The 54,994-nt window shown below is 64.6% G+C and carries 53 protein-coding genes and 4 pseudogenes (2 of these 57 running past the window's edge); 38 read left to right on the forward strand and 19 right to left on the reverse strand.

The window, feature by feature from the left end; translation table 11 throughout:
• The 20 genes from OKW52_RS11805 to OKW52_RS11900 all read left to right on the forward strand — a co-directional run.
• Nucleotides 1-494 carry the end of an NADH-quinone oxidoreductase subunit D gene (locus tag OKW52_RS11805; RefSeq protein WP_264507699.1) on the forward strand. 727 nt of this gene lie to the left of the window's left edge, so the window shows 494 of its 1,221 coding nt (coding positions 728-1,221); its start codon lies off the left edge, out of view; it ends in the stop codon at nucleotides 492-494.
• A complete protein-coding gene (locus OKW52_RS11810) occupies nucleotides 491-1,147 on the forward strand; it encodes a hypothetical protein (protein ID WP_264505878.1) in 657 nt (218 codons plus the stop codon). The genes OKW52_RS11805 and OKW52_RS11810 overlap by 4 nt, the downstream gene beginning before the upstream one ends.
• A gap of 79 nt (nucleotides 1,148-1,226) precedes the next feature.
• Entirely contained in the window at nucleotides 1,227-2,399 is a 1,173-nt protein-coding gene (locus OKW52_RS11815; RefSeq protein ID WP_264505879.1) for an NADH-quinone oxidoreductase subunit E, read from the forward strand.
• Between the two features lie 17 nt (nucleotides 2,400-2,416).
• Nucleotides 2,417-2,650: a DUF5337 domain-containing protein gene (locus tag OKW52_RS11820; RefSeq protein ID WP_127104068.1), complete on the forward strand. Its 234-nt coding sequence runs from the start codon at nucleotides 2,417-2,419 to the stop codon at nucleotides 2,648-2,650.
• A 3-nt stretch (nucleotides 2,651-2,653) separates the two neighbouring features.
• A complete protein-coding gene (gene nuoF / locus OKW52_RS11825; protein WP_127104067.1) occupies nucleotides 2,654-3,952 on the forward strand; it encodes an NADH-quinone oxidoreductase subunit NuoF in 1,299 nt (432 codons plus the stop codon).
• 157 nt (nucleotides 3,953-4,109) lie between these two features.
• On the forward strand, nucleotides 4,110-4,541 hold the full coding sequence (locus tag OKW52_RS11830; RefSeq protein WP_264505880.1) for a DUF5333 domain-containing protein: 432 nt from the start codon (nucleotides 4,110-4,112) through the stop codon (nucleotides 4,539-4,541).
• Nucleotides 4,542-4,544: 3 nt separating this feature from the next.
• Nucleotides 4,545-6,533: an NADH-quinone oxidoreductase subunit NuoG gene (gene nuoG / locus OKW52_RS11835; RefSeq protein ID WP_264505881.1), complete on the forward strand. Its 1,989-nt coding sequence runs from the start codon at nucleotides 4,545-4,547 to the stop codon at nucleotides 6,531-6,533.
• Nucleotides 6,534-6,536: 3 nt separating this feature from the next.
• A complete protein-coding gene (locus OKW52_RS11840; RefSeq protein WP_264505882.1) occupies nucleotides 6,537-6,956 on the forward strand; it encodes a hypothetical protein in 420 nt (139 codons plus the stop codon).
• Between the two features lie 9 nt (nucleotides 6,957-6,965).
• The gene (nuoH, locus tag OKW52_RS11845) at nucleotides 6,966-8,006 is read left to right on the forward strand and encodes an NADH-quinone oxidoreductase subunit NuoH (RefSeq protein WP_264505883.1); all 1,041 of its coding nucleotides are present in this window, start codon (nucleotides 6,966-6,968) and stop codon (nucleotides 8,004-8,006) included.
• Nucleotide 8,007: 1 nt separating this feature from the next.
• On the forward strand, nucleotides 8,008-8,502 hold the full coding sequence (gene nuoI, locus OKW52_RS11850; protein WP_127104062.1) for an NADH-quinone oxidoreductase subunit NuoI: 495 nt from the start codon (nucleotides 8,008-8,010) through the stop codon (nucleotides 8,500-8,502).
• Nucleotides 8,503-8,509: 7 nt separating this feature from the next.
• Nucleotides 8,510-8,920 carry a carboxymuconolactone decarboxylase family protein gene (locus tag OKW52_RS11855; protein WP_264505884.1) on the forward strand — a complete coding sequence of 137 codons (411 nt, stop codon included), beginning with the start codon at nucleotides 8,510-8,512 and terminating at the stop codon, nucleotides 8,918-8,920.
• The gene (locus tag OKW52_RS11860; RefSeq protein WP_264505885.1) at nucleotides 8,917-9,534 is read left to right on the forward strand and encodes an NADH-quinone oxidoreductase subunit J; all 618 of its coding nucleotides are present in this window, start codon (nucleotides 8,917-8,919) and stop codon (nucleotides 9,532-9,534) included. The genes OKW52_RS11855 and OKW52_RS11860 overlap by 4 nt, the downstream gene beginning before the upstream one ends.
• Nucleotides 9,535-9,597: 63 nt before the next feature.
• The gene (gene nuoK / locus OKW52_RS11865) at nucleotides 9,598-9,903 is read left to right on the forward strand and encodes an NADH-quinone oxidoreductase subunit NuoK (RefSeq protein WP_127104058.1); all 306 of its coding nucleotides are present in this window, start codon (nucleotides 9,598-9,600) and stop codon (nucleotides 9,901-9,903) included.
• A 5-nt stretch (nucleotides 9,904-9,908) separates the two neighbouring features.
• Complete coding sequence (gene nuoL / locus OKW52_RS11870; RefSeq protein ID WP_264505886.1) at nucleotides 9,909-11,876, forward strand: NADH-quinone oxidoreductase subunit L; 1,968 nt, start codon at nucleotides 9,909-9,911, stop codon at nucleotides 11,874-11,876.
• Entirely contained in the window at nucleotides 11,876-13,465 is a 1,590-nt protein-coding gene (locus OKW52_RS11875) for an NADH-quinone oxidoreductase subunit M (protein WP_264505887.1), read from the forward strand. The genes nuoL and OKW52_RS11875 overlap by 1 nt, the downstream gene beginning before the upstream one ends.
• Nucleotides 13,466-13,478: 13 nt before the next feature.
• Nucleotides 13,479-14,918 (forward strand): NADH-quinone oxidoreductase subunit NuoN, encoded by a 1,440-nt coding sequence (gene nuoN / locus OKW52_RS11880; RefSeq protein WP_264505888.1) that lies wholly within the window; start codon nucleotides 13,479-13,481, stop codon nucleotides 14,916-14,918.
• Nucleotides 14,908-15,651, forward strand: coding sequence for a biotin--[acetyl-CoA-carboxylase] ligase (locus OKW52_RS11885; protein ID WP_264505889.1), 744 nt, complete (start codon nucleotides 14,908-14,910; stop codon nucleotides 15,649-15,651). Before nuoN ends, OKW52_RS11885 begins: the two co-directional genes overlap by 11 nt.
• 15 nt (nucleotides 15,652-15,666) lie before the next feature.
• Entirely contained in the window at nucleotides 15,667-16,446 is a 780-nt protein-coding gene (locus tag OKW52_RS11890) for a type III pantothenate kinase (protein ID WP_264505890.1), read from the forward strand.
• Nucleotides 16,443-18,116: a ribonuclease J gene (locus tag OKW52_RS11895; RefSeq protein ID WP_264505891.1), complete on the forward strand. Its 1,674-nt coding sequence runs from the start codon at nucleotides 16,443-16,445 to the stop codon at nucleotides 18,114-18,116. The genes OKW52_RS11890 and OKW52_RS11895 overlap by 4 nt, the downstream gene beginning before the upstream one ends.
• Before the next feature lie 72 nt (nucleotides 18,117-18,188).
• Nucleotides 18,189-19,247, forward strand: coding sequence for a FliM/FliN family flagellar motor C-terminal domain-containing protein (locus OKW52_RS11900; protein ID WP_264505892.1), 1,059 nt, complete (start codon nucleotides 18,189-18,191; stop codon nucleotides 19,245-19,247).
• Between the two features lie 14 nt (nucleotides 19,248-19,261).
• On the opposite strand, the gene OKW52_RS11905 is transcribed toward OKW52_RS11900, so the two are convergent.
• From OKW52_RS11905 to OKW52_RS11955, 11 genes are all read right to left on the reverse strand, one after another.
• Entirely contained in the window at nucleotides 19,262-20,002 is a 741-nt protein-coding gene (locus OKW52_RS11905; protein WP_264505893.1) for an ABC transporter ATP-binding protein, read from the reverse strand.
• A complete protein-coding gene (locus OKW52_RS11910; protein WP_264505894.1) occupies nucleotides 19,999-20,781 on the reverse strand; it encodes an MlaE family ABC transporter permease in 783 nt (260 codons plus the stop codon). Before OKW52_RS11910 ends, OKW52_RS11905 begins: the two co-directional genes overlap by 4 nt.
• Nucleotides 20,778-21,821, reverse strand: coding sequence for an alanine racemase (gene alr, locus OKW52_RS11915; protein ID WP_264505895.1), 1,044 nt, complete (start codon nucleotides 21,819-21,821; stop codon nucleotides 20,778-20,780). Before alr ends, OKW52_RS11910 begins: the two co-directional genes overlap by 4 nt.
• A 259-nt stretch (nucleotides 21,822-22,080) precedes the next feature.
• Nucleotides 22,081-22,896: a c-type cytochrome gene (locus OKW52_RS11920; RefSeq protein ID WP_319800467.1), complete on the reverse strand. Its 816-nt coding sequence runs from the start codon at nucleotides 22,894-22,896 to the stop codon at nucleotides 22,081-22,083.
• A 103-nt stretch (nucleotides 22,897-22,999) separates the two neighbouring features.
• Nucleotides 23,000-23,458, reverse strand: coding sequence for a c-type cytochrome (locus OKW52_RS11925; RefSeq protein ID WP_264505897.1), 459 nt, complete (start codon nucleotides 23,456-23,458; stop codon nucleotides 23,000-23,002).
• A 154-nt stretch (nucleotides 23,459-23,612) separates the two neighbouring features.
• Nucleotides 23,613-24,926, reverse strand: a complete 1,314-nt coding sequence (locus OKW52_RS11930; RefSeq protein ID WP_264505898.1) for a 3-deoxy-D-manno-octulosonic acid transferase — start codon at nucleotides 24,924-24,926, stop codon at nucleotides 23,613-23,615.
• A 63-nt stretch (nucleotides 24,927-24,989) separates the two neighbouring features.
• Nucleotides 24,990-25,784, reverse strand: coding sequence for a carnitinyl-CoA dehydratase (locus OKW52_RS11935; RefSeq protein WP_264505899.1), 795 nt, complete (start codon nucleotides 25,782-25,784; stop codon nucleotides 24,990-24,992).
• On the reverse strand, nucleotides 25,781-27,769 hold the full coding sequence (locus tag OKW52_RS11940; protein ID WP_264505900.1) for an acetate--CoA ligase family protein: 1,989 nt from the start codon (nucleotides 27,767-27,769) through the stop codon (nucleotides 25,781-25,783). Before OKW52_RS11940 ends, OKW52_RS11935 begins: the two co-directional genes overlap by 4 nt.
• Before the next feature lie 318 nt (nucleotides 27,770-28,087).
• Nucleotides 28,088-29,251, reverse strand: a complete 1,164-nt coding sequence (locus tag OKW52_RS11945; RefSeq protein ID WP_264505901.1) for an acyl-CoA dehydrogenase family protein — start codon at nucleotides 29,249-29,251, stop codon at nucleotides 28,088-28,090.
• Between the two features lie 67 nt (nucleotides 29,252-29,318).
• Complete coding sequence (locus OKW52_RS11950) at nucleotides 29,319-30,710, reverse strand: carnitine 3-dehydrogenase (RefSeq protein WP_264505902.1); 1,392 nt, start codon at nucleotides 30,708-30,710, stop codon at nucleotides 29,319-29,321.
• Between the two features lie 10 nt (nucleotides 30,711-30,720).
• Nucleotides 30,721-31,635 carry a BKACE family enzyme gene (locus OKW52_RS11955; protein WP_264505903.1) on the reverse strand — a complete coding sequence of 305 codons (915 nt, stop codon included), beginning with the start codon at nucleotides 31,633-31,635 and terminating at the stop codon, nucleotides 30,721-30,723.
• Between the two features lie 69 nt (nucleotides 31,636-31,704).
• Here OKW52_RS11955 and OKW52_RS11960 point away from each other — a divergent pair, with 69 nt between their 5' ends.
• Together OKW52_RS11960 and OKW52_RS11965 are read left to right on the forward strand one after the other, a co-directional pair.
• Nucleotides 31,705-32,409 carry an AraC family transcriptional regulator gene (locus OKW52_RS11960; protein WP_264505904.1) on the forward strand — a complete coding sequence of 235 codons (705 nt, stop codon included), beginning with the start codon at nucleotides 31,705-31,707 and terminating at the stop codon, nucleotides 32,407-32,409.
• Entirely contained in the window at nucleotides 32,393-32,677 is a 285-nt protein-coding gene (locus OKW52_RS11965) for a helix-turn-helix domain-containing protein (protein ID WP_264505905.1), read from the forward strand. The genes OKW52_RS11960 and OKW52_RS11965 overlap by 17 nt, the downstream gene beginning before the upstream one ends.
• A gap of 124 nt (nucleotides 32,678-32,801) precedes the next feature.
• Here OKW52_RS11965 and tyrS read toward each other — a convergent pair whose 3' ends face one another.
• Nucleotides 32,802-34,052, reverse strand: a complete 1,251-nt coding sequence (gene tyrS, locus OKW52_RS11970) for a tyrosine--tRNA ligase (RefSeq protein ID WP_264505906.1) — start codon at nucleotides 34,050-34,052, stop codon at nucleotides 32,802-32,804.
• 64 nt (nucleotides 34,053-34,116) lie between these two features.
• Between tyrS and OKW52_RS11975 the strand changes: the two genes are divergently transcribed.
• The gene (locus OKW52_RS11975; protein WP_264505907.1) at nucleotides 34,117-35,196 is read left to right on the forward strand and encodes an anhydro-N-acetylmuramic acid kinase; all 1,080 of its coding nucleotides are present in this window, start codon (nucleotides 34,117-34,119) and stop codon (nucleotides 35,194-35,196) included.
• Between the two features lie 223 nt (nucleotides 35,197-35,419).
• Here OKW52_RS11975 and OKW52_RS11980 read toward each other — a convergent pair whose 3' ends face one another.
• Nucleotides 35,420-36,028, reverse strand: a complete 609-nt coding sequence (locus tag OKW52_RS11980) for a cation transporter (RefSeq protein WP_264505908.1) — start codon at nucleotides 36,026-36,028, stop codon at nucleotides 35,420-35,422.
• A gap of 89 nt (nucleotides 36,029-36,117) precedes the next feature.
• Here OKW52_RS11980 and OKW52_RS11985 point away from each other — a divergent pair, with 89 nt between their 5' ends.
• The 6 genes and pseudogenes from OKW52_RS11985 to OKW52_RS12010 all read left to right on the forward strand — a co-directional run bounded on the left by OKW52_RS11985 (nucleotide 36,118) and on the right by OKW52_RS12010 (nucleotide 42,566).
• Nucleotides 36,118-36,579 (forward strand): MerR family transcriptional regulator, encoded by a 462-nt coding sequence (locus OKW52_RS11985; protein ID WP_264505909.1) that lies wholly within the window; start codon nucleotides 36,118-36,120, stop codon nucleotides 36,577-36,579.
• A gap of 57 nt (nucleotides 36,580-36,636) precedes the next feature.
• A complete protein-coding gene (locus OKW52_RS11990) occupies nucleotides 36,637-37,890 on the forward strand; it encodes a sarcosine oxidase subunit beta family protein (protein ID WP_264505910.1) in 1,254 nt (417 codons plus the stop codon).
• On the forward strand, nucleotides 37,853-38,794 hold the full coding sequence (locus OKW52_RS11995; protein WP_264505911.1) for a hypothetical protein: 942 nt from the start codon (nucleotides 37,853-37,855) through the stop codon (nucleotides 38,792-38,794). The genes OKW52_RS11990 and OKW52_RS11995 overlap by 38 nt, the downstream gene beginning before the upstream one ends.
• Before the next feature lie 65 nt (nucleotides 38,795-38,859).
• Nucleotides 38,860-39,120 carry a sarcosine oxidase subunit delta gene (locus OKW52_RS12000; protein WP_264505912.1) on the forward strand — a complete coding sequence of 87 codons (261 nt, stop codon included), beginning with the start codon at nucleotides 38,860-38,862 and terminating at the stop codon, nucleotides 39,118-39,120.
• Nucleotides 39,117-42,043: pseudogene (locus OKW52_RS12005) on the forward strand (sarcosine oxidase subunit alpha family protein). Before OKW52_RS12000 ends, OKW52_RS12005 begins: the two are co-directional and overlap by 4 nt.
• On the forward strand, nucleotides 42,036-42,566 hold the full coding sequence (locus tag OKW52_RS12010) for a sarcosine oxidase subunit gamma (RefSeq protein WP_264505913.1): 531 nt from the start codon (nucleotides 42,036-42,038) through the stop codon (nucleotides 42,564-42,566). Before OKW52_RS12005 ends, OKW52_RS12010 begins: the two are co-directional and overlap by 8 nt.
• Here the strand turns inward: OKW52_RS12010 and OKW52_RS12015 are convergent.
• Nucleotides 42,563-43,337, reverse strand: a pseudogene (locus OKW52_RS12015) (DeoR/GlpR family DNA-binding transcription regulator). The gene OKW52_RS12010 and the pseudogene OKW52_RS12015 overlap by 4 nt on opposite strands.
• A 156-nt stretch (nucleotides 43,338-43,493) precedes the next feature.
• Between OKW52_RS12015 and glpD the strand changes: the two are divergent.
• The 6 genes from glpD to OKW52_RS12045 all read left to right on the forward strand — a co-directional run bounded on the left by glpD (nucleotide 43,494) and on the right by OKW52_RS12045 (nucleotide 47,606).
• On the forward strand, nucleotides 43,494-45,071 hold the full coding sequence (gene glpD, locus OKW52_RS12020) for a glycerol-3-phosphate dehydrogenase (protein WP_264505914.1): 1,578 nt from the start codon (nucleotides 43,494-43,496) through the stop codon (nucleotides 45,069-45,071).
• A 78-nt stretch (nucleotides 45,072-45,149) separates the two neighbouring features.
• A complete protein-coding gene (locus tag OKW52_RS12025) occupies nucleotides 45,150-45,662 on the forward strand; it encodes a peptidylprolyl isomerase (RefSeq protein ID WP_264505915.1) in 513 nt (170 codons plus the stop codon).
• Nucleotides 45,649-46,227 carry a peptidylprolyl isomerase gene (locus OKW52_RS12030; protein ID WP_264505916.1) on the forward strand — a complete coding sequence of 193 codons (579 nt, stop codon included), beginning with the start codon at nucleotides 45,649-45,651 and terminating at the stop codon, nucleotides 46,225-46,227. Before OKW52_RS12025 ends, OKW52_RS12030 begins: the two co-directional genes overlap by 14 nt.
• Before the next feature lie 131 nt (nucleotides 46,228-46,358).
• On the forward strand, nucleotides 46,359-46,733 hold the full coding sequence (locus tag OKW52_RS12035; protein WP_264505917.1) for an NADH:ubiquinone oxidoreductase subunit NDUFA12: 375 nt from the start codon (nucleotides 46,359-46,361) through the stop codon (nucleotides 46,731-46,733).
• Nucleotides 46,734-47,039: an MlaD family protein gene (locus tag OKW52_RS12040; protein WP_319800468.1), complete on the forward strand. Its 306-nt coding sequence runs from the start codon at nucleotides 46,734-46,736 to the stop codon at nucleotides 47,037-47,039.
• Nucleotides 47,040-47,195: 156 nt separating this feature from the next.
• Nucleotides 47,196-47,606: a DUF2155 domain-containing protein gene (locus OKW52_RS12045; RefSeq protein ID WP_264505918.1), complete on the forward strand. Its 411-nt coding sequence runs from the start codon at nucleotides 47,196-47,198 to the stop codon at nucleotides 47,604-47,606.
• Here the strand turns inward: OKW52_RS12045 and OKW52_RS12050 are convergent.
• On the reverse strand, nucleotides 47,593-49,380 hold the full coding sequence (locus OKW52_RS12050; RefSeq protein ID WP_264505919.1) for an aminopeptidase P family protein: 1,788 nt from the start codon (nucleotides 49,378-49,380) through the stop codon (nucleotides 47,593-47,595). The genes OKW52_RS12045 and OKW52_RS12050 overlap by 14 nt on opposite strands.
• Nucleotides 49,381-49,523: 143 nt before the next feature.
• Between OKW52_RS12050 and arr the strand changes: the two genes are divergently transcribed.
• Nucleotides 49,524-49,937 (forward strand): NAD(+)--rifampin ADP-ribosyltransferase, encoded by a 414-nt coding sequence (gene arr / locus OKW52_RS12055; protein ID WP_264505920.1) that lies wholly within the window; start codon nucleotides 49,524-49,526, stop codon nucleotides 49,935-49,937.
• A 24-nt stretch (nucleotides 49,938-49,961) separates the two neighbouring features.
• Here arr and OKW52_RS23290 read toward each other — a convergent pair.
• From OKW52_RS23290 to OKW52_RS12065, 3 genes and pseudogenes are all read right to left on the reverse strand, one after another.
• A pseudogene (locus tag OKW52_RS23290) lies at nucleotides 49,962-51,034 on the reverse strand (cobaltochelatase CobT-related protein).
• Between the two features lie 30 nt (nucleotides 51,035-51,064).
• A pseudogene (locus OKW52_RS23295) lies at nucleotides 51,065-51,835 on the reverse strand (cobaltochelatase subunit CobT); the annotation flags it as partial.
• Nucleotides 51,836-51,968: 133 nt separating this feature from the next.
• Nucleotides 51,969-52,571 carry a hypothetical protein gene (locus OKW52_RS12065; protein ID WP_264505921.1) on the reverse strand — a complete coding sequence of 201 codons (603 nt, stop codon included), beginning with the start codon at nucleotides 52,569-52,571 and terminating at the stop codon, nucleotides 51,969-51,971.
• A gap of 155 nt (nucleotides 52,572-52,726) precedes the next feature.
• Between OKW52_RS12065 and OKW52_RS12070 the strand changes: the two genes are divergently transcribed.
• Nucleotides 52,727-53,311 (forward strand): NADPH-dependent FMN reductase, encoded by a 585-nt coding sequence (locus tag OKW52_RS12070; RefSeq protein ID WP_264505922.1) that lies wholly within the window; start codon nucleotides 52,727-52,729, stop codon nucleotides 53,309-53,311.
• Between the two features lie 252 nt (nucleotides 53,312-53,563).
• Here OKW52_RS12070 and cobS read toward each other — a convergent pair whose 3' ends face one another.
• Nucleotides 53,564-54,538 carry a cobaltochelatase subunit CobS gene (gene cobS, locus OKW52_RS12075; protein ID WP_264505923.1) on the reverse strand — a complete coding sequence of 325 codons (975 nt, stop codon included), beginning with the start codon at nucleotides 54,536-54,538 and terminating at the stop codon, nucleotides 53,564-53,566.
• A 334-nt stretch (nucleotides 54,539-54,872) separates the two neighbouring features.
• Between cobS and OKW52_RS12080 the strand changes: the two genes are divergently transcribed.
• On the forward strand, nucleotides 54,873-54,994 hold the 5' portion of the coding sequence (locus OKW52_RS12080) for a hypothetical protein (protein WP_264505924.1). The gene runs 7 nt beyond the window's last position; 122 of the gene's 129 nt are visible here — the first part of the coding sequence; it begins with the start codon at nucleotides 54,873-54,875; its stop codon lies beyond the right edge, outside the window.

Raw genomic sequence — 54,994 nt, forward strand, 5'->3', positions numbered from 1 at the left:
GGCGCTCGCAGCCCTATGAATGCTACGACGAGTTCGATTTCCAGATCCCCATCGGCAAGAACGGCGACTGCTATGATCGCTACCTGGTCCGCATGGAAGAGATGCGCCAGTCGGTGTCGATCATCCGTCAGGCCATCGCCAAACTGCGCGCGCCCGAAGGGCAGGGCGAGGTTCTGGCGCGTGGCAAGATCACCCCGCCGTCGCGTGGCGATATGAAGACCTCGATGGAATCGCTGATCCATCACTTCAAACTTTACACCGAAGGGTTCCACGTCCCCGCCGGGGAAGTGTACGCCGCTGTTGAGGCTCCCAAGGGTGAGTTCGGCGTCTATCTGGTCGCCGATGGCACCAACAAACCCTACCGCGCCAAGCTGCGCGCACCGGGTTTCCTGCATCTGCAGTCGATGGACCACGTGGCGTCGGGGCATCTGCTGGCTGACGTTGCCGCGATCATCGGCACCATGGATATCGTGTTCGGTGAGGTTGATCGGTGAAGATCGCGGCTCCGACCCTGATCCTGTCTCTGCTGGCAGCGCCTGCGCTGGCCTTCACGCCCGAACGGGCGGCGCTGATGGTGGATGCCATTCGTGCCAATGAGTGTGCCATGGCCAGCGATCAGGCCGAGGCAGCTTTGGGTCCGCTGGGTCTGGACGCGGTCGAAGTGCAGGCTTTTGTCGATACGCTTTACGGTGCCGGTCTGGTGTCGATTTCGGCGGATATGTCGGTGCTGAGCCTGCAACCGATCCTGTGCAACGCGGGCGACGATGCGGCGCTGGCGATGATCACGCAGGCGTTCGCCGCGCAAGAAACCAGCATCGAAGTCTGGCGCCCCGAGTTCGAGCCCGCGCGCGGTGCCGAACTGATCGCGACCCTGCGCGGGCTTGACTGCGTGCTGACCGAAGACGCCGCTCAGGACGCGCTGCCGCCGCTGGGTTTCACGCCGATTGAGACCCGCGACATCGTCGCGGTGCTGGTCGATAGCGATATGGCCAGCGTCACCGAAGACGGCAGCGAACTGCGCCTGACCGAGGCGACCTGCGCGGCCGATCCCGAAAGCGATGCTCCGGCGCTGGCCGCGCTGCTCGCGGCCTGGGACGAAACACATCCGGCCCCTGGGGTCGTCATCGAAGAACGGGCCAGCGAATGAGCCATCCCGTCAGCCTTACGTCCGCCATGGCGGGCAGCATACCCCCGGCCCATGGCCGGTGCCAGTCAGGAGCGCTTTGATGCTACGTCGTCTGCATCACGAACAGCCCGCGAGTTTTGCCTTCACGCCCGCCAACATGGAATGGGCGCAGGGTCAGATCAGCAAATACCCTGAGGGGCGTCAGGCCTCGGCGATCATTCCGCTGCTGTGGCGCGCTCAGGAGCAGGAGGGGTGGCTGACCCGTCCGGCGATCGAAACTGTCGCGGACATGCTGGGCATGGCCTATATCCGCGCGCTTGAGGTTGCGACCTTCTACTTCATGTTCCAGCTGGTTCCGACCGGCTCGGTGGCGCATGTGCAGGTCTGCGGCACGCTGTCGTGCATGATCTGCGGTGCCGAGGATCTGATCGGCGTCTGCAAGACCAAGATCGCCACCTCGGCGCATGCGCTGTCGGCGGATGGCAAGTTCTCGTGGGAAGAGGTCGAATGCCTCGGTTCCTGTGCCAACGCGCCCATGGTGCAGATCGGCAAGGATTATTACGAGGATCTGACGGCCGAGAAACTGTCGTGGATTCTGGATGAAATGGCCGCTGGCCGCGTTCCGACGCCGGGCCCGCAGAACGGTCGCTTCACGTCCGAGCCGCTTTCGGGGCTGACCAGCCTGAATGAGGGCGAACGGACCGAGGATCACAACGGCTCGGTGGCGCTGGCCGTCGAGCTTGGCGATACGATCAAGCGCATCGACGGCACCGAAGTGCCGATCCTCACGCCGTGGCTGGACCGCAGCGACAAGCCGGTGAAATCGGCCCGCGCCGATGGCAAGCCGGTCTCGCCGCGTCTGGGCAAAGCGCCCGTGGAAACCAAGCAGCCGATCCCGGCGGAAAAGGCCGGCCAGATCCCGGCTCAGCCTGAGGCTGCGGCGGCCGCCGTTCAGCCGGCCGCGACCGAGATCGCCGAAGCGGATCAGACCCGCCCCGCCGCGCTGGAAGGCGCGCGCGACGGCAAAGCGGATGATCTGAAGAAAATCAAGGGCATCGGCCCGAAACTGGAAACCCTGTGCAACAGCATGGGCTTTTACCACTTCGACCAGATCGCCGCCTGGACACCGCAGGAAATCGCCTGGGTGGACAGCAACCTCGAAGGCTTCAAGGGCCGCGTGACCCGTGACGAATGGGTTTCGCAAGCCAAGCAGCTGGCCGAGGGTGGCGAGACGGAATTTTCCAAGCGCGTCGACAAGGGCGACGTGTACTGAGGGACTGACAGAGCGGTATGCAGCACAACGCGGATCAGATACGGCAAGGGCGCGTGATCGCGCTGGTGATTGTCATCACCGCCCTGGTTTGGGTTGGCGCGCTGGCGCTGGGGGACTCGCTGGGCTGGACCCAACGGACCCTTGCCTTCTTCGATCTGGCAGCACTTGCCGGGTTCACGATGGCGCTGTGGTTGTTATACGGGCTCTGGCGGTCACGCCGGACGAACAAGGCCCCCGAGGCGAAGGATTGAGCGATGCTGAAGGATCAAGACCGGATCTTTACCAACATCTACGGCATGTACGACCGTTCGCTGAAAGGCGCGCAGGCGCGTGGCCATTGGGACGGGACCAAGGACATCATCGGCAAGGGTCGCGACTGGATCGTGACCGAGATGAAAGCCTCGGGCCTGCGCGGTCGCGGGGGCGCGGGCTTTCCGACCGGTTTGAAGTGGTCCTTCATGCCCAAGGAAAGCGACGGTCGTCCGGCATATCTGGTTGTCAACGCTGACGAATCCGAGCCGGGCACCTGCAAGGACCGCGAGATCATGCGCCATGATCCGCACACCCTGATCGAAGGCTGCCTGATCGCCTCTTTCGCGATGAACGCGCATGCGTGTTACATCTACATCCGCGGCGAATACATCCGCGAGCGTGAGGCCCTGCAAGCCGCGATCGACGAGGCCTATGATGCCGGTCTGGTCGGCAAGAACGCCTGCGGTTCGGGCTGGGATTTCGACATCTACCTGCACCACGGGGCCGGGGCCTATATCTGCGGTGAAGAAACCGCGCTGCTGGAGTCGCTGGAAGGCCGCAAGGGCATGCCGCGGATGAAGCCGCCGTTCCCGGCGGGCGCTGGCCTCTATGGTTGCCCGACCACGGTGAACAACGTCGAGTCGATTGCCGTTGTGCCGACGATCCTGCGCCGCGGCGGCGCGTGGTTCGCAGGCTTTGGCCGTCCGAACAACGCGGGCACCAAGCTGTTCGCGATCTCGGGTCATGTGAACAACCCCTGCGTCGTCGAAGAAGCGATGTCGATCAGCTTTGAAGAACTGATCGAGAAGCATTGCGGCGGGATTCGCGGCGGCTGGGACAACCTGCTGGCGGTGATCCCTGGCGGTTCGTCCGTGCCGCTGGTGCGTGGCGAAAAGATGCGCGACGCGATCATGGATTTCGACTATCTGCGCAACGATCTGGGCTCGGGTCTGGGCACCGCTGCGGTGATCGTGATGGATAAATCCACCGATATCATCAAGGCGATCTGGCGTCTGTCGGCGTTCTACAAGCACGAAAGCTGCGGCCAGTGCACGCCCTGCCGCGAAGGCACCGGCTGGATGATGCGCGTCATGGACCGTCTGGTCAAAGGCGAGGCCGAGCTGGAAGAGATCGACATGCTGTGGGACGTGACCAAGCAGGTCGAAGGCCACACCATTTGCGCGCTCGGTGACGCAGCGGCCTGGCCGATCCAGGGCCTGATCCGCAACTTCCGTGACGTGATCGAAGATCGCGTGCGCTCGCAGAAAACCGGCCGGGTTTCGGCCGTGGCCGCCGAGTAAGATCATGATGCACACCGCTTTTCCCGCTTGCATCGCTCAGGACCGCCTTTCGGCGGCTCTGACGGCGTGCGCGGGCCTCGCGGGTGTGATCACGCGTGTCCGGCTGACTGTGCTATCTCGCTCTCGCGCACTCCTGCGCGTAAGGGAAGGATCACACATGTCGATCAAACACGCTGCTTTTGGTGCTGTCGTCGCGGCCACTCTGGGGCTTGCCGCCCCGGCTCAGGCGACATCACAGGAAGAGATCAACGCAACGCTGCAGGCGGATCCGCAGATCTGGCGCGATCTGTTCTCGCTGGCTGTGGCCGATGAGATCCGCAAGAACTGCGAAACCATCGAGGCGCGAACCCTGCGGGCGACGGGGTTTGTGCTGGGCCTGTACAATGAGGCGCGCTCGCGCGGGTATTCGCGTCAGGAAATCCGCGCCTTCCAGACCGCCGATTCGACCGAAACGCGCATGCGCGCCGAGGTTATGGCGTATTTCGCCGAACACGGGGTGCGCGAGGGCGCACCGGACACCTATTGCGCGCTCGGCCTGTCCGAGATCGCGGCCGGCAGTCAGGCCGGTGAACTTCTGAGAGCAAGGTAAGCCATGTCAGATCTCCGCAAGATCATCATCGATGGCCGCGAGGTCGAGGTTCATCCGGCGATGACCCTCATCCAGGCGTGTGAAGTGGCCGGCGTCGAAGTGCCGCGTTTCTGCTACCATGAGCGCCTGTCGATCGCGGGGAACTGCCGCATGTGTCTGGTCGAGGTCGTCGGCGGCCCGCCCAAGCCTGCCGCTTCCTGCGCGATGCAGGTCAAGGATCTGCGCCCGGGGCCGGAAGGCCAGCCGCCGGTGGTGAAAACCAACTCGCCGATGGTCAAGAAGGCGCGCGAAGGCGTCATGGAGTTCCTGCTGATCAACCACCCGCTGGATTGCCCGATCTGCGATCAGGGCGGCGAGTGCGATCTGCAGGATCAGGCCATGGCCTACGGCGTCGATTTCAGCCGCTTCCGCGAACCCAAGCGCGCGTCCGAAGATCTGGATCTGGGCCCGCTGGTCGAAACCCACATGACCCGCTGCATCAGCTGCACGCGCTGCGTGCGCTTCACCACCGAGGTCGCGGGCATCACGCAGATGGGCCAGACCGGGCGCGGTGAGGATGCCGAGATCACCAGCTATCTGAACCAGACGCTGGATTCGAACCTGCAGGGCAACATCATCGACCTGTGCCCGGTGGGCGCTTTGGTGAGCAAACCCTACGCCTTCACGGCCCGCCCGTGGGAGCTGACCAAGACCGAATCCATCGACGTGATGGATGCGCTGGGGTCCAACATCCGCGTTGACACCAAGGGCCGCGAAGTGATGCGCATCCTGCCGCGCAACCATGACGGCGTGAACGAAGAGTGGATTTCGGACAAGACGCGCTTTGTCTGGGACGGGCTGAAACGCCAGCGTCTGGATACGCCCTATATCCGCGAGAACGGCAAGCTGCGCAAAGCGGGCTGGGATGAGGCGCTGAAACTGGTGGGCGCCAAGCTGAAGGGGGCCACGAAAGTGGCGGGCCTTATCGGTGATCTGGTGTCGACCGAAGCGGCCTATTCGCTCAAAACGCTGGTCGAAGGTCTTGGCGGTTCGGTGGAAGCCCGGGTCGACGGCAGCCGTCTGCCTGCTGGTAACCGCTCGGCCTATGTTGGCAACGTGGCGATTGAAGACATCGACACGGCCAAGGAAATCGTGCTGATCGGCACCAACCCGCGCCATGAAGCGCCGGTGCTGAACGCGCGGATCCGCAAGGCGTGGCTGAACGGTGCGAAGATTTCGCTCGTTGGTGTCGCTGCCGATATGACCTATGACTACACCCATCTGGGCACTGATCGCGCGGCGCTGGCCTCGGCCAAGCCGGGTGAGGATGCGATTGTCATCGTGGGGCAGGGCGCTCTGAACGAGGCTGACGGTCTGGCCGTTCTGGCCGCCTGCATGGGTCTGACCGGGCGTCTTCTGGTGCTGCACACCGCTGCCAGCCGCGTCGGCGCGCTGGATATCGACGCTGTGACCGAGGGCGGGCTGCAAGCTGCGACCGACGGTGCGGATGTCGTCTATAATCTGGGCGCGGATGAGCTGGACATCGGTGCCGGTCCCTTCGTGATCTATCAGGGCAGCCACGGCGACCGCGGGGCGCACCGCGCTGACGTGATCCTGCCGGGTGCGGCCTATACCGAAGAAAACGGTATCTTCGTGAACACCGAAGGCCGTCCGCAGCTGGCGCTGCGCGCCGGGTTCGCGCCGGGCGACGCCAAGGAAAACTGGGCCATCCTGCGTGCTCTGTCGGCCGAGGTGGGCACGGTGCTGCCGTGGGACAGCCTTGGCGCGCTGCGCAGCCATCTGGTTGGCGCCGTGCCGCATCTCGAGATGATCGACGAGGTGCCTGAGAACGCGTGGCAGCCTGTGGCGACCGGCACGCTGGGCGATGCCAGCTTCCGCCCGGCGGTCAAGGATTTCTACCTGTCCAACCCGATTGCGCGCGCCTCTGGCCTGATGGCCGAGCTGAGCGCCTCGGCGGCGGCGCGCAATGCGCAGCCGATGGCGGCGGAGTAACGCATGACGCTTGGCGCCCCCTTCACGCTAACCCTGGCGCTGGTCCTGATCGGACTGGCGGGATGCGGCACTGCCGCACCCCAGCCGGGTGACGCGGTGCTGGGTGCGCCCGAAGATGCCGTCTACCGGGGCGTGCAAACGCAACTGCTGGACGGTGATCTGGTCCATTTCGTGGTGGCGATGGAGGGTGCACGCGATACGCAGGATCCCATCGCCTATGCCCGCTGTGCGGCTGCGCAATACGCGCTGATCCGCGGCTATGGCTTTGCGCGACACGTGCGCACCACGGTGAATAACGAGGGTGCTCTGTGGCAGGCGGATGCGGTGTATACCGTGTCACCGTCGCTGCCGCGGGGATTTCGGACAATCGACGCCGAAGTGACGGTGGCCGATTGTATCGAGCAGGGAATACCGACGGTCTGAGGACAACACATGGCTGACTTCTTTACCACAAACTACTTCGGGATTTTCCTGCTGATCGTCGGGCAGGTCCTTTTGGTCATTGTGCCGCTTCTGGTGGCGCTGGCGTTCCTGATGTACGCTGACCGCAAGATCTGGGCAGCTGTCCAGATGCGCAAAGGGCCCAACATCGTTGGTCCCTTCGGCCTGCTGCAAAGCTTCGCCGACTTCATCAAGTATATCGTCAAGGAAGTGATCTTCCCCGCCGGGGCCGACCGCATCGTGTTCCTGATGGCACCGATGGTGTCGCTGGTCATGGCGCTGATCGCCTGGGCGGTGATCCCGTTCTCTGAAGGTCTGGTCGTTGCCAACATCAACGTGGCGATCCTGTACATCTTCGCCGTCTCCTCGCTTGAGGTGTATGGCGTGATCATGGGCGGCTGGGCGTCGAACTCGAAATACCCGTTCCTGGGCTCGCTGCGCTCGGCTGCGCAGATGATCAGCTACGAGGTGTCGATAGGCCTGATCATCATCGGGGTGATCATCTCGACCGGGTCGATGAACCTGACCGATATCGTCCATGCGCAGCAGGGCGACTACGGTCTGCTGAACTGGTACTTCATCCCGCACTTCCCGATGATGTTCCTGTTCCTGATCTCGGCGCTGGCCGAAACCAACCGCCCGCCCTTCGATCTGCCCGAAGCGGAATCGGAACTGGTGGCTGGTTATCAGGTCGAATACTCGTCCACGCCGTTCCTGCTGTTCATGATCGGCGAACTGGTTGCCGTCGTGCTGATGTGCGCGCTGATCTCGCTGTTGTTCTTCGGCGGCTGGCTGTCCCCGATCCCGGGTCTGCCGGATGGCATCTGGTGGATGGTCCTCAAGATGCTGGCCGCTTTCTTCGTGTTCTCGATGGTCAAGGCGATCGTGCCGCGCTACCGCTACGACCAGTTGATGCGCATTGGCTGGAAGGTTTTCCTGCCGATGTCGCTGGGCTGGGTCGTGATCGTGGCGTTCCTGGCAAAATTTGAAGTGCTTGGCGGCTTCTGGGCTCGCTGGGCGATTGGGGGCTGATATGAGCCAGATCGATTATACCCGCGCCGTAAAATACTTCCTGCTGGCGGACTTCTTCAAAGGGTTCGGGCTGGGGCTGAAGTATTTCTTCCGGCCCAAGGACACGCTGAACTACCCGCACGAAAAGGGGCCGCTCAGCCCCCGCTTTCGCGGTGAGCACGCGCTGCGCCGCTATCCCAACGGCGAAGAGCGCTGCATTGCGTGCAAATTGTGCGAGGCGATCTGCCCCGCGCAGGCGATTACCATCGACGCGGAACCGCGCGATGACGGCAGCCGCCGCACCACGCGCTACGATATCGACATGACGAAATGCATCTACTGCGGCTTCTGCCAGGAGGCCTGCCCGGTCGATGCCATCGTCGAAGGTCCGAATTTCGAGTTCGCCACGGAAACCCGCGAAGAGCTGTTCTATGACAAGGACAAGCTGCTGTCGAACGGCGACCGCTGGGAAGCCGAAATTGCCCGCAACCTCGAGCTTGACGCTCCGTACCGCTGAGGCACGCATGACTGAGCCCTATGCCAAGATGATCCAGCAGATGATGGAAAGCTCGCAGGAGATGCTGCGCGCTTTCAACCCGGCGCTGGAACAGTTCAAGGTTCCGGGCTTGGACAAGATGCTGCCCACCATGTCCAAGGACATGATGGAGATGTGGTTCGGGCGTACCTTCAACCGCGAAGGGCTGGACGCCAAGACGCGGCTTCTGGTGACCGTTGCCGCGCTGACCGTCCTGGGCGCGCAGGCCGAGCCGCAGCTGAAGACAACCGTGCGCCATGCGATGGAAGCCGGGGCGACACAACGCGAGATCGCCGAAGTGATCTGGCAAATGAGCATGTTCGGCGGCTTGCCCGCCATGCAGAAGGCGCTGGAAATTGCCCAGAGCGTCTTTGCAGAGACCGAGGAGAAGAACGCATGAGCGTTGCCGATTTTGCCTTCTACGCCTTCGCCATTGTGGCGGTTGTGGCGGCTTTGCTGGTCGTGGTGGCCCGCAACCCGGTACACTCGGTCCTGTGGTTGATCCTGACCTTCCTCTCGGCAGCCGGGCTGTTCGTGCTGATGGGGGCTGAATTCCTCGCCATGCTGCTGATGATCGTCTACGTCGGCGCGGTGATGGTGCTGTTCCTGTTCGTGGTGATGATGCTCGACATCGACTTTGCCGAGCTGAAGGCCGAGATGGCGCGCTATTTCCCGCTCGCCTCGGTCGTTGGCATCGTCATCCTGATGCAGCTGGCGCTGCTCTTCGGGGCCTGGACCTCGGCCGAGGGTGCGGACGGCATGCGTCTGGCCGTGACGCCGGATCTGGATCAGGTCGACAACGCCCGCGCGCTGGGTCTGTTGATCTTCGATCAGTATTTCCTGGCGTTCCAGTTGTCCGGTCTGGTTCTGCTGGTTGCCATGATCGGTGCGATCGTGCTGACCCTGCGCCACCGCACGGACGTCAAACGCCAGAACGTGCTGCACCAGATGTGGCGCGACCCGGCCAAGGCGATGGAACTCAAGGATGTCAAACCGGGCCAAGGCCTGAACTGACATCCACCAGACGATACCGGGGCCCCCTGCGGCGCCTTGGATAAAAAGATAACGAGGGACCAAATGGTGGGACTTGAGCATTACCTGACAGTGGCGGCAGCGCTGTTCGTGATCGGGATTTTCGGGATCTTCCTGAACCGGAAGAACATCATCGTCATCTTGATGTCGATCGAACTGATCCTGCTGTCGGTGAACATCAACCTGGTGGCGTTCTCCAGCCATCTGGGGGATCTGGTGGGGCAGGTTTTCACCATGTTCGTGCTCACCGTCGCCGCCGCCGAGGCAGCGATCGGGCTTGCGATCCTGGTCACCTTCTTCCGTAACCGCGGCACGATCGACGTCGAAGACGTCAACGTGATGAAAGGCTGAGTGTGATGGCGACGACGCTTCTCTTTGCTCCTCTGGTGGGCGCAATCATCTGCGGCCTGTTCTGGCGGATGATTGGCGAAAAGACGGGGATGGTGATTGCCACGGCGCTTCTGTTCCTGTCGGCGCTGCTTTCGTGGATCCTGTTTCTCAGCTTTGACGGGCACGATACCTCGATCCAGGTGTTGCGCTTCATCGACTCGGGCTCGCTGGTTGGCGGCTGGGGCATCCGGCTGGACCGGCTGACCACGGTGATGCTGATCGTGGTGACCACGGTCTCGGCGCTCGTGCACCTCTATTCCTTCGGCTACATGGCGCATGATGAAAACTGGACGGACAGCGAAAGCTACCGCGCCCGGTTCTTCGCCTATCTGTCGCTGTTCACCTTCGCCATGCTGATGCTGGTGACCGCCGACAACCTGATCCAGATCTTCTTTGGCTGGGAAGGCGTTGGTCTGGCCTCGTATCTGCTGATCGGATTCTACTGGAAAAAGCAGTCGGCCTCGGCCGCTGCGATGAAGGCCTTCATCGTCAACCGCGTGGGTGACTTTGGCTTCATCATCGGCATCATGATGCTGTATTTCATGGCGGATTCGGTTCAGTTCGACGACATCTTCCATCAGGCCGAGGCGCTGTCGCAGCAGTCGATCAGTTTCCTGGGCACTGACTGGAACGCGCTCAACACCGCCTGTTTCTTCCTGTTCATCGGCGCAATGGGCAAATCGGCGCAGCTGTTCCTGCACACCTGGCTGCCGGACGCGATGGAAGGCCCGACGCCGGTGTCGGCGCTGATCCACGCCGCAACCATGGTGACGGCGGGCGTGTTCCTGATCTGCCGCATGTCGCCGCTGATGGAATATGCCAACGACACCCGGACGTTCATCGTGCTGATCGGCTCGGCCACCGCGTTCTTTGCAGCGACCGTGGGTCTGGTGCAGAACGACATCAAGCGCGTGATCGCCTATTCGACCTGTTCGCAGCTGGGCTATATGTTCGTGGCAGCGGGCGTGGGCGTCTATTCGGTCGCCATGTTCCACCTGCTGACGCATGCTTTCTTCAAGGCGATGCTGTTCCTTGGTGCCGGCTCGGTCATCCACGGGATGCACCACGAGCAGGACATGCGCAACTACGGCGGGCTGCGCAAGAAACTGCCCTATACGTTCTACGCGATGATGATCGGCACGCTGGCGATCACGGGAGTCGGCATTCCCTTCACCCATATCGGCTTTGCGGGCTTCGTGTCCAAAGACGCGATCATCGAAAGCGCGATGGGCGGCGGGGCGACCTATGCCTATGTGATCCTTGTGGCGGCGGCGGCGATGACCTCGTTCTACTCGTGGCGCCTGATTTTCCTGACCTTCTACGGCACGCCGCGCGGCGATCATCACACGCATGACCACGCGCATGAAAGCCCGCTGACCATGGTGATCCCGCTGGGTATCCTGGCCATCGGTGCCGTCTTCGCCGGGATGATCTGGTACGAGCCGTTCTTTGGTTCGCACGACGCGATCCACGACTTCTTCGGCCATTCCATCGCCATGCTGCCGACCAACGAGACGCTGCACAATGCGCATGAGAACCTCAGCGCGCTGACCAAGCTGGCGCCGTTCCTGGCGATGCTGGTGGGGTTTGTGCTGGCCTATATCTTCTACATCTGGAAACCGGAGACCCCGGCCAAACTGGCCGCGAACCAACCGATCCTGTACCGCTTCCTGCTCAACAAGTGGTACTTCGATGAGATCTACAACTTCGTCTTCATCAAACCGACGCTGGCCATCGGCCGCTTCCTGTGGAAGCGCGGCGACGGCAATACCATCGACGGGTTCCTCAACGGGCTGACCATGGGCGTGATGCCGATGCTCAACCGCGTCTATGCCCGCGTCCAGTCCGGCTATATCTACACCTACGCCTTCGCCATGGTTATCGGCATCGCGGTGTTGGTCACTTACGTTACGCTCTCCGGAGGGGCGCACTGATGCTGAACCTGCTGTCCATCATCACTTTCCTTCCTGCGATTGCGGCGCTGATCGGGGCTGTCTTTCTGCATGGCGAGGATGAGAACACCCAGCGGCAAGCCAAGCTGCTGGCGCTGTTTGCCACGGGTGCTACGTTCCTGATCTCGCTGATCCTGCTGTTCGAGTTCAACCCTGCGGATACGGGCTTTCAGTTCGTCGAGCAGCGCGACTGGATCCTGGGCCTGAAATACAGCCTTGGCGTTGACGGGATCTCGGTCCTGTTCGTCATGCTGACGACCTTCCTGATGCCGATCACCATTGGTGCCTGCTGGGGCGTCAAGACCCGCGTCAAGGAATACATGATCGCCTTCCTGCTGCTGGAAACGCTGATGATCGGCGTCTTTGTGTCGCTGGATCTGGTGCTGTTCTACCTGTTCTTCGAGGCCGGCCTGATCCCGATGTTCCTGATCATCGGCATCTGGGGCGGCAAGGACCGCATCTATGCGGCGTTCAAGTTCTTCCTCTACACCTTCATCGGCTCGGTGCTGATGCTGGTCGCGATGATCTACATGTACCTGCAAGCGGGCACGACGGATATTCCGACGCTTCTGGCGTTCGAATTTGACGCTGGGCCGATCTCGCTGCTGGGCTGGCAGATTGCCGGGGGCGCGCAGACACTGATGTTCCTGGCGTTCTTTGCCTCGTTTGCGGTGAAGATGCCGATGTGGCCGGTGCACACCTGGCTGCCCGATGCGCACGTTCAGGCACCGACGGCGGGTTCTGTCGTGCTGGCGGCGGTGCTGCTGAAGATGGGTGGCTACGGCTTTTTGCGCTTCTCGCTGCCGATGTTCCCGGTAGCCTCTGACCTGTTGGCCCCGCTGGTGCTGTGGATGTCGGCGATTGCGATCGTCTATGCCTCGCTGGTCGCGCTGGTGCAGCAGGACATGAAGAAACTGGTCGCCTATTCCTCGGTGGCGCACATGGGCTTTGTGACCATGGGCATCTTTGCCGCCAACCAGCAGGGTCTTGACGGCGCGATCTTCCAGATGATCAGCCACGGCTTTGTCTCGGGCGCGCTCTTCTTGGCCGTCGGCGTGGTCTATGACCGCATCCACACCCGCGACATCGACGCTTACGGCGGCCTGGTGAACCGGATGCCGGTTTATGCCGCCGTGTTCATGCTGTTCTCGATGGCCAACGTCGGCCTGCCGGGTACGTCTGGCTTTGTCGGTGAATTCCTGACCTTCATGGCCGTGTTCCAGGTCAACACCTGGGTTGCTGTCGTGGCGGCGACCGGGGTCATCTTCTCGGCCTGCTACGGTCTGTGGCTCTACCGCCGGGTGGTGTTTGGCCAGCTGGTCAAGGACAGCCTGAAACAGATCACCGATCTGGACATGCGTGAAAAGCTCATGTTCGCGCCGCTGGTGGCGATGACCCTGCTTCTGGGTGTCTATCCGTCGCTGATCACCGATCTGATCGGTCCGTCGACCTCGGCGCTCGTCACCCAATACAACGCTGCGAACGGTATCGATCCCGCCGCCCGCGTGGTGGTTCACACCACCACCGACGCAGCCAATGAGGCCGCGTCGCACGCGGCCCCCAGTCACTGAAAGGCCCGCTCCGATGACCTCGGTTGATCTTTCGATCGCGCTGCCCGAAATCCTGCTGTCGCTCTGGGCGATGGTGGCGCTGATGGCGGGCGCTTACTTTGGCAAGGACCGGCTGGCGCAGGCCCTGACCTGGGCGACGGTGGCGGTGCTCATCCTGCTCTCGGTGCTGATCGGTGTGCAGGAGCCTGTCTCGCAAAGCGCCTTCGGCGGCCTGTTCGTCGAGGATGCCTTTGCCCGCTTCGCCAAGATGGCCATTCTGCTGGCCGCCGCGGCGGTGCTGGTGATGGGCATGGACTATCTCGAACGCACCAAGATGATGAAGTTCGAGTATCCGATCCTTGTCTCGCTGGCGACGGTCGGGATGATGGTCATGGTCTCGGCGCAGGATCTGATCACGCTCTACATGGGGCTGGAACTGCAATCGCTGGCGCTTTACGTGCTCGCCGCCTTCCGCCGCGACAGCGCCAAGGCGACCGAGGCGGGTCTGAAATACTTCGTGCTGGGCGCGCTGGCTTCGGGCCTGCTGCTCTATGGCGCGTCGCTGGTTTACGGCTACGCGGGCACCACCCGGTTCGAGGGGATCGCCAGCGTCGTGCAGGGCGATCACCTGCCGGTCGGTCTGCTGATGGGGCTGGCGTTCATGCTGGCGGGTCTGGCGTTCAAGATCTCGGCGGTGCCGTTCCACATGTGGACGCCCGACGTGTATGAAGGCGCACCCACGCCGGTCACCGCCTTCTTCGCCACCGCGCCGAAAGTCGCGGCGATGGGGCTGCTGGCCCGGTTGGTGTTCGACGGCTTTGGTCAGGCACCGGGCGACTGGGGCCAGATCCTGGGCTTCCTTGCTGGTGCGTCGATGGTGGTCGGGGCGATTGGTGCGCTGGGTCAGCGTAACCTCAAGCGCCTGATGGCCTATTCGTCGATCTCGCACATGGGCTTTGCCCTGCTGGGTCTGACCGCCGGGACCGAGGCAGGCGTCAAGGCGACGCTGCTCTACATGGCGATCTATGTCACCATGTCGGTCGGCGTCTTTGCCTTCATGCTGACCATGCGCCGGGAAGGGCGCCCGGTGCAGAGCATCGACGATCTGAACCTGCTGTCCAAAGCCCAGCCGGTACAGGCGCTGGCGCTTCTGGTGCTGATGTTCTCGCTGGCCGGTGTGCCGCCGTTGATCGGCTTCTGGGCCAAGTTCGCCGTGCTCGCAGCGGTGATCGGCTCGGGCTATGTGGTGCTGGCGGTGATCGGGGTGATCGCCTCGGTGATCGGCGCGTTCTATTACCTGCGGATCGTGTATTTCATGTACTTCGGTACCGAGATCGACCCGCTGGACGATGATGGCGCCCCGGCCCAACGCTGGCTGACGCTGGCTGCCGCTGCGGTCACCGTGTTGGGCGTGATCAACCTGTTCGGGATCGAGGGCGCGGCCGCCGTCGCGGCGCAGGCGCTTGTCAACTAACCCGGACTGGCCGCAGGGCCATGAACGGCTGGTGCTGTCCGAAACGGACAGCACCATGGCCGAGGCCCTGCGCCGACTGCCTGACCTCAAAGCCCCGACATGGATCCTTGCCCTGCGTCAGACCGCCGGGCGCGGGCGTCGGGGCAGGGCGTGGGTCGACCCCTCGGGCAATTTCGCCGCAACGCTCCTCCAACGTCTTGACGAACCGCCACAACAACTGGCGCTGCGCTCTTTCGTGGCGGCACTGGCGCTGCACGAGGCGCTGATGGGGCTGACCGGGCTTGAGGCGGGGTTTGCGCTGAAATGGCCCAATGATGTGCTGCTGAATGGCGGCAAGCTGTCGGGCATCCTGCTGGAAAGCCCGGGGCAGGGTGTCTTGTCGCTGGGCATCGGCGTGAACCTGCGTGCCTCACCCCCGGCGGACCCTGCGGCCGCCTTTCCCCCGGTCAACCTGCGCACGGAAACCGGTCTGACAATTCAGCCCGAAGCGCTGCTCGATCACCTCGCGCCCGCGTTCGCGACCTGGGACCAACGCCTGCGCACGTACGGGTTCGACCCGATCCGCACCGCTTTCCTGCAGCGGGTCACGCGGCTGGGCCAGACCCTCGTCGCCCGTACGATGACCGAAGAGGTGCAAGGCACGTTCGAGACCATCGACGCCACCGGGTCGCTGGTGCTGCGCACCGCACAAGGCCCGCGCGCCATCCCCGCCGCCGATATCTTCTTTCCCTGATCCCTGAGGATTGCCATGCTGCTCTGCATCGACTGCGGCAACACCAATACCGTCTTTTCCGTCTGGAACGGCTATGACTTCCTCGCCACCTGGCGGACGGCAACAGACCACCGGCAGACCGCCGACCAGTATTTCGTCTGGCTCTCGACGCTGATGAACCTGGGCAAGATCGACGCCGATATCACCGAGGTGATCATCTCTTCAACGGTACCCCGCGTGGTGTTCAACCTGCGTGTCCTGTGTGACCGCTATTTCGGCTGCCGTCCGATTGTCGTGGGCAAGCCTGACTGCCTGCTGCCCGTGCCGCCCCGCGTCGATCAGGGCACCACCGTCGGTCCCGACCGTCTGGTCAACACGGTCGCCGGGTTTGACCGCCATGGCGGCGATCTGATCCTGGTGGATTTCGGCACCGCGACCACCTTCGATGTGGTCGACAGTGACGGCGCGTATATCGGCGGGGCCATTGCGCCGGGGGTAAATACCTCGCTCGAGGCGCTGCACAGCACCGCTGCGGCGCTTCCGCACGTCGATGTCACCCGCCCGCAAAGCGCGATCGGCACGAATACGGTTGCCTGTATGCAGTCTGGCATCTACTGGGGGTATGTCGGCCTGGTCGAAGGCATCGTGCGCCAGATCAGGATCGAGCGTGAACGGCCGATGCGCGTGATCGCGACCGGCGGTCTGGCACCGCTCTTTGACCAAGGAACCGAGATCTTCGACTCGGTCGAGGACGATCTGACGTTGCATGGCCTCGTGCTCATCAACCGATACAACAGGGAATTGACGACCGCATGACGACCAGAGACCGTTTGATCTATTTGCCGCTGGGTGGCGCCGGAGAAGTGGGCATGAACGCCTATGTCTACGGCTATGGCCCCAAGAACAATGAGCGGTTGATCCTGGTCGATATCGGGGTAACCTTTCCGGACATGGACGGCACGCCCGGCATTGATCTGATCACCGCCGATATCAGCTGGCTGGAAAAGCGCCGGGACCGTCTGGACGGGATCTTCATCACCCACGCGCATGAGGACCATGTCGGCGGGCTGGGGCATCTCTACAGCCGCCTGAAAGCCCCGGTCTATGCGCGCGATTTCACCGCGCGGATCGCGGCCAAGAAGATGATGGAGGCGGGGCAGCCCGTCGACAAGATCATCACGCTGGGCAAGGGTGAGGTGGTTGAGCTGGGGCCTTTCAAGGTCTCGTTCCTGCCCATCGCGCACTCGCTGCCCGAAGCCTCGTCGATGCTGATCGAAACGCCGGCGGGCCGTCTGCTGCACACCGGCGATTTCAAGCTGGACATGGCGCCCGGCGTTGGCGATCCCTTCGATGAAGACCTGTACCGGTCGCTGGGCGACAAGGGCGTCGACGTGATGGTGTCGGATTCGACCAACATCTTCTCGCCGCATCCGGGCCGTTCGGAAAGCTCGCTGCCGCAGGCGATCACCGATCTGGTCAAGGGCGCGCCCGGGCTGGTGGTGGCGACCACCTTCGCGTCGAACGTGGCACGGGTGCGCACGCTGGCCAAGGCCGCGCGCGCGGCCGGGCGCACCGTGTGCCTGCTGGGCCGCGCGATGCAGACCATGGTGCGCACCGCGACCGAGGCCAAGCTGCTGCATGACTTCCCGCTGGTCGTCAGCGCGGAAGAGGCCAACGAGATCCCGCGCGAGAACCTGATGCTGATCGTCACCGGCAGTCAGGGTGAGCGCCGCGCGGCCTCGGCCCAACTGGCGCGGGGGTCGTATCTGGGCTTTTCGTTGAAAGAGGGGGATCTGTTCCTCTTCTCGTCGATGACCATTCCCGGCAACGAGCGCGACGTGCTGCGCATCGTTAACGCCCTGTCGGAAAAGGGCGTTGATGTCGCCGATAACAGCCAGGGCATTTACCACGTCTCGGGCCATGCCAACCGCCCCGATCTGGAGCGCATGCACGAGCTGGTGCGCCCCAATGTGCTGATCCCGATGCACGGCGAACACCGTCATCTGCGTCAGCACGCCATGCTGGCGCAGAAGCGCGGCATGATCTCGGTTATTGCGCCCAATGGCACGATGCTGGACCTGACCGGGCCTGAGCCCAAGGTGGTCGAGCATGTGGACACGGGCCGCCTTTATATCGACGGCTCGGCGATCTATGGCGCGATGGACGGCGTCGTGCGTGAGCGCATCAAGATGGCGCTCAACGGCATGGTGCTGATCACGCTGGTCATCGACGAAGAGGGGCAACCGCTGGGCGACCCTTGGGCCGATTGCTCGGGTCTGGCCCGGCAGGGGCGGTCGAATCGGGCACTCAACGAGGTGATCGAGGACGAGCTGGCCGAAGAGCTGGAGCGCACGGGCCGCAAGGTTCTGGCCTCGGATGACCGTCTGACCGAGGTGATCCGCCGCCGCGTGCGCAACTGCTGCGTCGATGAGATTGGCAAAAAGCCTGAAGTGATGGTTGTCATCAGCCGCCTGTCCGACGCGTAAGATAAAGCGACGACTGGCAAGGGTTTTTTAACACCGGCCTGCGATCTTGCATCACGTGCAGGAAACCAGGCCATGACCCTTTTAGACCGCGATCCGGTGCTGCGGCGCAAACTGTCGCCGCGCACCCCGCCCGCCGAGGCTGAGCCCCCCGTGGTTCTCGGCCCCGCGCCGACACTGGTGCGCGCCTTTGGTCACGCGGTGTCCTCGGGCGCGCCGCTCGTCGCTGAGCAGGGCGCGGTGCATCGCAAATCTGCCTCCTTGGCCGAGTTGCTTGATGGCATCGCACCAGAGGCCTTTGTCACCTTGCTGGGCCCCACCAGCGCCGGGCCTGCGCTGGCGCTGATTGATCTGGACGGGTTCATCACGTTGATCGAGGCGATGACCATCGGTCGTCTGGGGGCAAAGCCGCCGGGACCGCGCCGTCCGACCACCACAGATGCAGCCTTGTTGTCCGAAGTGATCGATACCACGCTGATCGCGCTGGGGTCGGATGATCCCCTTTCCGCCCTGCGCTGCGCGCGGCCTGTGCCGGATCACCGGTTGCTGCCGATTCTACTGGATGAAGCCGATTATGATCTGGTGGCGCTGACGGCAACGCTGATTTCGGGCACCGTCACGCGGCCGCTGCGGTTGATGCTGGCGCTGCCCCGTCTTCCGGAAATAGACCCGGTCGAAGCCGAGGCCTTGGGCGCAGAAGCGGTCAAGGATTGGTCCAACGCGCTGGAAGAGGCGGTTCTGCGCGCGCCGGCGGCGCTGCGCGCGGAACTGGGCCGCGTCACGTTGCCGTTGGCCAAGGTGTTGGAGCTGGGGGTCGGCAGTGCGCTGGAGCTGCCGCTTTCCAATCTGGAAGAGGTGCGTCTGGTGGCGCTGGACGGCACGCCGCAAGCCATTGGCCGGTTGGGTCAGACGCGGGGCATGCGCGCGATACGTCTCACCGGCTGGCCGGGCGGGATGCCACAACACAGCATGATCGACGCCGCGCCGCCTGTCCGCGTTGGTGCGGGACTGGGTGCGGGATTGTCGCCGCCAGCAAAGCTGTCCCTGCCCACCGACACGGCCGAGGAAGAACCTATGGTCTTCCCGGCAATGGCGCCGATGGCCGCCCTCAGCCTGGGGGAGGATGACGAATGACCGTGACGGGGCGTTCAGCGCAGGGTCGGGATCGGCCCTGTGGTGCGGCCTTCGGTGAACTGGCGCATCACCGGATCATCGGTCGTCAACGCTTCGTCGGTGGTCCCTTGCCAGTAGAACCGTCCCTCATGCAGCATCGCCACCCGGTCCGCGACATCGCGCAGGGTGCGCATGTCATGGGTGATGGTCAGGGCCGTCGCGCCCATTTCTGTGACGATTTCGCGGATCAGCGCGTTGATCACCGCCGACATGATCGGGTCCAGCCCCGCCGTCGGCTCGTCAAAGAACAAGACTGGCGGATCGCCGGCGATGGCCCGCGCCAGACCGACGCGTTTTTGCATCCCGCCCGACAGTTCAGCCGGGAACAGATCAGCCGTGGCCTTGTCCAAGCCAACGCGCGCCAGTTTCTCGATCGCCAGCGCCTTCGCCTCGGGGGCGCGCAGGCGTCCCGGCCCGCGCATCAGGCGAAAGGCGATGTTTTGCCAGACAGGGATCGAGTCAAACAGCGCGGCCCCCTGAAACAGCATGCCCACCTGCGCCGCCAAGACCTGCGGACGCGGATTGCGCAGGCCCGCCACTTCGACCGAGCCGCTGTCGGGGCGCTCCAGCCCCAGCAGGCATTTCAGCAACACCGACTTGCCGGTGCCCGAGCCGCCGATGACCACCAGACTTTCGCCCTTGGGCACATCAAACGACACGCCGCGCAGAACCTGCTTGGGCCCGAAGCCCTTGAAAAGATTGTCCGCGCTGATCATGAGGTGAAGAACGCCTCGGTCAGCAGGTAGTTTGAGGCAAGGATCAGCACCGATGCCAGCACCACCGCCGATTTCGTCGCCTCACCCACACCCTGCGCGCCACGGCCCGAGTTCATGCCGAAATAGCAGCCAGACAGGGCAACCAGAAACCCGAACACGGCACCTTTTACCAGGCCCGAGCCGATGTCCCAGAATTCAAGAAAATCGAGCGTGTTGGCCAGATAGGTCGGACCATCAAAGCCCAGCCGGGTCACGCCAACCGCATAGCCGCCCAGAATGCCGATGGAGTCACCGACGACCACCAGAACCGGCATCGCAAGCGTCGCTGCCAGCAGGCGCGGAACGGTCAGATATTGCATCGGCTCTACGGCCAGCGTGCGCAGCGCGTCGATCTGCTCGGAAACTTTCATCGTGCCGATCTCGGCCGCAATGGAAGACGCCACGCGCGCCGCCACCATCAACCCGCCCAGCACGGGTCCCAATTCGCGCACCATGCCGATGGCGGTGATCGACGGAACGGCGAATTCGGCGCCATAGCGCGCGGAGCCTGCAAAGATCTGCAACGCCAGCGCGGCACCGGTAAACAGCGCAGTCATGCCGACAACGGGCAGTGACAGCCAGCCGATCTGGATCAGTTGCGCGCCCAGTTCGCGCAGGTGAAACGGCGGGCGAAGCATCCAGCCGACGGCTTGTCCGGCGAAGCCGACGAAGCGACCCAAGGCACCCAGCACCCCGGCAAAGCTCCGCCCGGTTGCTCCCAGCAACGCAACAGGGCTCATGCCCCGTGGCCCACATAGCGACGGCGATAGCGCCCGCCCAGCGAGGTGAGGATCTCATAGCCGATGGTTCCGGCGACCTCGGCCAGCGCGTCAACGGTCTGGTGCGCGCCCAGAATGTCGAGTGCATCAGGCTCAACCGCCAGACCGGTCACGTCGCAGGTGATCAGGTCCATCGACACGCGCCCGACAACCGGGCAGGGCGTGTCACCGGCCCACAGCGTCGCTTTGCCCGACAGCGAGCGCAGCAGCCCGTCGGCATAACCTGCCGCAACCGTGGCGATGCGCGACGGGCGCGTGGCAACCCAGGTGCCGGAATAGCCGACGGCCTCTCCGGGTTCGACATCGCGGACCTGAATGATCGGCAGCGACAGCGTGGCGACCGGGTACGCGTCGTCATACGGTGCGCCGCCATAAAGCCCGATGCCCGGACGCGTTATGTCGAAATGATAGTCGCGGCCCAGAAGGATGCCACCGGTCGCCGCCAGCGAGCGCGGCGCGTCGATGCCGCTGGTCATGCGGGTAAAGGTTTCAAGTTGCTCGGCGTTCATCACATGGAGCCGGTCGTCGGCGCAGGCAAGGTGCGACATGATCAGCTGCGGACCGGCCTGCAGGACCATGGGGCGCACGGCCGCCCATTCAGCGGGCTCCATCCCCAGACGATTCATACCGCTGTCAAGCTGAACGCCGAACGGGTGCCCGGCCAAGGCCTCGGCATGGCGCACCATCTGCTCGGCCGAGTTGATCAGCGGGATCAGGTTCAGGTTGCGCAGGCTCTGCGTGTCGCCCGCCATATGCCCGGAAAACACAAAGATCCGCGGACCTGTGCCCAGTGCCTTGCGCAGCGTCGCCCCTTCTTCGGCCAGCGCGACGAAGAAAGTGCGCGCACCCGCTTCGGCCAGACGCTGCGCCACCGGGCCGATGCCAAGGCCATAGGCATCGGCTTTCACCGTCGCCCCGGTTTCGGTTTCGGACAGGCGCGACAGCGCCTGCCAATTGGCGGCGATCGCGTCGAGATCGATGGTCAAACGTGCGGCTGTCATGCCCGTTGGTTTCCCGTTCCGGCCCGCTCAAGTCAAGCGCGAAAGCAGGCCCGGCACAGTTCCGCCGAGCTTGTCTCAAACTCGCCCAAAAGTGACCCGATTTTTCATTGAACCTCTTGAGGTCAAGGCGCGACCCATAGATGTACACCGTGCGATTCGAACCCGGATCGTGCAGCACCCAAGGACAGGCAAATGTCGACCACCGCTCGTAAATCCGCCCCTCAACCGGCACCCAAGCAACCGCGCCCGACGACGCGCTTCACGGATTGGGCGATGATCTGAGCGTCACCAGATAAGCCCCGATCGCAGCGCGATCCTGGGCCGAAATCCGGCTGGTGTTCGCAATGACACCAGCCATTTCACCTCCGGCCGTATCAAATTCGGGGGTGAAGCCTGTCTCAAGATAGGCGGTGATGTCGAAAGCGCCCCAGCCTTGGGGCGGCAGTGCAGGGATCCGGCCCTGGCCCACAGGATTGGGCGCTCCGGCCAGCCAGTTTGCGCGGTCCAGACCGCCCAACGCATCGCGCGGGGTGTGGCATTCGCCGCAATGGCCCAAAGCCTCGACCAGATAGTGACCGCGCGCTTCCACCGGATCGGTGGGAACGGGTCGCACGAAATCAGTATTGAAATTCAGCAGCTTCCACATGCCGACCGCCCGGCGCATCGAAAATGGAAAGCTCACGTCATGCGCGCGTGACGGTGTCGGGTCGGCAGGCAGGGTCTGCCAGAACGCCCACAGATCAGCGACGTCGCCCGGCGTGGCGTGGGTATAGGTCGTGTAGGGGAAGGCGGGATAGTAGTGTGCACCGTCGGGCGAGACGCCTTGGGTGACGGCTGTGGCGAAGTCGGTCAGCGTCCATGCGCCGATGCCCTGTTGCGGGTCCATCGATATGTTGGGTGCATAGAACGTGCCAAAGGGCGTTGCGAAGTCGTGCCCGCCGCCAAGGGTCAGCCGCGCTTCGGTCGGGGCGTCAACACCGATACCCGGTGCCGTGTGGCAGCTGGCGCAGCCGCCTTGCCAGAAAACCGCCTCGCCGCGCGTGGCATCGGCGTCGTGGGACGTGAGCGCTGCCAAAGTTTCCTCTGGCAGCGCCGATGGCCGGGTCAGGACCCAAAAAACGCCCCCACCAACAGCGGCGAGGACAATGGCGCCTTGTACCAGCCGTTTCATCATCGGCTTATTGCGGCTGACGGAAGGACTGGTGGCAAGCGCCGCAGGCGCTGCCCAAGGGCCCCATCGCGCCCTGAAGCGAGGCCAGATCGGTGCCGGCGGCGTTCATCATGGTTTCGGTCGCGGTTTGCAGCGCCATGAAGTCTTCGCCAAAACCCGCCATGTCATCCCAGATCGCGGGCAGGGCGCGGGTGCCTTCGATGCTCATGCTGTCGGTGCCGGCAGGCCACATCCGGGCCGAACCCGAGCGTGCCAGATGGTACAGGCTGGTCGCCGCCGAGCTGGCCGCGTCGGCATCATAGGGCATGCGCGCCTGCGCCATCGCGCCCAGCACGCCGAGGTTATAGGCGTAAAGATCCATCAGCGCCTGACGGGCGTGGACATTGGGGTCGACCTCTTGGGCCGAGGCAAGGCTGGGGAAAGCAACAGCGGCGGCAAGGGCCAGTGCGGCGAAACGGCTGGTCATTGGAAATCTCCCTGGAGTGTAATCTGGGTAGTGTGGCATCGTGCAGGATACGCATGAATTGCGCAATGCTGCGGTCGCGAATGCGTGATCAATCCGCACTCCATGCACAGAGTCTGTGACCTGATGCACAATCGGACGGGCGGCCTCGCGGCGCTCAGGCGGGTTTCAACTGGTCCAGATCCCGCAGCAGATCACCCATCAGCGCGACGACCATCGTCAGCGGGTGCATGTTCTCGGCGTGAATCCTGGCGGCCCCGGCCAGATACGGGGCGCGGAAAGCCGGATCTTGAGCGGCTGTGACAGCCTGCGCCATCTCGGCGGCGCTGGCCACTTCAAGCGCGCCGCCTTCGGCGTGCAGGCGCCCGTAAACATGCGCAAAATCGCCGATCTGCGGGCCGTGCAGCACCATCACCCCCAGCGCGATGGCTTCGAACGGGTTGTGACCGGTCAACACCAAGCCCTCAACCGGCATTGAACTGCCTGTGTAAGCGACCGGCGTCAAACGATACCAAAGGCCCATTTCGCCAATCGTATCAGCGATATAGACCAAGGTTTCCGCTGTGATCTGATCACCGCGTGACCGCCGGGCGATCGCTGTTGCCGGAAACAGAGCCCGCGCTGCGGCTTCGGTCTTGTCGGCTTCGGCCTTTTGGCGCGGAGCGATCAGCATCAACAGATCCGCCACCTGCGCGACGGCCAAGGCCTGCGCCTGCATCAACTGTGGTTCTTCCGCCGATTTGGTCGACGCCGCCAGCCACACAGGCCGCGTGCCGATCGCAGCCCGCATCGCCGCGCGGTCCTCGGGCTTGTCGGGAAGCGGATCACTGGCGGCCTTGAGCACGCCCATCAGCTGCATTTTCTCTGCCGGTGCGCCCAGATCCTTGAACCGCTCCAGCGAAACCGCGTCCTGCACCAGAATCTGATCGAACATGTTCATCAGATAGCCATTCGTCGCGGCAGCCTTGCGCCGCCGGTTATAGCGCCGCTCGGTCACATGGGTGTTCAGCAACACCATCGCCAAGCCGGCGCGCTTGGCGTGCATCAGCATCACCGGCCACATATCGGCCTCGGCCACGATCAGGGCGTCGGGGTGCCAATGCGCCATGAACCGCCGCACCGCGCCGGGGTAATCGGCTGGGGCATATTGGTGCACCACCCGCTCGGGCAGGCCACGCTGTGCCAGCGCCTGCGCCGAGGCCACGGTGTGGGTGGTCAGCAAAATGCTCAGATCAGGGTGCGCTTTGGTCAGCCGGTCCAGCAGCGTCACCAAGGATTGCGCCTCACCGACCGAGACGGCGTGGAACCACAACAGCCGTCCGGTGGGCCGGGGCAGGGTGACATACCCGCGCTTTTCGGTTACGCGCGCCGAATCCTCCCGCCCTTTGCGCTGGCGCAGCCAGAGCACAGTGCGCCAGAACGGGGCCGAGACGGCGGCAAAGCCAAGATACAGGCGCAAAAGCAACGGCATGGTGCAAAGACCCTTTCGCCCGTTTGACTAGCGCCCGGGCGGCGGGGTGGCAAGGGTTGCGCCTTACCGCCCCCGCCAGACCGGATCGCGCTTTTCGGTAAAGGCGATCTGCCCTTCCTTGAGATCCTCGGACCCATAGAGCCGGTCGACTGTCGGAAACTTGCGCCCGGTGATCCGGTCCAGGGCCTCCTGAAAGCGCATCGCTTCGGCTTCGCGCACGACTTCCTTGATCGCGGCATAGACCAGCGGCGGGCCGCTTTCCAACAGCCGTGCCAGCTCCCACGCTTTGTCAAGCAGTTGATCCGGCGCGCAAATCTCGCGGATCAAGCCCCATTGTCTGGCCTCGTGCACGTCGAACCACCGCCCGGTGAGCAGCAGGTCCATGGCGACGTGATAGGGAATGCGCTTGGGCAGCTTGATCGAGGCGGCATCGGCCACCGTGCCCGAGCGGATCTCGGGCAGCGCGAAGCTGGCCGTTTCGGAGGCAAGGATCAGATCGCAGCTCAGCGCCAGTTCCAGCCCGCCGCCACAGCAGATCCCGTTCACCGCAGCGATCACCGGCTTGTTCAGATCGGGGAGCTCCTGCAAACCGCCGAAGCCGCCCACGCCGTAATCCCCATCCACCGCGTCGCCTTCGGCCGCGGCTTTCAGATCCCAGCCGGGGCAAAAGAACTTGTCACCCTCGGCGCGTAGGATCGCGACACGGAGCGCGTCGTCGTCGCGAAAACCCGCGAAGACGTCACCCATGATCCGGCTGGTCGCCAGATCAATCGCGTTGGCCTTGGGGCGGTCGAGTGTAACCTCCAGAATGCCCCCCTCGCGCCGGGTTTTGATCGGTCCCGTGGTCACGTCTTTCATGCATCCCTCCAGATGACGGCATCGGCAGCGACAGCGCCGTTTGTTTTGACGATCAAGGGGTTGACCTCAATCTGGTGCAAGCCGGTATCGGCCTGCATCATCGCCTGCATGCCCAGAACGGCCGTGATCACAGCCTCGGTATCCGCCCGGGGCCGTCCGCGCCAGCCATCGAGCAAAGGCCAGAGTTTCAGGCGCCGCAACGCGACACCGATGTCCGCGCCGGTAACCGGTGCGATCAGCGTCACCGTATCGGCGATCAACTCTGCCGTCACGCCGCCAAGCCCCAGCGTCAGCGTGGCACCATAAACCGGATCGCGGCGCAGGCCGATGAGCAACTCTGCCACACCGCCCTGAACCATCTCTTCCAACAAGTAACCCTTCGCACCCGGCATCTCGGCCTCGGTGCACGGGTTGGTCACGCCCAGACGTACCGCCCCGGCCTCGGTCTTATGTGCAAAGCCAAGGCCTTTCAGAGCGAAGGGCGCACGCAGGCCTGACGTGTCCAGCGCCGACAGCGTCGCCGCCGTCACCCCCTTGGGCACCGCCACGCCAGCCCCCGCGAGCGCGGCCTTCGCTGCCGCTTCATCCAGCATCCGCGCCTCACGTGTTGGCATCACCGGCCAGGGTCGCCACCCGGTATGTCCGGCCGGCACTTGCAGCGCCGCGAGTGCCTCGAGCGCTGTTTCCAGCCCCATCAACGGTACGATGCCCCGGTCAATCATCGCGATCGCGCGTGTTTCGTCAAAATTCTCGGGCAGCGAGGCGACCGGGAAAGCCGGTTTCCCCGTTACCGCCTGCGCCGCTTCGATCGCGGCGATTGCAGGCTCGAAGCTGGAGGGGTCGCAGCGGTCTGGGCGCGGGGGATCAATGAGGAAGAGGCCGGCGTCATAACCATCGAGCATGGCGGTGAAAACCTCGGTGGTCTTGGGCCCGTCTCCCCAGATGAATGTATGGTAATCCAGAGGGTTGGCGAGCGTCACCAACGGGCCGAGCACCGCACCCATGCGGGCCTTTTGTCCCGCGCTTGGTGGCTCGAACGCGATCCCCGCTTTGGCACCCAGATCCGCGACCAGCCCGGCCTCGCCGCCCGAGCAGGACAAAGAGCACAGACGCGTGCCCATACCGGGGCCGTGCACGTGCAGGACCTTGAGCGCTTCGATCAGCGCCCCCAAGGTGGAAACTTCGGCAACCCCGGTCTGGCGCAGATAGGCAGCGCTCGCGGCACCGCTTCCGGCAAGCGCTGCCGTGTGGCTGGTCGCGGCAGCGCGCGAGGCCTCGGTCTTGCCCGACTTTACCGCAACGATGCCCTTGCCCGCCGCCCGCGCGGCCTCTGCCAGCGCCGCAAAGCCTGCAGCATCGTCGAAGCCCTCAACATAAAGCCCCAGCGCCGTGACCCGAGGGTCCGCCAGCACTGCCGCCGCCAGTTCGGCCAGCCCGACCTGCGCGGCATTCCCCAGGCAGGCGACATAGGCCACCGGCAATCCGCGCGCCTGCATGGTGAGGTTGATCACGATATTCGACGACTGGCTGATCAGCGCCACACCGCGCTCAACCCGCCGTCCGCCGTGCTGATCGGGCCACAGGAGCGCACCGTCGAGGTAGTTGATGACGCCGTAACAATTCGGCCCCAGGATCGGCATCGCACCCGCCGCTGCGACAAGCGCGGCTTGCAGCGCGGCATCGCCGGTCTCTTCCCAGCCGCTGGCAAAGCAGATCGCGCCGCCAGCCCCCATGGCCGACAGGTCTGCGACCACATCAAGCGTCGCGTGACGGTTCACGCCGACGAAAACGGCATCCGGTGCCTGCGGCAACTCTGCCAGCGACCGCAAGCAGCGAACGCCCGCAATCGCGTCGCGTGTCGGGTGGACCGGCCAGACCGGCCCGTCGAACCCCATCTTGGCGCATTGCGTGATGACATTCGCCGCCCATCCGGCGCCGAGCACGGCGATGGAGCGCGGTCTGAGCAGGCGCGACAGATCTCTCATCCCCGACACCCGCGCCAAGAGGCGTCCGGGCAGGGGGGCCGTCTGCCCCCTCTTGGCCGATGGCCAATTCACCCCCGAGGATATTTCGGGACAGATGATATCGCGGCTTTGTCGCCCGGTCCCCAGCCAAGGGAACCGGGAAACATCACCTGTCGCGGTCAACGGCATCCCTGCCTGTACCGCCCCGCTATCATGGGGACAAAAAGTAAACATTTCGCTCCATCATCTGTCTGAAAATATCCACGGGGGAATTCCAAAGGGGGGCGCGTGCGTCCCCCTTTGGCGAGGGGGTTCGGGGGGCGAGGAGCCCCCCGATCTTCAGCCGCCGACCGAGCGCAACAGTTCGCGTGAAATGATATGCCTCTGGATTTCGCTGGTGCCTTCCCAGATCCGCTCGACCCGCGCATCGCGCCAGATCCGCTCCAGCGGCAGCTCGTCCATCAGCCCCATACCACCGTGGATCTGGATCGCTTCGTCGGCGATCATCGTCAGCGCCTCGGTCGCCTTGAGCTTGGCCATCGCCATATCGGCATCGGTCACGCTGCCTTGATCAAATTTCCATCCGGCCTCGAGCGTCAGCAACTGTGCCGCCTTCAGTTCCAGCGCCATGTCGGCCAGCTTGAACGAGACCCCCTGGAACTTGCCAATCTGTTGGCCAAACTGTTTGCGCTCGGCGGCCCAGTTCAGCGCGTGACCCAGCGCGCGGTCGGCGCGGCCAAGACAGGTGGCAGCGACCTGCAGGCGGGTGGCGCCGAGCCATTGGTTGGCGACATCAAAGCCGCGATGCACCTCCCCCAGAACATTCTCGGCAGGCACGCGGCACGCGTCGAACTCCAGCACTGCGTTGGAATAGCCGCGGTGCGAGACGTTGCGGTAGCCGTCGCGCACCGTGAATCCCGGCGTGCCCTTGTCGACGAAGAATGCCGTGATGCGCTTCTTGCGCCCGCGGGCGGTTTCTTCTTCTCCGGTCGCCATGAAGGCGATGGTGAAACCCGCAATATCGGCGTGGCTGATGAAATGCTTGGTGCCGTTGAGCACCCAATCCCCGCCGTCCTGCCGCGCCGAGGCGGTCATTCCACGCAGATCCGAACCCGCACCGGGTTCTGTCATTGCCAGACAATCCCAGGTCTCGCCCCGAATACAGGGCATCAGGTATTTTTCACGCTGCTCGGGCGTGCCGGCCAGCAGGATGTTGGACGGGCGCGCAACGCAGGTCCAATGCAGGGCATAGTTGGCGCGTCCAAGCTCGCGCTCGTAGAGTAACCAGCTGAGCGTATCGAGGCCGGCACCGCCGAACTCCTCAGGCATGTTCGCCGCGTAAAGCCCTGCGTCCATAGCCTTTTTCTGGATCTCGCGGATCAGCTCCATCGGCAGATGGCCGGTTCTTTCCACCAGTGCTTCATGTGGATAAAGCTCGGTTTCGACAAAGGCGCGAGTCGTCTCGACAATCATCCGCAGTTCGTCTGACAGTCCGAAATCCATCAGCTTTTCCTTTGTCCGACATGGCGGCCTGCGGTATCCGGGCGCGGCAGCGCGGCGTGGGCCTCGACTAAGGGACGCAGACGCGCCAGAACCTCGGGCCTGGCCGCGCAGGATTTCCCGCGGCCATATCGACATGCAGCAGCATTTGCTCGATCGAGGCGACCAGCGTCTCGCCACGCTCGATCCGGATGAACAGATGCAGCCGTTTGTCGTCAGCCGCCAGCACCTGCACCGAGCCGGTCAGCCGGTCGCCGAGCTTCGCTTCCCCGGCATGCATGATGTGGCTTTCGGCGGTGTAGTAGCTGAAACCGCCTGCGACATAGTCCATGCCGGCGCCGATATGCCGAAGGAACGCATCGCAAGTCTCTGAGGACGCAAACAAATAGCGGCTCTCTGTCATGTGCCCGTTATAGTCGATCCAGCCCGGCAGCACCTGCATATGGGCCAGCACCAACGGTGCTGCGCTGTCCGGTGTCGGGTCCGGCGCGGTCACGCGGCGGCGGGCGTCATGCTCCAGCAGCACTTTTCCTGCGCCCCAGTTGCTGTCCTTCAGCACGCGCAGAAAGCCGATCAGGTTGCGGTCGCGGATGCGTTCCAGCTCGCGGATCGTGTGGTGGCCGGATTGCGCGTCCGACTGACCGGCGATCAGATCGACCAGTTCGTCTGTGAACTCAGGCACATCCATCAGCTTGGTCCAGGGCCAGCTCAGGCAGGGGCCGAACTGCGCCATGAAGTGCTTCATGCCTGCCTCGCCCCCGGCCACGCGGTAGGTCTCGAACAGCCCCATCTGTCCCCAACGCAGGCCAAAGCCCATGCGGATGGCCTCGTCGATTTCCTCGGTGGTGGCGACGCCGTCCTTGACCAGCCACAGTGCCTCGCGCCAGACGGCTTCGAGGAAGCGGTCGGCGATATGGGCGTCGATCTCCTTGCGGATGTGCAGCGGGAACATACCGATCTCGCGCAGGATTTCCTTCGCTTCCTCAATGCGTTGCGGATCGTTCTTTGGCGACGGGACAATCTCGGCCAGTGGCAGCAGATAGACCGGGTTGAACGGATGCGCGACGAAGATCACCGCCGGGTTCGCAGAATTTTCCTGCAATTCCGATGGCTTGAAGCCGGACGTTGACGATCCGAGCAGTGCGTCGGGCGCAGCCTGCTGGATTTGGGCGAACACGCGGTGTTTCAGGTCCAGCCGCTCGGAAACTGATTCCTGAATATAGTCAGCGCCTTGCACCGCGTCTGTCAGCGTTTCGGCGAATGTCAGATGTCCCTCGGCGGGCATCGGTACATCGGCTAGTGCCGGCAATGCCGCGCGGGCGTTGGCAAGCACCTCGCCGATCTTGCGCGGCGCTTCGGGGTCGGGGTCGAACACCGCGACGTCCCAGCCCGAGAGCAGGAAGCGCGCGGCCCAACCGCCGCCGATAACGCCCCCGCCGATGATTGCTGCCTTGCGTGCCATATCCGTCCCCTCAGCGTGCCAGCGGCGCGCGTTTTTCCAAGTTCAGCCGGGTGCGCACCTCGGCCGGTGTGATCACACGCGCGCCCATGCCCTCGATCACGCCAACGGCACGTTCGACCAGTTGCGCGTTGGTGGCCAGCACGCCCTTGTCCAGCCACAGGTTGTCCTCAAGCCCGACACGCACGTTCCCGCCCGCCAGTACCGAGGCCGCAACATAGGCCATCTGGTTGCGCCCCAGCGCGAACGCGGACCAGTGCCAGTCGGCAGGAACGTTGTTCGCCATCGCCAGAAAGGTGTTCAGGTCATCCGGTGCGCCCCACGGCACGCCCATGCACAGCTGCACCAGCACCGGGTCTTTGATGATGCCCTCGGCGACAAGCTGTTTGGCGAACCACAGATGGCCGGTGTCAAAGGCTTCAATCTCGATCTGGACGCCCGAGGCGGTCATCCGCGCGGCCATGTCGCGCAGCATGCCGGGGGTGTTGACCATGACGTAATCGGCCTCGGCAAAGTTCATCGTGCCGCAATCGAGGGTGCAGATTTCGGGGCGGCACTCGACCACATGCGCGACGCGTTCTTCCGCCCCGGCCATATCCGAGCGTTGTGACATGCGGTTCATCGTCTCGGTGCCGTCGAACAAAAGGTCGCCGCCCATGCCCGCTGTCAGGTTCAGCACGACATCCGTACCCGAATCGCGGATGCGTTCGGTCACTTCGCGGTAAAGCGCCGGATCGCGCGAGGGGGCGCCGGTCTCGGGGTCGCGGACGTGGCAGTGCACCACCGCCGCGCCGGCCTTGGCGGCGTCGATGGCGCTGTCGGCGATCTGTTGCGGCGAGCGGGGCACGTGCGGGCTGCGGTCCTGCGTTCCGCCCGAGCCGGTTACGGCACAGGTGATGAAGACCTCACGGTTCATGGTCAGCGGCATGGTAAACTCCCTTGTTGCGATCAGCGTAACAGGCTTGCGGCGCAGGACTTGGCGATTTACGAAATGAATATGGCCATTCCCGCAACGATTTTTGCCCCGTCCACGCAGCCGCTCGACATTGCGGTGCTGGTTTTGCCGCGCGCTTCGATCCTCGAGGTGGCCTCGGTGCTCGACCCGTTGCGCGCCGCCAACCGGCACCTGGGGCGCGAGGGGTTTCGCTGGCGTGTGATCACACCTGACGGCCAACCTGCGCCGCTAACCTGCGGCATCGAGCTGCCCGCACGCGGCGGGTTGGCGGCGGCAGAGGGTGCGGATGTGCTGATCGTCATCGCCGGGTATTCGCAGGCCGAGGTGGTCACGCGCAGCCTGCTGAGCGGGCTGCGGCGGGCGGCGGGGCGGTTCCGGGCAATCGGTGGCGTTGATGCGGGGCCTTGGGTGCTGGCGCGGGCCGGGTTGCTGGACGGGCACCGGGCGACGGTGCATTGGGAGGATCTTGAAGATTTTTCCGCCGCATTCCCGGCGGTTGAGGTGGTGCCGGACCGCTTCGTGCTCTCACGCAACCGCTTTACCGCAGGCGGGGCCGTGCCCGCCGCCGATTTGATGCTTCACCTGATCGGAACACGCTGCGGTGCGGGCGTGGCAGGGCGCGTCGCGGATCTCGTTCCTGTTCGAGACCCGCGCCGATGGCGCCCGCCCGCAACGCCCGGGCCTGCTGCCGGGCGCGCGCGATCCGCGCCTGTCGGCGGCGTTGACGCTGATGAGTCAGCATTTTGACGAGCCGCTGTCGCTGGAAACTGTGGCGGCGGCGCAGGGCGTCGGCGTGCGACGGCTGGAGCAGCTGTTTCGCGACGGGTTGGGGCAGGGCCCGGGGGCCGCCTATCTGGAGCTGCGCCTGCAGGCGGCGCGGCGGATGATGGCGGACACGACGCATCCGATTCAGGAGATTGCGCTCAGGGCTGGTTTTGCCGATCGGTCAAGTTTTTCGCGGGCGTTTCGCCGGCGTTTCGGCGTGGCACCAAGGGTGGCGCGGTCCGGGCATTAGATGCGGGCGAACGGGGAAGGGCGTGAGGATAACTCCTCACGCCCTTTAGTTTATCAAAGAAAATTGTTATCTTAACAGCAGCTTATGGCAAGCCGTATTTGCCAGACAATTAAACGTCTGTCATTCAATCCAGCGCGACCAGAGCATGCCGCTTGCGGCCTGCCGTCAGTTTCAGCGGCTCTGACAGGTCCTCGGCCTTGATCATCAGACCGGCATCCGTCAGCGCCTCATCATTGAGCCGCGCGCCGCCCTCGGTGATCAGCCGTTTGGCGTCCTTGCCCGATTTTGCCAGGCCAGCGCGCACGAAAAGCTGCGCGACGGACACGCCTTCGGCGGCCTCTTGGGCGCTCAGCACCACACGCGGCAGATCGTCACCGGTGCCGCCCTGCTCGAAGACTGCGCGGGCGGTGGCTTCGGCGGCCGCGGCCGCCTCGGCGCCATGACACAGCGCCGTCACTTCATTCGCCAGGATCACCTTGGCCGCGTTGACCTCGGACCCTTCAAGCGCACCCAGACGGTCGCATTCGTCCACCGGCAGTTCGGTGTACAGCTTCAGGAACCGCCCGACATCGGCGTCGGTGGTGTTGCGCCAGAACTGCCAGAACTCGTAGGGCGACAGCATGTCACCGTTAAGCCAGACCGCGCCGCCTTGGCTTTTGCCCATCTTTCGGCCGTCCGAGGTGGTCAGAAGTGGCGTCGTCAGGCCAAAGATCTGCGCATCCTGAACCCGGCGGGTCAGGTCGATGCCATTGACGATATTGCCCCATTGGTCCGAGCCGCCCATCTGCAACAAGCAGCCGTAGCGGCGGTGGATTTCAAGGAAGTCATAGGCTTGCAGGATCATGTAGTTGAATTCGAGAAAGCTGAGCGACTGCTCGCGGTCGATCCGCGACTTCACGCTTTCAAAGGACAACATCCGGTTGACGCTGAAATGCCGCCCGATATCGCGCAGGAATTCCAGGTAGTTCAGGTGATCCAGCCATTCGGCATTGTTCAGCATGATCGCGTCGGCAGGCGCGTCGCCATAGTCGAGATACTTGGCGAATACCTGCTTCATGCTGGCGATATTGCCGTCGATGGCTTCAGTGGTCAGCAGCGGGCGCTCATCGGCGCGAAACGACGGGTCACCGACCTTGGTGGTGCCGCCGCCCATCAAGGTGATCGGCTTGTGCCCGGTCTTTTGCAGCCAGCGCAGCAGCATGATGTTCAGCAGATGGCCGACATGCAGCGACTGTGCTGTCGCGTCGTAGCCGATATAGGCTGGCACCACACCGGCCATCAGCCGGTCATCGAGGGTCTGCAAATCGGTGCAATCGGCCAGAAAGCCGCGCTCGATGATGATGCGCAGAAATTCGGATTTGGGTTGGTAGCTCATTTCGCTTGTCCTCGGCGCGCGGGTCGGGCTGTCTATAGCGCGAAGGCCGCACGAAGGGAAAGCCATGTTGAAAGCCGGAGTGCAACGCGTGCTGGGCACGATGTCGGGAACCTCGCTGGACGGGGTGGATGCGGCGGTGCTGCTGACCGACGGGGTCGAGATCGCGGGGTTCGGCGAGAGCGCCTACCGGGCCTATACGGCGCCCGAGCGCGCGGTGCTGCGGGCGGCTCTGGGGTGCTGGCCGGGGGATCCGCTGGTCGAGGCCGCGGGCGAGGTGGTCGAGACGGCGCATGCCGAGCTGCTCGCGGGCTTCGAGGCCGTCGATATGGTGGGCTTTCACGGCCAGACGCTGGCGCATGAGCCGGGCGGGCGCGGGACGCATCAGGCGGGCTCGGGTCAGGTGCTGGCGCAGGTGCTCGGTTGGCCGGTGGTCTGGGATTTCCGCTCGTCTGATGTGCGGCTGGGCGGGCAGGGCGCGCCGCTGGCCCCGTTCTATCACCACGCGCTCGCCCGGTATCTGGGCCTGCGGGCGCCGGTGGTGTTTCTCAACATCGGGGGCGTGGCGAATGTGACCTGGGTCGACCCGGCGGTGCCTGCGCCCGAACAGGGCTGCGTGGCCTTCGACTGCGGACCGGGGAACGCGCCGATGGATGATTATTGCGCGCAGCATCTGGGCATGGCGCGCGATGAGAATGGCGCCTTGGCCGGGCAGGGGACGCCGCAGGGTGCGCTGCTGGACCGTTTTGCCGAGCACGGTTTCTTCCGCCGCATCCCGCCCAAATCGCTCGACCGTGCAGCCCCTGTCCCCGAAGTGTCGGGCCTCAGCGCCCAGGACGCCCTCGCTACCCTTGCCGCAGCCTGCGCCACCGGGGTTGCGCTGGCGTTCGAGCATTTCCCGAAAGCGCCGGAGAAAGTGCTGGTCTGTGGCGGCGGGCGGCACAACGCGACGCTGATGGCGATGATCGCGGCGGGGTGTGATTGTCCGGTGATGGCGGTCGAAGCGGTCAATCTGGACGGCGACATGATCGAGGCACAGGCTTTCGCCTTTCTCGCCGCCCGCGTGGCGCGGGGGCTGCCGACGTCGGGGCCGATGACGACCGGCGTGGCTGCACCCGTTGGTGGCGGCATTCTGAGCAAGCCTTAACCGAGAGCGCAACAGAAAGGGGGGCTTTCTGCCCCCTCTTCGGCGAAAGCCGAATTCACCCCCCGCGGATATTTTCAGACAGAAAATGCGCGGTTAACCCTTTGTTAACGACCCTCTTTGCTCGATAAATATCCCGGGGGCGGGCCGGCACGGCCCGGCGGGGGCAGCGCCCCCGGACGGGGCTCGGCCCCCTCGATGGGGGCCGAGCCCCGCACCTGCCAGCTCAATGCCCGTGGGCGATTTCGTGGCCAGCGCGGCGCAGGATTTGCACCGACGAGGACAGGAACAGCCCGGCCATACCCACGGCAACCACCAGATCCGGCCAGCCCGAGTTCAGCGCCGCAACCGCAACCGCCGCGCCCATCACGGCGATATTGCCGATCGCGTCGTTGCGCGAGCACAGCCAGACCGAGCGCACATTGGAATCGCCGTCGCGCCAGCGCATCAGGATCAGCACCGAGGCGACATTGGCCGCCAGTGCCGCCAGACCGACTGCCCCCATCACTTCGGCACGCGGCACGCCCGGTGCCAGCATGTCATAGAGCGCCGAACCCAGCACCCAGAGCCCCATGAGCGCCAAGGACACGCCCTTGAGGCGCGCCACCCAGGCGCGGGTGGTCAGCGCGCGGCCGATCACGGCCAGCGACAGTGCGTAGGTCAGGGCATCGGCACCGAAGTCGAGCGCGTCGGCTTGCAGCGCGCGGCTGCCCGCCAGGGCGCCGGCGGTCATCTCGACAAAGAACAGCGCGCCGTTCAGCACGATGACCGCGATCAGCGCGCGGCGATAGGCGGCTGAGGCGCCGTCGAAATCATGGGAGTGGTCGTGGGGCATTGTCTTTCTTCCAGCTTGTCGAGGCCTGAGTCGCGGCCTAGATCTTGCGTAACATCTCCAGTCGCTGGAGGAGCAAGGGGGAAATTTCCATGGCTGACCACACCATCGGCGAGGCCGCGCGCATCAGCGGCATTAAGGTTAACACCATCCGGTTCTACGAGGGGCGCGGGCTGCTGCCCGAAGCGCCCCGCACCGAGGGCAACCGCCGCCTTTATGACCGCAGCGCCATCGATCGCCTCAGTTTCATCCGCCATGCCCGGGATCTGGGCTTTGCGCTGGAGGATATCGCCGAGCTGCTTGCCCTGCAGGGCCAGCCCGGGGCCTCGTGTGCGCCGGCTGATTCCCTTGCCCGCCGTCACCTTGCCGCTGTCGAGACGCGCATCAAGGCGCTGGAAGCGCTCAAGGCCGAGCTGACGCGCATGACCACCGCCTGTGACGGCGCGGATATTGCCCATTGTCAGGTCATCGAGAGCCTGTCGGATCACGCTCTTTGCCAGACTGATCATCGTTTGGGACGCGAGGTCGCAATCGGGGCGCAAGCGTCGGATTGAGGCTTGTCATCGCGCACTGGACAGGGTTGTCTGGAGCGCGAGACAAGGGGTTCGGTGATGCGCTACAGCGGTTTTCGCGTCTTTACGCAAGGGTTGTCCGGCAACAAGGGCTGGCGGCCTGCCTGGCGTCGGCCCGAGCCGAAACCGGCCTATGATATCATCATCATCGGTGGTGGCGGGCATGGCCTGTCGACGGCCTATTATCTGGCCAAGAAGCACGGGCTCAAGAACATCGCCGTGCTGGAAAAGGGCTATCTGGGCAGTGGCAACATTGGCCGCAACACCACGATTGTGCGCGCCAATTACTTCCTGCCCGGCAACAGCGAATTCTACAGCCATTCCCTGAAGTTATGGGAAGGGTTGGAGGGCGAGCTGAACTACAACGTCATGCATTCGCAGCGCGGCTTGATCAACCTGTTCCACTCGGACGGCCAGCGCGACGCTTTCGCGCGGCGCGGGAATGCGATGCTGGCGCAGGGCGATGATGCGATTCTGCTCGACCGCGAGGGCGTGCGCGAAAAGCTGCCCTATCTCGATTTCGAGCAGACGCGCTATCCGATTTATGGCGGGCTTTACCATCCGCGCGGTGGCTCGGCCCGGCATGATGCCGTGGCCTGGGGCTATGCGCGCGGGGCGGACCGATTGGGCGTCGATCTGATCCAGAACTGCGAAGTGACGGGCATCGACATCGAGAATGGCAAGGTCACGGGCGTGCAAACCACGCGCGGCGCGATCAAGGCCAAAAAGGTGGCGATGGTGGCCGCCGGGCGTTCCAGTCAGGTGGCGGCAATGGCGGGCATGCGCCTGCCAATCGAGAGCCATGTGTTGCAGGCTTTCGTGACCGAGGGGCTGAAACCGGTGATCGACCATGTCATCAGCTTTGGCATGGGGCATTTCTATATCAGCCAGTCGGACAAGGGCGGGCTGGTATTCGGTGGCGATCTGGATTTCTACGCCTCTTACGCCGCGCGCGGCAATCTGCCGATGGTCGAGCATGTGATGGAAGCAGGCATGACGCTGATGCCGATGATCGGGCGCGCCCGCGTGCTGCGCTCGTGGGGCGGGATCATGGACATGTCGCCCGATGGCTCGCCGATCATCGACAAAACGCATATCGACGGGCTTTATGTCAATTGTGGCTGGAATTACGGGGGGTTCAAGGCGGTGCCGGCCTCAGGGTGGTGCCTTGCGCATCTGATGGCGACCGACGCGCCGCATCCGGTTGCGGCAGGGTTCAGGCTGGACCGGTTCCGCACCGGCAGGGGATTGATGGATGAAGAAGGCACAGGTTCGCAGCACAACCTGCATTGAGCGGGCGCTGGCCACCGGGGTTGCCCTGATGCTGGCCGGAACCGCCGGTGCCCAAGCGCCCCAACAGGGGTGCTTCGTGCGCAGCTATGACGCGGCGCATCTGCAGGCGCATCCCGAACAGGGCGTGGCGGCGCTGCGGCTGTGGTTCTATTCCGAGACCACCGACCGTCTGTCCCCCGCCGCGATCATCGAGGCGCAGATGGCCGATCAGGGGCAGGGCGCGCGCGACGGGGTGGGCGGTCAGACGCTGACGCAGGACGCGCTGTGCGAGGCGTCGGGTGATTGTTTCGTCGAGTGTGACGGTGGGCATTTCTCGACGCAAAGCCTTGCGGATGGCCGGGTGCAGATCGAGACGTCTTCGTTTGCCATCGGTGACGCGGAGTCCTGCGGCGGCAGCTCTGATCTGGCCGAGCAGAGTGGCGCTTCGACAACCTATGTGCTGGACCCGGCACCCTCCGCCGCCTGCGAAACCCTTGCGCAGATTCACCCGCTGCCCGGTCCCGGCTGCTATGGCATCGACTATTCCGACCGGGGCCATGGGCAGGGCTTGCTGGCGCTTCGCCTGCTGCTGCGTGCACCGCAGCCCGGTTTCACCTATCCGGTGGCCGAAGGCAGCATTGCCGTGCGCCTGCCCGATGCCGCGCGCGCCCGTGCTGTGGGGCTGGCCGGGGTCAGGGTCTCTGTGCCGGTGGTCTGCTCGGCGCGCGACGGGACGTGTCACTCAAGCCCCGGCGACGGGTCGCTGGCGGTGGTGCCCTTGGGACAGGGGCTGGCGCTGTCGACGGCGCGGTTTCTGGTGTACGGGCCCGACTCGGAAACCTTCGATATTGCCGACCCGACGCAAGAGCGCACGCGCCACCAGCTGCGGCTGATGCCCGATGATGCGTGCCGGGGGATGGAATGAGCCCCTCTCCCGCGATACCCAAACACGTAAGGCCCGCCCCATTGCGCGGCCTGCAGGAGTAACCCATGCGCATCCCTTGTCCTTGTTGCGGCCCGCGTGACCGGCGTGAGTTCACCTATTACGGTGCCTCCGACTATCTGAACCGTCCCGCCGAGGGTGCGGACCTCGAAGCATGGGACAACTACCTGCACCTGCGCGACAACCCTGCCGGGGTGACGCGTGATCTGTGGTATCATGACCCCTGTCAGGCGTGGCTGGAAGTGACCCGCAACACCGTCACGCATGAGATCCTGTCGGCGCGTCCGGTCAGCGAGGTGTCGGCATGACCAATGCGCACCGCATCCCCGGCAAGGGCCTGCTGATCGACCGTTCGCGCCCGGTGCGCTTTGCCTTTGACGGGCGCGAGGTTGAGGGGTTTCAGGGTGACACGCTCGCCTCGGCGCTCCTGGCCAATGGCACGCGCCTGATGGGGCGCAGCTTCAAGTACCACCGCCCGCGCGGGGCGATGACGGCGGGCAGCGAAGATCCATCGTCACTGGTGGAAATCCTTGAGGGCGCGCAGCAGACGCCCAACGTCCGCGCGACGGTGCAAGAGATCTATGAGGGGCTGCAGGCGCGCAGCCAGAACCACGTCGGGCCGTTGAATTTCGACCTGCTGGCGGTCAATGACCTGCTCGCCCCGTTCTTCAGCGCCGGGTTCTATTACAAGACCTTCATGTGGCCGCGCGCCTTCTGGGAAAAGCTCTACGAGCCGCTGATCCGCCGCGCTGCGGGGCTGGGGCGCTTGTCAGGGCTGCACGACGAGAGCGTCTATGAAAAGGCCTGGGCGCATTGCGATCTGTTGGTGATCGGGGCGGGGCCTGCCGGGCTGATGGCAGCTTTGACTGCCGCACGGTCCGGGGCGGATGTGATCGTGGTGGAGGAGGACGTGCGCCTTGGCGGGCGTCTGCTCGCCGATCAGCCGATGGTCGGTGGCATGGCGGGGCCGGTCTGGGCGGACTGGGCGGCGGATGAACTGGCCTCTTTGCCCAACGTCCGGGTGATGACCCGCACCACCGTGACCGGCGCGTATGACGACGGCACCTATGGCGCTTTGGAGCGCGTGGGCCTGCACCGCGCGCCCTCAGATGCGCTGCCACGCGAGTGTTTCTGGCGCATCGTCGCCAAGCGCGCGATCCTGACCACGGGCGCGCTGGAGCGTCCGATTGCCCACGCCGATAACGACCGGCCCGGTGTCATGCTGGCCTCGGGCGTTGCTGCGCATCTGGCGAAATGGGGGGTGAACCCGGGGCGCGTGGTGGTGTTCTCCAACAATGAATCCGGGCTGCAGACCGCGCGCAACCTCACCGCGCAAGGCATTGAAGTTGCCGCTTATGTCGATCCCCGCTCGGTGTCGGTTCTTGAGGACTTCCCGGTCTATGCGCAGGCGCAAGTCACCGGCACGCGCGGCCGTCTGGGCCTGCGCGATGTGGCGATCCGGCACGCTGGCGGCACCTCGATGATCGAGGCGCGCACGCTGGCGCTGGCCGGGGGCTGGAACCCGACGCTGCATCTGGCCTGCCACCGCAACGGGCGGCCCACATGGGACGACAGCATCGCCGCCTTTGTACCGACGCCGGGCATGGTGCCGGGCCTGAGCGTTGCTGGCGCGGCGCGGGGCCGCTTCTCCACCGCCGCCTGTCTCGCCGATGGCGCTGGCGTCGCGGCCGAGGCGCTCAGCGATCTGGGCCTGACCGCGCGCCCCGCTGACCTACCTGAGGCCGAGGATACCCCCTACGCCATCGCCCCCTTCTGGGCGGTCGAGGCGGGGGGCGCGCATGGCTCGACTTTGCCAATGACGTGACCACCAAGGACGTGAAGCTTGCCGCGCAGGAAGGTTATTCCAGCGTCGAGCACATGAAACGCTACACCACGCAGGGCATGGCGCCGGATCAGGGGAAATCCTCGAACGTGGCCGCGCTGGCCGTGCTGGCCGAGGCGACCGGGCAGGGCATCCCCGCCACCGGCACCACCACCTATCGCCCGCCCTATGTGCCGATCTCCATCGCCGCGTTGGGGTCCGGGGGCCGCGCCGATGGCTTCGCGCCCAAACGACTGCTGACCTCGGACGCGCAGACCCGCAGCATGGGCGCGCCGATGATCGAGGCCGGGCTGTGGTATCGCCCCAGTTATTTCCCGCAGGCGAGCGAGACCACGTGGCGCGCCGCCTGCGACCGGGAGGTGGGTCAGGTGCGCAACGCGGTCGGGGTCTGCGACGTCTCGACCTTGGGCAAGATCGACGTGCAAGGGCCTGACGCGGCACGGTTTCTCGATTTCATCTATACCAACACCATGTCCAGCTTGCCGCTGGGCCGCGTCCGCTACGGGCTGATGCTGCGCGAGGACGGGTTCGTCATGGATGACGGCACCTGCGCGCGCATCAGCGATCAGCAGTTTGTGGTGACAACCACCACCGCCGGGGCCGGTCAGGTGATGCGGCACATGGATTTCGTCCACCAGGCGTTCTGTGCGGGATGGGATGTTCGCATGGTCTCGGTCACCGAAGGCTGGGCGCAATTCGCTGTTGCCGGACCAAAAGCGCGCGATCTGCTGGCGGCGTTGGGTGTCGAAGCCGATTTGCCCTTCATGGGCTGCACCGACATCATGCTGGGCGGCGTCAAGGCGCGCTTGTTCCGTATCTCGTTTTCCGGCGAGGAAGGCTATGAGATCGCCGTGCCAACCCGCTATGGTGCCGCGCTGTTCGCGCGACTGGTCAGCGCCGCCGAAGCCTTGGGCGGTTGCGCCTATGGGATGGAGGCGCTCAACGTCCTGCGCGTGGAAAAGGGCTTTATCACCCACGCCGAAATCCACGGTCGGGTGACCGCCGGGGATGTGGGGCTGGGCAAGATGGTGTCCGCCAAAAAGGACTGCATCGGCAAGGGCGCCAGCCTGCGGCCCGGTCTGGTCGAGGACGGGCGCGAGCAACTGGTCGGGCTGATGCCGGTCAATCAAGGCGAGGTGCTCACTGCCGGGGCGCATCTCTATAACGAGGCCGACCCAGCGAAACGGGAGCATAATCAAGGCTATGTCACCTCGGTCGCGCCATCGCCAACCTTGGGCTGCTGGCTGGGCATCGGTTTTCTGAAAACCGGCCGCGCGCGGTATGGCGAGGTGATCCGGCTGGTTGATGGGCTGCGCGGGCTTTCGGTGCTGGTCGAAGTCTGCGACCCGGTATTCTTTGATCCAGACGGAGGGCGGATGCGTGGCTGATCTGATCGCTCAACCGGCCCTCACGGGCCTGCCTGTCACCTTGGGGCGGGCCACGCTGGCCGCGCTTGACCCCGGCACTGTCACCTCGATCGCGCCCTATCCGGGCCGTGATTTGTCCGCCGCACTCAGCCCTTTGCGCTTTCCGGCCCCCGGTGAGGTGGTCAGCAACGGAACCACCCGTCTGGTCTGGGCCGGGCGCGAGATGGCGTTTCTGCTGGGCGGGGCTGCGCCGGATCTGGCCGGGCTGGCGGCGGTCACGGATCAGAGCGACGGGTGGGTCTGGGTTTCGCTTGAGGGTGACGATGCCGCCGCTGTGCTGGCCCGGCTCTGCCCGCTGGACCTGCGGGCTGCCAGCTTCGCGCCCGGCACGTCCGCGCGTTCCACCCTTAACCATCTGCCCGCACTGATCATCCGCATCAGCGAGACCCGCTTCGAACTGGCCAGCTTTCGCTCCATGGCCGGCACGCTCAAGGAAGAGCTGCACCACGCGATGCAGGCCGTCGCCGCCCGCGCGGCGCTTTAGGCTGTTTCGACGGGCGCGGTAACCACCCGCGTCTGCCACTGCGCACAGCGCGCCATCAGCGGCGCGGGCAGGGGCTGGTCGGTGAACACCGTGTCCAGCACCCCCAGCGAGATCGATCCGTGCGGGGGCAGTGCGGCTCAGCTTGCTTTCATCCGTCACCAGCCACGCCTTGCGCGCCTGCGCGATCAGCGTGCGGCTGACGCCGACCTCGTGGATGTCATAGTCCAGCATATCGCCTTCGGCATCCAGCGCCGAGCAGCCGATGACGGCGATATCCACCTTGAACTGCCGGATTGCCGCCTCGGTCAACGGGCCGGTCAGTCCGCCATCCGACCGGCGCAACGTGCCACCCGTCACGATCACCTGACACTGCGGGTTTTCCGCCAGGATATTGGCGACGTTCATGTTATTCGTCACCACCATCAACCCCGAATGGCGGCGCAGCTCGCGCGCGACGGCTTCGGTCGTGGTGCCGATGGCCAGGAAGATCGACGCGCCTTCCGGGATCTCGTCGGCGCAGGCGCGGGCAATGGCGCGTTTTTCTTCGGCATGCAGCGCCGCGCGCTCCTGATAGCCGATGTTCACCGTGCCCGAGCGCAGGATCGCCCCGCCATGCACGCGCTCCAGCTTGCCGGCATCGTCCAGCTCGGCCAGATCGCGGCGGATGGTTTGCGCCGTGACGCCAAAATGCTGCGCCAGCTCATCCACCGTCACGCGCCCCTCGCTGCGGGCACGTTCAAGGATCTCTGGCAAACGAAAACCCTGGGCCATGATTCGGCTCCTTTTTGCGCGATTTTCGGCGTTGGGCGCGCCGGTGGCAAGCAAGAGCGCGCGTTTCTGCGCTAACTTCCCCATGCTTCCTTGAGAAAATCGTTACAAAGCGCATATATTCGCGTGAAAACGAAAACCTTCGCGCACAGGCACCCCATGATTCGCTCCCAGACTCTGTCCGACAGCCCTGATGTGCTGGACCTCGTCGTCATTGGCGGCGGTATCAACGGCTGCGGTATCGCGCGCGATGCGGTCGGGCGAGGGCTTAGCGTCCTGCTGGCCGAGCAGGGGGATCTGGCGGGGGCGACCTCGTCTGCGTCGACCAAGCTGTTCCATGGCGGGCTGCGCTATCTTGAGTATTTCGAGTTCCGTCTGGTGCGCGAGGCGCTGATCGAGCGCGAGGTGCTGTTGCGCGCCATGCCGCATATCGCCTGGCCGATGCGGTTTGTGCTGCCCTATCACAAGGCGATGCGCTTCGACGCCGAAACGCCGACCTCGCGCCTGCTGGGCTGGGTAATGCCCTGGATGAAGGGCCGCCGCCCGGCGTGGCTGATCCGGCTGGGGCTGTTTCTGTATGACAATCTGGGCGGTCGCAAGATCCTGCCGGGCACGGAAAAGCTGGACCTGCAGCACGTGCCCGAGGGCGGTCCGCTTAAGGAAATCTTCAGGACTGCCTATGAATACTCGGATTGCTGGGTGCAGGATTCGCGGCTGGTGGCCCTCAACGCGCGCGATGCGGCGGCGCGCGGGGTTGAGGTGCTGACGCGGACCAAAGTGACAGAAGCACGGGTAGAGGAGGGGGTCTGGACCGTTACGCTTAGCAATGGCCGCTCCGTGAAAGCCCGCGCGCTGGTCAATGCCGCCGGGCCCTGGGCCGGGGACGTGATCAAGGGCGTCCTGCACCGTAACACCAAGGACCATGTCCGCCTGGTGCGCGGCTCGCATATTGTGACGGCCAAGCTCTTTGACCACGAAAAGGCGTATTTCTTTCAGGGCAAGGACGGGCGCATCATCTTTGCGATCCCGTATGAGCAGGAGTTTACCCTGATCGGCACCACCGACGCCGAGCATTCGGACCCCGACGTCAAACCCCGCTGCAGCGAGCAAGAGCGCGACTATCTTTGCGCGTTTGCGTCGGAATATTTCAAGCGTCCGGTCTCGCCCGACGATGTCGTCTGGACCTATTCCGGTGTCCGCCCGCTTTACGACGATGGCGCGCGCAGCGCGACGGCGGCGACGCGGGACTATGTGCTGGTGCTCGATACCGGGGCCGGTGCGCCGGTGCTCAACGTGTTTGGCGGCAAGATCACCACCTATCGGCGGCTGGCGGAATCAGCGCTGGAGAAACTGGGCGCGCATCTGCCGATGTCGGGCGACTGGACGGCGGGCGTGCCGCTGCCGGGCGGGGACTTTCCGGTCGATGGCGTGGCAGACCTGATTGCCGATCTGCGCGCGCGACACCTGTTTCTGACCGCGCCCTGGGCGAAACGTCTGGTGCGCAGCTACGGGACCGAGGCGGCGGCGCTGCTGCAAGGCGCGGAACACGCCGCCGATCTGGGCGAGGATTTCGGCGCCACGCTCTCCGCGCGTGAGGTTGACTGGCTGATCGCCAAGGAATGGGCGCGCAGCGCCGAAGACATCCTGTGGCGACGCACCAAGCTGGGCCTGCACCTCGATGCCGGGCAGGTTGCGCTGCTTGAGGCCTACGTAAGTGCGCACGTCACGCTCACCTGACACGATTTTCACTGCCATAACCGTTTCCCTTGGCCGAAACCCGCGCTAGGGTGCGCGCAAATCGCAAAGGAGACCGGCATGGCCGAGTACAAGGACCCCGAGAACACCATCCTGATGGAGCTGAAGACCGGCACCGTCGTGATCGAGCTGCTGCCGGAAATCGCCCCCAAGCACGCCGAGCGGATGAAGGAACTGGCGCGCGCCGGTTCCTATGACAACGTGGTTTTCCACCGCGTGATCGACGGCTTCATGGCCCAGACCGGCGACGTCGCCAATGGCAACGCCGAAAAGGACTTCAACCTGCGCCGCGCGGGCACGGGCGCGTCCGAGCTGCCGGATCTGCCGGCGGAATTCTCGGGCATCCCGCATGACCGCGGCACGCTGGGCGCTGCACGCTCGCAGAACCCGAACTCGGCCAACAGCCAGTTCTTCATCAACTTCAAGGACAACCATTTCCTGAACCGCCAGTACACGGTCTATGGCCGCGTCGTGTCGGGGATGGAACATGTCGACCAGATCGTGCGCGGCGAGCCGCCAGCGACCCCGGACCGCATGATCAGCGTGAAAGTGGCCGCCGATGTTGCGTCGTAATCTGCTGGCTGCGGCAGCCCTTGCGCTGCTGCCCTTCGGCGCCCTGGCGAGCGATGCGCCCGCCGACGCGCCGCAACTGGTGATCGAGGTCGCGGGCCAGGCCAACGGCACGATCCGCATCGCGCTGCGCCCCGATCTGGCGCCGCTGCATGTCGAGCGGGTGATGACGCTGGCCGAAGAGGGTGCCTATGATGGCGTCGTCTTTCACCGCGTGATCGACGGCTTCATGGCGCAGACCGGCGATGTGCAGTTTGGCCGCGCCGATGGCGCGACCGCGCGCGCGGGCATGGGCGGATCGGAACTGCCCGACCTGCCTGCCGAGTTCAGCGATGAGCCCTTTGCGGCTGGCGTGATGGGCATGGCGCGGTCGCAAAGCCCCAACTCGGCCAACAGCCAGTTCTTCCTGATGTTCGACGCTGCCCCGCATCTTAACGGTCAATACACCGTTCTGGGGCAGGTTATCGAAGGCATGGACGTGCTCGACGCGATCAAGCGCGGTGAGGGTGCCAATGGCGCCATGATCGGCGCGCCGGATGTGATGGTCTCGGTTACCGTCGTCCCATAAGGCGACCAAAACCCAAGGGGGCAGGGCGGGGAAAATCCCGCCCGCCTCGTCCCGCCGCAGTGCAGCGGGGCTTTATTTCCCCGGCGAACTGCGTCATATGTCGGGGCAATCCAAGAACCGGGGACCTGCCCATGAATTTCCTGCTTCGCGTCCTGACATGGTGGAACGGCCAGACCGTTGGCACCCAACTTTTTACCTGGCGCAAAGGCGTCAAGGTCGGTGAGGATGCGCAGGGCAACCTGTTCTACAAGACCCGTGACGGCAAACGCCGCTGGGTGATCTACAACGGCGAGATTGAGGCGAGCCGCATCGATCCCGAGTGGCACGGCTGGCTGCACGGCACCTGGGATCAGACGCCCGCCGAGCGTCCGCTTGTCCGCAAAACCTGGGAAAAACCGCACCGCGCCAACTTTACCGGCACCGCGGCGGCCTATGCGCCTGCGGGCTCGCTGCGTCAGGCCGTCCCGGCCGACCGGCGTGATTACGAAGCCTGGCAGCCGGAATAAATGGCGTACCGCCTTTGGGAGATCGCGCTGGGTGCTGTCGTCATGGCCGCAGCCGTGGTGTTCGTCGTCTTCGCGCTGTCCGCCACCGGCACCCGCCTGTCCGAATCGCAGGGCTACGCGCTGACCGCGACCTTCCGTTCGGCTGAGGGGGTGCGCCCGGGGACGGATGTGCGTCTGGCCGGGGTCAAGATCGGCACCGTCTCGTCGCTGAGTCTGGACCCGCAGAGCTTTCGCGCGCAAGTGTCGGTCACCATTAATAACGGCATAGACTTGCCGCGCGATTCTGACGATCCAGATCGCCTCTGAGGGTATCCTTGGCGGCACTTTCGTCGAGATCCTGCCAGGCGGCGACATGGATAATCTGGCGGCGGGCGACCAGTTTCAGGACACGCAAAGCGCTGTCAGTCTTGTCACCCTGTTGCTGCGTGCCTTCACCAGTTCTGATGCATCGGCGGTTGCAGAATGATCCGCATCGCCACCGCCCTTGCGCTGTCTCTCGCTGCGTTACCGGTCAGCGCGCAACAAGTCGACTGGCGCACGCTGGGCGAAGCGCTGCACGACACCCGCCCGCAAGGCCCTGAGATGTCGTCGGGCACGCAGGCCGTGCTCAGGGCGCTGGACAAAGTGTCAGGCGATGTCGAGGATCTGCCGGTCGAGGTGGGCGCGACGACCAGCTATGGCCGCCTGACCATTGCATTGACCGCCTGCCGGTTTCCCACCGAAAACCCCGCCTCGGATGCCTTTGCCTTCTTGCAGATCACCGACACCATCGGCGCGGAATCGGTGTTTCAGGGCTGGATGATCGCCTCCAGCCCCGCCCTTAACGCGCTTGATCACCCGCGCTATGACGTCTGGGTGCTTAGCTGCTCGTAAGCGGCGCGCAGGCTTTGATCAGCCAAGCCTTGGCGTTGTCACTCACCAGCGGTGCAATCTCGGCCAGCACCCGCGCGTGATAGGCGTCGAGCCATGCGATTTCGTCGCCTGACAGTGCACCTGCCGCAATCAGCCGCGTGTCGATCGGGCACAGCGTGATGGTTTCGAAATCGAGCATCCGGCGGTTGTCGCCCAGTGCCGCAGCCTCGCGCACCACCACCAGATTTTCGATGCGGATACCCCAGCCCCCGGCGCGGTAGTAGCCCGGCTCGTTGGACAGGATCATCCCCGGTTCGAGCGCCAGCAGCGAGATCCGCGACAGCCGCACCGGCCCCTCGTGCACGCTGAGCGCCGCGCCGACGCCATGCCCGGTGCCATGGTCATAATCCAGCCCCGCCAGCCACAGCGGATAGCGCGCCAGGGCATCCAGATGCCCGCCCGCCACGCCGCGCGGAAAGCGTGCGCGGCTGACGGCGATCATGCCTTGCAGCACGCGGGTATAAGCGTCCTTGCGGTCCTCGGCGACCGGGCCGACGGGCAGGGTGCGGGTGATATCGGTGGTGCCATCGGGGTACTGGCCGCCCGAATCGAGCAAGAACAGATCGCCGTTTTGCAGGCGGCGGTTGGTGTCCTCGGTCACGCGGTAGTGGATGACGGCGGCGTTCGGGCCGGTGGACGAGATCGTATCAAAGCTCAGATCGCGCAAGTCGCCGGTCGCCGCGCGAAAGCCCTCAAGCGCCTTGGCCATGTCGATTTCGGTCAGGGTTTCAAGGTCTTGCGCATCATACCATGCCAGAAACTCGACCATCGCCGCGCCGTCGCGACGGTGAGCGGCGCGCATGCCGTCCAGTTCGGCACTATTCTTGACCGCCTTGGCCATCAGGCAGGGGTCAGCGCCCGCGACGCCATTCGCCAGCGCACGCTGCACGGCCACGGGTGCGGTCGCAGCATCATAGCGCGTTGTGCCGTTGAGCGCCTTCAGGGCGCTCTCAAACCCCTCAGGCGAGTGCCGGGTGACGCCCGTTTCTTCCGGGATATGCGAAACCTTCTCTGGCGCAATGAACAGATCCAGCCGCGCATCGTCATGCAGGATCGCGAAACCCTGCACGACGGGGTTACGGATGATGTCCGCGCCGCGCCAGTTCATCAGCCAGGCGATGCTGTCGGCCAGCGTGATCACCGTCGCGGCGACGCCCGCGCGCTTGAGCTCCGTCGCCAGCGAGGCCCGCTTCTGCGCAGCCGTGACCCCGGCCAGTGCCAAGGGATGCTCGCGCACCGTCCCCGAGGTGCCCGCAGGCCGATCCGACCAGACCGCATCCAGCGGGTTGTCGTCCACCGCGCGCAGGGTGATGCCGGTGCCGTTCAGTCCGGCTTCGATCTTGGCGATCTCGTCGGGGGTATGGAGCCACGCATCGAAGCCGATCACCGCCCCCTCGGCGGCGTGGCCGCGCAGCCAGTCGGCGGTGCTGGTCTCAGGCCAGTCGACAGGGGTGAAATCGCTCAGCGCCACCTGATCGCGCACCTGCAGCCGGTAGCGCCCGTCGATGAACACGCCCGCAACATCCGGCAGCACCACGCAAAACCCGGCCGAGCCGGTGAACCCGGTGAGCCACGCCAGCCGCTCGTCCTGCGGGCTGACGTATTCGCCCTGATGCGCATCCGAGCGCGGGACCAGAAACCCCGCCAACCCGCGCGCCACCAGTTCGGCACGCAGCGCGGCCAGACGGGGAGGGCCGTCAGAAGGGCGGGTCGAGGCGGTGAAGGATTGGAACATGGGGCAACTCGCTGTGATTTGCGGCCACCATGGCATTGCCGCAAGGTACTGGCAACCAGAGCAGAACTGTCACAAAGGGGTCGCCTTTTCGCATGCCGGTGCTAGCGTGCTCAGCTGACCTGTCGTCAGGGAGGCGCATCAGCATGTCCGCAGCCGTCACCGTGTTCACGCGGCAGTATTTCCACGGCACGCGGGCCAATCTGGCGCCCGGTGATCTGATCCGCCTCGGCTACAGGTCGAATTTCACAGCGGGCAGCGCGCTGTCCTGGGTCTATTGCACCGGCACGCTGGACGCGGCGATCTGGGGGGCGGAACTGGCCGGTGGCGAGGGGGCAGGGCGGATCTACGTCGTGGAACCAACCGGGCCGCTCGAGGACGATCCCAATGTCACCGACAAGAAATTCGCGGGCAATCCGACGCAATCGTTCCGCTCGCGCGACCCGTTGCGGGTGGTGGCCGAGGTCGTGCGCTGGCAGGGGCACCCGCCCGAGCAGGTGCAGCAGATGAAGGACGCTTTGACGCGGCTGCACGCGCAGGGCGCCGAAATCATCGACTGACGCGGGGACTGACGCAGGCGCGCGTTACCGCCGCCCGACGTTCGCCATGCCCATCACCCGTGCCCTTGCGCGCGGGTCGCTGTCGAACAGCGCCGCCAGTTGCTCGGTCATCGCGCCCGCCAGTTGCTCGACATCGGTGATCGTCACCGCGCGCTCGTAGTAGCGGGTCACGTCATGGCCGATGCCGATGGCCAGCAACTCCACCGCCTTGCGTTTTTCGATCATCTCGATCACGTCGCGCAGGTGTTTTTCCAGAAAATTGGCCGAGTTGACCGACAGCGTGCTGTCATCCACCGGCGCGCCGTCCGAGATCACCATCAGGATCTTGCGTTGCTCGCGCCGCCCCGTCATCCGCCGGTGCGCCCATTCCAGCGCCTCGCCGTCGATGTTCTCTTTCAGCAGGCCCTCTTTCATCATCAGGCCCAGATTGTCGCGCACCCGCCGCCACGGCGCATCGGCGCCCTTATAGACGATGTGGCGCAGGTCGTTCAGGCGACCGGGGCTTTGCTTGCGGCCTTCGGCCAGCCATTTCTCGCGGCTCTGGCCCCCTTCCACGCGCGGGTGGTAAAGCCGAGGATCTCGACCTTGACCTGACAGCGCTCCAGCGTGCGGGCCAGAACGTCGGCGCAGATCGCGGCGATCGAGATCGGACGCCCGCGCATCGAGCCCGAGTTATCCAGAAGCAGCGTCACCATCGTGTCGCGGAAATCGGTGTCCTTTTCCCACTTGAAGCTGAGCGGCGTGGTCGGGTTGGCAACGACACGGGCCAGACGACCGGCATCGAGAATGCCTTCCTCTTTGTCGAACTCCCATGAGCGGTTCTGCTGCGCCTGCAAGCGGCGTTGCAGCTTGTTGGCCAGACGGCTCACCGCGCCTTTGAGCGGCTCAAGCTGCTGGTCCAGATAGGCGCGCAGGCGCTCCAGCTCGGCGGGTTCGGCCAGATCCTCGGCCAGAACCTCTTCGTCGAACTGCGAGGTGAAGACGGCGTAATGGGGATCGGCGTCCGAATAGGGCGCCGGTGCCGGCGGCTCCGGCGGAGCCTCGGCCTGCGGCATCTCGGTTTCCTCGGACATTTCGTCCTCGGCCTGATCATCCATCACCGTTTCGGTTTCGGCGGATTCCTCGCGCGGGCCGTCGTCCGATTGCTCGGTCTCGTCCTGCTGCTGATCGTCGTCGCCCTGCGAATCCGGGTTTTCGGGGGCCTCTTCGGACTGATCCTCGCTGCCCTCTTCGTCGTCGCCCATGTCGTCGGGATCGTCGCCCAGCTGGTCGCCATAGCCCAGATCGCTGATCACCTGACGCGCCAGCTTGGCAAACTGCGACTGGTCGCGCAGCGCCTTGTCCAGACCTTCCAGCGTGCCGCTGGCCTGTTCTTCAAAGAACGGACGCCACATGTCGGCGACGGTGTTGGCGCCCTTGGGCAGCGGACGGCCCGAGGCCATCTCGCGGATCAGATAGCCTGCCGCAACCGACAGCGGGGCCTCGGCCTGGCTACGGATCTGCGAATAGCCTTTGCGATCCGCCTCATAGCCGATACGCGCGTCGATGTTGGACGCCGTGCCGGGCATGTATTGCGCGCCGACGGCCTCGCAGCGGGCGGTTTCCATCGCCTCGTAGAGATCGCGCGCCATCTGGCCTTGGGGCAGATAGCGGGTGTGCACGCCCTCGTCGTGATAGCGCCGTTTCATCGCGAAACTGTCCGCCGTGCCGCGCGCCAGCAGCACCTCGTCGCGGGTCATGCGGCGGGTGACCTGCGGCAGGCGCATGGTCTCTTTCGTCATCCCCGGAGGATCAACCGTGAAGCTGACCGCAATCTCGGCGTCATCGGCCAGAACGCGCGTCGCTTCGGTCAGCGCCTTCTTGAAGGGATCGGCGGGGTTATCTGAAGGTTTTTGCATGGGTCAGCGTCGGCCGTTCATTTGTCGTGAGGGGCGCACGCAAGCCTTGCTGGCCATCGCGCAGGTCTCTTTGCAACAGGTAAACCACCCTCGCCGGGTCGGGGCAAGGGGAACCAAGGGATGCGGCGTGGCGTCAGTCGAAAAGCCTGCTGCAGACGGGCGGCACAAAGTCTTCGGTCAGCCCACTCAGCGCGATTGCCCGGCTGCTGCTGGTCCCGGCTTCGATCACCTCGGCGCGGCCGTCGCCCGGGCCGTAGGTCAGCGTGTAGCGGCCGGTCAGCAGGTTGACCGAGCAGGTGCCGTAATGGCCGGGGTCAATGCGGTCGTGGAACGTATAATCATAGCCCGCGACCTTCCACATCCCGTCGCGCCAGGCCACGGTGATGTGCTGTTCCCACGGGGTTCGCCCGATGGCGGTCTGCGTGGAGCGGATCGCGAAACTGGTGGCGCTGCGGGCCTCAAGCCGGGGCATCTGCCCGGCCATGGGTCCGGCCCAGATCACCCCGTCAAGCCGCAACACCGGCTCGAGCCCGGTCATGTCGTTGCCCTCAAAGAGCACGAGATCCGCCATGCCCTCATCGCGCAGGAAAAGGATGGCCGCATCGGCGCTTTGATTGGCGTTCCAGTCGCCCGACAGCACCGAAACGATCCGCTGTTCCGCCTGTGCAGGCAGCGCGGAGCCAAGGCAGATCAGGGCCGCAACACCCTGCAGATACGGAGAAAATGGTTTTTTCATACCCGAGTTGTGCCACCGACCGCCGGGGCTTGGCAAGTCCTTGCCACAAGCTTCACGCAGTTGCGCACATTGCATGTGCGGCCTTGCGGAAATGACAAATGCGCCGTGGTGCACATCTTAGGCCCAGCAAACAACACAGTGTCAGGAGACTTCCAATGACCAGCAAACCCCGCATCGGCGTTATCATCAGCTCGACCCGCGACTCGCGCTTTGCCGACAAGCCCGCCCAGTGGATCCTTGAAAAAGCCAAGGCCAAAGACTGGGACGTCGAGCTGGTTGACATCAAGGATTTCGATCTGCCGTTCTTCAACGAACCTGCGTCGAACGCCTGGATGCCCTCGTCCGATCCGGCGGCGATCAAATGGCAGGAAAAGATTGCCACGTTTGACGGGTTCATCTTTGTGCTGGCCGAGTACAACCACTCGATCACCGGCGCTTTGAAAAACGCGCTGGATCAGGCCTATGTCGAATGGAACCGCAAAGCTTACGGCGTTGTCGGTTACGGTGGTGTTGGTGCCGCCCGTGCCGCCGAACACCTGCGCACCATCGGTGTCGAGCTGCAAATGGCCTCGACCCGGTCGGGCGTGTACATCGGCGGCGGCGACTTCATCGCGATCCACCCGCTGGGTCAGCAGAACAAGCCGATGTCGGACATCGAAGGCTCGATCGGCCCGTCGGCGGGTGCGATGCTGGACGAACTGGACTGGTGGACCCGCGCCACGATGGCTGCCCGGGGCTGAGGCCCTGAGGGTGGGGTGAAACCCCACCCTACCAGCGCGCCGGCGTAGGGTGGGGTTTCACCCCACCTGAGCGCCACGATGGCTGCCGGTGCGGCCAGAGCGACGATCTTTCACGCTACCTCGTGAAGAATGGCGGTCCCTTCGGGGGCCGTCATTTTTGTATCGGGGCCCGTCCAGCGGCTGAAACCGACACCGCAGACACGAAAAAACGCCCCGCAGGGCGTTTTCAAACTCGTGACAGGCGCCGGGGGCTTAGCCCAGGGCGATGCTCGCCGCGCTCTCGGGCAGTTCTTCGCCAAAGCAACGCTGATAGAACTCGGCGACCGTCTGGCGCTCAAGCTCGTCGCATTTGTTCAGGAAGGTCAGGCGGAACGCGTAGCCGATGTTGCGAAAAATCCGGGCGTTTTCTGCCCAGTTGATCACCGTGCGCGGCGACATGACGGTCGAGAGCTGACCCTTCATGAACGCCGTGCGCGTCAGATCCGCCACGGTCACCATCTGGCTGATTTCCTGACGGCCCTTGGCGGTGTTGTAATGCGGGTTCTTGGCCAGCACGATGTTGGTCTCGGCATCATGCGACAGATAGTTCAGCGTTGCGACCAGCGACCAGCGGTCCATCTGGGCTTGGTTGATCTGCTGCGTGCCGTGATACAGGCCGGTCGTATCGCCCAGACCGACGGTGTTGGCCGTGGCGAACAGGCGGAAGGACGGATGCGGGGTGATGATCTCGTTTTGATCGAGCAGCGTCAGCTTGCCGTCATGCTCCAGAACGCGCTGGATCACGAACATCACGTCCGCGCGGCCCGCATCGTATTCGTCGAACACGATGGCGCAGGGGTTGCGCAGGGCCCAGGGCAGAATGCCCTCGTGGAATTCGGTGACCTGCTTGCCGTCGCGCAGCTTGATCGCATCCTTGCCGATCAGGTCGATCCGGCTGATGTGGCTGTCAAGGTTGACGCGCACGGTCGGCCAGTTCAGCCGGGCGGCGACTTGCTCGATATGGGTCGATTTACCCGTACCGTGATACCCTTGGATCATCACGCGACGGTTATAGGCAAAACCGGCCAGAATCGCCATCGTGGTGTCGGGATCAAACTTATAGGTCGGGTCAAAGTCGGGCACGCGGTCGGTGGCCTCGGCAAAACCCTTGACCTTCATCTCGGTGTCGATCCCGAAGACCTCGCTGACAGAGATTTCCTCGGTGGGTTTCGCAATGGTATCGAGCATGGGGCCGCCTTTTATCCGTATCGCAGCCCGCACGCGCGCGCCGTTCGGGGTTTTGTGGAGCATTCCGCCAGCCTGCGCAAGGGGGCGCTGGGTCACGCTACGGCACGTCAGTCGTGCCGTGCAGCAAAGAATGCCGCCGCACCCCTGTCCCTGGCGGCACGCGCCCCCAGCACCGCGCGCGACCGTCCGCGTGAGTCGCTGCCATGACCAGTATCCTTGCGACCCTGCCGGTTTCGGCGCTGATTCCAGCGGGCTATTTGCTGGTCTGGCATGATGTGATCCCGCGATCCCGCGCGCGCAGGGGCAGGGCATCGATACGCTGGCCTTCTGGCGGATGATCCCGGCGATTGCCTTATCGGATCTGTCGCGCGTCGCCCATGGTCCCTTTGTGCCCGCGCTTCTGATCACGCTGGCCGTGCCGGGCGCGGTCGTGCTGGCCCTCATGGCAGTGTCACC

Source organism: Pararhodobacter zhoushanensis, from assembly GCF_025949695.1.
GTDB classification, from domain to species: Bacteria; Pseudomonadota; Alphaproteobacteria; order Rhodobacterales; family Rhodobacteraceae; genus Pararhodobacter; species Pararhodobacter zhoushanensis_A.

What these genes read in the sequence shown, in the direction of transcription:
- OKW52_RS11815 (WP_264505879.1), top strand. Translation starts at nt 1,227, where the DNA reads ATGCTACGTCGTCTGCATCACGAACAGCCCGCGAGTTTTGCCTTCACG.
- OKW52_RS11820 (WP_127104068.1), top strand. Translation starts at nt 2,417, where the DNA reads ATGCAGCACAACGCGGATCAGATACGGCAAGGGCGCGTGATCGCGCTG.
- nuoF (WP_127104067.1), top strand. Translation starts at nt 2,654, where the DNA reads ATGCTGAAGGATCAAGACCGGATCTTTACCAACATCTACGGCATGTAC.
- OKW52_RS11830 (WP_264505880.1), top strand. Translation starts at nt 4,110, where the DNA reads ATGTCGATCAAACACGCTGCTTTTGGTGCTGTCGTCGCGGCCACTCTG.
- nuoG (WP_264505881.1), top strand. Translation starts at nt 4,545, where the DNA reads ATGTCAGATCTCCGCAAGATCATCATCGATGGCCGCGAGGTCGAGGTT.
- OKW52_RS11840 (WP_264505882.1), top strand. Translation starts at nt 6,537, where the DNA reads ATGACGCTTGGCGCCCCCTTCACGCTAACCCTGGCGCTGGTCCTGATC.
- nuoH (WP_264505883.1), top strand. Translation starts at nt 6,966, where the DNA reads ATGGCTGACTTCTTTACCACAAACTACTTCGGGATTTTCCTGCTGATC.
- nuoI (WP_127104062.1), top strand. Translation starts at nt 8,008, where the DNA reads ATGAGCCAGATCGATTATACCCGCGCCGTAAAATACTTCCTGCTGGCG.
- OKW52_RS11855 (WP_264505884.1), top strand. Translation starts at nt 8,510, where the DNA reads ATGACTGAGCCCTATGCCAAGATGATCCAGCAGATGATGGAAAGCTCG.
- OKW52_RS11860 (WP_264505885.1), top strand. Translation starts at nt 8,917, where the DNA reads ATGAGCGTTGCCGATTTTGCCTTCTACGCCTTCGCCATTGTGGCGGTT.
- nuoK (WP_127104058.1), top strand. Translation starts at nt 9,598, where the DNA reads ATGGTGGGACTTGAGCATTACCTGACAGTGGCGGCAGCGCTGTTCGTG.
- nuoL (WP_264505886.1), top strand. Translation starts at nt 9,909, where the DNA reads ATGGCGACGACGCTTCTCTTTGCTCCTCTGGTGGGCGCAATCATCTGC.
- OKW52_RS11875 (WP_264505887.1), top strand. Translation starts at nt 11,876, where the DNA reads ATGCTGAACCTGCTGTCCATCATCACTTTCCTTCCTGCGATTGCGGCG.
- nuoN (WP_264505888.1), top strand. Translation starts at nt 13,479, where the DNA reads ATGACCTCGGTTGATCTTTCGATCGCGCTGCCCGAAATCCTGCTGTCG.
- OKW52_RS11890 (WP_264505890.1), top strand. Translation starts at nt 15,667, where the DNA reads ATGCTGCTCTGCATCGACTGCGGCAACACCAATACCGTCTTTTCCGTC.
- OKW52_RS11895 (WP_264505891.1), top strand. Translation starts at nt 16,443, where the DNA reads ATGACGACCAGAGACCGTTTGATCTATTTGCCGCTGGGTGGCGCCGGA.
- OKW52_RS11900 (WP_264505892.1), top strand. Translation starts at nt 18,189, where the DNA reads ATGACCCTTTTAGACCGCGATCCGGTGCTGCGGCGCAAACTGTCGCCG.
- OKW52_RS11905 (WP_264505893.1), bottom strand. Translation starts at nt 20,002, where the DNA reads ATGATCAGCGCGGACAATCTTTTCAAGGGCTTCGGGCCCAAGCAGGTT.
- OKW52_RS11910 (WP_264505894.1), bottom strand. Translation starts at nt 20,781, where the DNA reads ATGAGCCCTGTTGCGTTGCTGGGAGCAACCGGGCGGAGCTTTGCCGGG.
- alr (WP_264505895.1), bottom strand. Translation starts at nt 21,821, where the DNA reads ATGACAGCCGCACGTTTGACCATCGATCTCGACGCGATCGCCGCCAAT.
- OKW52_RS11925 (WP_264505897.1), bottom strand. Translation starts at nt 23,458, where the DNA reads ATGACCAGCCGTTTCGCCGCACTGGCCCTTGCCGCCGCTGTTGCTTTC.
- OKW52_RS11930 (WP_264505898.1), bottom strand. Translation starts at nt 24,926, where the DNA reads ATGCCGTTGCTTTTGCGCCTGTATCTTGGCTTTGCCGCCGTCTCGGCC.
- OKW52_RS11935 (WP_264505899.1), bottom strand. Translation starts at nt 25,784, where the DNA reads ATGAAAGACGTGACCACGGGACCGATCAAAACCCGGCGCGAGGGGGGC.
- OKW52_RS11940 (WP_264505900.1), bottom strand. Translation starts at nt 27,769, where the DNA reads ATGAGAGATCTGTCGCGCCTGCTCAGACCGCGCTCCATCGCCGTGCTC.
- OKW52_RS11945 (WP_264505901.1), bottom strand. Translation starts at nt 29,251, where the DNA reads ATGGATTTCGGACTGTCAGACGAACTGCGGATGATTGTCGAGACGACT.
- OKW52_RS11950 (WP_264505902.1), bottom strand. Translation starts at nt 30,710, where the DNA reads ATGGCACGCAAGGCAGCAATCATCGGCGGGGGCGTTATCGGCGGCGGT.
- OKW52_RS11955 (WP_264505903.1), bottom strand. Translation starts at nt 31,635, where the DNA reads ATGCCGCTGACCATGAACCGTGAGGTCTTCATCACCTGTGCCGTAACC.
- OKW52_RS11960 (WP_264505904.1), top strand. Translation starts at nt 31,705, where the DNA reads ATGGCCATTCCCGCAACGATTTTTGCCCCGTCCACGCAGCCGCTCGAC.
- OKW52_RS11965 (WP_264505905.1), top strand. Translation starts at nt 32,393, where the DNA reads ATGAGTCAGCATTTTGACGAGCCGCTGTCGCTGGAAACTGTGGCGGCG.
- tyrS (WP_264505906.1), bottom strand. Translation starts at nt 34,052, where the DNA reads ATGAGCTACCAACCCAAATCCGAATTTCTGCGCATCATCATCGAGCGC.
- OKW52_RS11975 (WP_264505907.1), top strand. Translation starts at nt 34,117, where the DNA reads ATGTTGAAAGCCGGAGTGCAACGCGTGCTGGGCACGATGTCGGGAACC.
- OKW52_RS11980 (WP_264505908.1), bottom strand. Translation starts at nt 36,028, where the DNA reads ATGCCCCACGACCACTCCCATGATTTCGACGGCGCCTCAGCCGCCTAT.
- OKW52_RS11985 (WP_264505909.1), top strand. Translation starts at nt 36,118, where the DNA reads ATGGCTGACCACACCATCGGCGAGGCCGCGCGCATCAGCGGCATTAAG.
- OKW52_RS11990 (WP_264505910.1), top strand. Translation starts at nt 36,637, where the DNA reads ATGCGCTACAGCGGTTTTCGCGTCTTTACGCAAGGGTTGTCCGGCAAC.
- OKW52_RS11995 (WP_264505911.1), top strand. Translation starts at nt 37,853, where the DNA reads ATGAAGAAGGCACAGGTTCGCAGCACAACCTGCATTGAGCGGGCGCTG.
- OKW52_RS12000 (WP_264505912.1), top strand. Translation starts at nt 38,860, where the DNA reads ATGCGCATCCCTTGTCCTTGTTGCGGCCCGCGTGACCGGCGTGAGTTC.
- glpD (WP_264505914.1), top strand. Translation starts at nt 43,494, where the DNA reads ATGATTCGCTCCCAGACTCTGTCCGACAGCCCTGATGTGCTGGACCTC.
- OKW52_RS12025 (WP_264505915.1), top strand. Translation starts at nt 45,150, where the DNA reads ATGGCCGAGTACAAGGACCCCGAGAACACCATCCTGATGGAGCTGAAG.
- OKW52_RS12030 (WP_264505916.1), top strand. Translation starts at nt 45,649, where the DNA reads ATGTTGCGTCGTAATCTGCTGGCTGCGGCAGCCCTTGCGCTGCTGCCC.
- OKW52_RS12035 (WP_264505917.1), top strand. Translation starts at nt 46,359, where the DNA reads ATGAATTTCCTGCTTCGCGTCCTGACATGGTGGAACGGCCAGACCGTT.
- OKW52_RS12040 (WP_319800468.1), top strand. Translation starts at nt 46,734, where the DNA reads ATGGCGTACCGCCTTTGGGAGATCGCGCTGGGTGCTGTCGTCATGGCC.
- OKW52_RS12045 (WP_264505918.1), top strand. Translation starts at nt 47,196, where the DNA reads ATGATCCGCATCGCCACCGCCCTTGCGCTGTCTCTCGCTGCGTTACCG.
- OKW52_RS12050 (WP_264505919.1), bottom strand. Translation starts at nt 49,380, where the DNA reads ATGTTCCAATCCTTCACCGCCTCGACCCGCCCTTCTGACGGCCCTCCC.
- arr (WP_264505920.1), top strand. Translation starts at nt 49,524, where the DNA reads ATGTCCGCAGCCGTCACCGTGTTCACGCGGCAGTATTTCCACGGCACG.
- OKW52_RS12065 (WP_264505921.1), bottom strand. Translation starts at nt 52,571, where the DNA reads ATGAAAAAACCATTTTCTCCGTATCTGCAGGGTGTTGCGGCCCTGATC.
- OKW52_RS12070 (WP_264505922.1), top strand. Translation starts at nt 52,727, where the DNA reads ATGACCAGCAAACCCCGCATCGGCGTTATCATCAGCTCGACCCGCGAC.
- cobS (WP_264505923.1), bottom strand. Translation starts at nt 54,538, where the DNA reads ATGCTCGATACCATTGCGAAACCCACCGAGGAAATCTCTGTCAGCGAG.